The 57,671-nt window shown below is 65.7% G+C and carries 47 protein-coding genes, 1 tRNA gene and 1 other RNA gene (2 of these 49 only partly in view); 21 read left to right on the forward strand and 28 right to left on the reverse strand.

All coding sequences use genetic code 11. From position 1 onward, the window contains the following. Together ACZ60G_RS20155 and ACZ60G_RS20160 are read right to left on the reverse strand one after the other, a co-directional pair. Positions 1-1,442, reverse strand: the beginning of a protein-coding gene (locus ACZ60G_RS20155) for a transglutaminase family protein (RefSeq protein WP_465811549.1). 2,203 nt of this gene lie to the left of the window's left edge; only the first 1,442 of its 3,645 coding nucleotides appear in the window; it begins with the start codon at positions 1,440-1,442; the stop codon falls past the left edge of the window. 369 nt (positions 1,443-1,811) lie between these two features. Continuing rightward, on the reverse strand, positions 1,812-2,420 hold the full coding sequence (locus ACZ60G_RS20160; protein WP_465811550.1) for a hypothetical protein: 609 nt from the start codon (positions 2,418-2,420) through the stop codon (positions 1,812-1,814). Positions 2,421-2,596: 176 nt separating this feature from the next. Between ACZ60G_RS20160 and ACZ60G_RS20165 the strand changes: the two genes are divergently transcribed. From ACZ60G_RS20165 to ACZ60G_RS20175, 3 genes are read left to right on the forward strand one after another with little or no spacing between them, the layout of a single operon-like run. After that, positions 2,597-2,929, forward strand: a complete 333-nt coding sequence (locus ACZ60G_RS20165; protein WP_387294117.1) for a YbaB/EbfC family nucleoid-associated protein — start codon at positions 2,597-2,599, stop codon at positions 2,927-2,929. A 13-nt stretch (positions 2,930-2,942) separates the two neighbouring features. Beyond that, positions 2,943-3,551, forward strand: coding sequence for a recombination mediator RecR (recR, locus tag ACZ60G_RS20170; RefSeq protein WP_040685989.1), 609 nt, complete (start codon positions 2,943-2,945; stop codon positions 3,549-3,551). A 36-nt stretch (positions 3,552-3,587) separates the two neighbouring features. Beyond that, complete coding sequence (locus ACZ60G_RS20175) at positions 3,588-4,202, forward strand: LysE family translocator (protein WP_465811551.1); 615 nt, start codon at positions 3,588-3,590, stop codon at positions 4,200-4,202. Between the two features lie 3 nt (positions 4,203-4,205). Here the strand turns inward: ACZ60G_RS20175 and ACZ60G_RS20180 are convergent, their stop codons facing one another. Then, the gene (locus ACZ60G_RS20180; RefSeq protein WP_465811552.1) at positions 4,206-4,850 is read right to left on the reverse strand and encodes a hypothetical protein; all 645 of its coding nucleotides are present in this window, start codon (positions 4,848-4,850) and stop codon (positions 4,206-4,208) included. A gap of 103 nt (positions 4,851-4,953) precedes the next feature. Further along, positions 4,954-6,432 (reverse strand): DUF6882 domain-containing protein, encoded by a 1,479-nt coding sequence (locus ACZ60G_RS20185; RefSeq protein WP_465811553.1) that lies wholly within the window; start codon positions 6,430-6,432, stop codon positions 4,954-4,956. A 183-nt stretch (positions 6,433-6,615) separates the two neighbouring features. On the opposite strand from ACZ60G_RS20185, the gene ACZ60G_RS20190 reads away from it, so the two are divergent. Continuing rightward, entirely contained in the window at positions 6,616-7,431 is an 816-nt protein-coding gene (locus tag ACZ60G_RS20190; RefSeq protein ID WP_465811554.1) for a MerR family transcriptional regulator, read from the forward strand. A 15-nt stretch (positions 7,432-7,446) separates the two neighbouring features. Next, positions 7,447-7,797 (forward strand): VOC family protein, encoded by a 351-nt coding sequence (locus ACZ60G_RS20195; protein WP_465811555.1) that lies wholly within the window; start codon positions 7,447-7,449, stop codon positions 7,795-7,797. 39 nt (positions 7,798-7,836) lie between these two features. On the opposite strand, the gene ACZ60G_RS20200 is transcribed toward ACZ60G_RS20195, so the two are convergent. After that, the gene (locus tag ACZ60G_RS20200) at positions 7,837-8,271 is read right to left on the reverse strand and encodes an SRPBCC family protein (protein WP_465811556.1); all 435 of its coding nucleotides are present in this window, start codon (positions 8,269-8,271) and stop codon (positions 7,837-7,839) included. A gap of 313 nt (positions 8,272-8,584) precedes the next feature. Here ACZ60G_RS20200 and ACZ60G_RS20205 point away from each other — a divergent pair, with 313 nt between their 5' ends. After that, entirely contained in the window at positions 8,585-10,021 is a 1,437-nt protein-coding gene (locus ACZ60G_RS20205; RefSeq protein WP_465811557.1) for an FAD-binding oxidoreductase, read from the forward strand. Further along, positions 10,018-11,334 (forward strand): class I SAM-dependent methyltransferase, encoded by a 1,317-nt coding sequence (locus ACZ60G_RS20210; RefSeq protein WP_465811558.1) that lies wholly within the window; start codon positions 10,018-10,020, stop codon positions 11,332-11,334. Before ACZ60G_RS20205 ends, ACZ60G_RS20210 begins: the two co-directional genes overlap by 4 nt. 22 nt (positions 11,335-11,356) lie before the next feature. Here ACZ60G_RS20210 and ACZ60G_RS20215 read toward each other — a convergent pair whose 3' ends face one another. The 3 genes from ACZ60G_RS20215 to ACZ60G_RS20225 form a co-directional block, all read right to left on the reverse strand. Beyond that, entirely contained in the window at positions 11,357-14,941 is a 3,585-nt protein-coding gene (locus tag ACZ60G_RS20215) for a protein kinase domain-containing protein (RefSeq protein WP_465811559.1), read from the reverse strand. Between the two features lie 167 nt (positions 14,942-15,108). Further along, the gene (locus tag ACZ60G_RS20220; protein WP_465811560.1) at positions 15,109-15,720 is read right to left on the reverse strand and encodes an SgcJ/EcaC family oxidoreductase; all 612 of its coding nucleotides are present in this window, start codon (positions 15,718-15,720) and stop codon (positions 15,109-15,111) included. A gap of 26 nt (positions 15,721-15,746) precedes the next feature. Next, positions 15,747-16,187, reverse strand: coding sequence for an SgcJ/EcaC family oxidoreductase (locus tag ACZ60G_RS20225; RefSeq protein ID WP_465811561.1), 441 nt, complete (start codon positions 16,185-16,187; stop codon positions 15,747-15,749). Between the two features lie 92 nt (positions 16,188-16,279). On the opposite strand from ACZ60G_RS20225, the gene ACZ60G_RS20230 reads away from it, so the two are divergent. After that, positions 16,280-16,732 (forward strand): MarR family winged helix-turn-helix transcriptional regulator, encoded by a 453-nt coding sequence (locus ACZ60G_RS20230; RefSeq protein ID WP_218007503.1) that lies wholly within the window; start codon positions 16,280-16,282, stop codon positions 16,730-16,732. Between the two features lie 24 nt (positions 16,733-16,756). On the opposite strand, the gene ACZ60G_RS20235 is transcribed toward ACZ60G_RS20230, so the two are convergent. The 4 genes from ACZ60G_RS20235 to ACZ60G_RS20250 form a co-directional block, all read right to left on the reverse strand. Then, positions 16,757-17,866, reverse strand: a complete 1,110-nt coding sequence (locus tag ACZ60G_RS20235) for an esterase-like activity of phytase family protein (RefSeq protein ID WP_465811562.1) — start codon at positions 17,864-17,866, stop codon at positions 16,757-16,759. 160 nt (positions 17,867-18,026) lie between these two features. Further along, a complete protein-coding gene (locus ACZ60G_RS20240) occupies positions 18,027-20,177 on the reverse strand; it encodes a 3-hydroxyacyl-CoA dehydrogenase NAD-binding domain-containing protein (RefSeq protein ID WP_465811621.1) in 2,151 nt (716 codons plus the stop codon). A 43-nt stretch (positions 20,178-20,220) separates the two neighbouring features. Further along, positions 20,221-21,435 (reverse strand): acetyl-CoA C-acetyltransferase, encoded by a 1,215-nt coding sequence (locus ACZ60G_RS20245; RefSeq protein WP_465811563.1) that lies wholly within the window; start codon positions 21,433-21,435, stop codon positions 20,221-20,223. A gap of 254 nt (positions 21,436-21,689) precedes the next feature. Continuing rightward, positions 21,690-24,782: a DNA polymerase III subunit gamma and tau gene (locus ACZ60G_RS20250; RefSeq protein ID WP_465811564.1), complete on the reverse strand. Its 3,093-nt coding sequence runs from the start codon at positions 24,780-24,782 to the stop codon at positions 21,690-21,692. 467 nt (positions 24,783-25,249) lie between these two features. Between ACZ60G_RS20250 and ACZ60G_RS20255 the strand changes: the two genes are divergently transcribed. Both ACZ60G_RS20255 and ACZ60G_RS20260 read left to right on the forward strand, forming a co-directional pair. Beyond that, entirely contained in the window at positions 25,250-26,074 is an 825-nt protein-coding gene (locus tag ACZ60G_RS20255; protein ID WP_465811565.1) for a hypothetical protein, read from the forward strand. Positions 26,075-26,156: 82 nt separating this feature from the next. Continuing rightward, positions 26,157-27,452, forward strand: coding sequence for an ammonium transporter (locus ACZ60G_RS20260; RefSeq protein ID WP_465811566.1), 1,296 nt, complete (start codon positions 26,157-26,159; stop codon positions 27,450-27,452). Positions 27,453-27,527: 75 nt separating this feature from the next. On the opposite strand, the gene ACZ60G_RS20265 is transcribed toward ACZ60G_RS20260, so the two are convergent. Continuing rightward, on the reverse strand, positions 27,528-28,772 hold the full coding sequence (locus ACZ60G_RS20265) for a neutral zinc metallopeptidase (protein ID WP_465811567.1): 1,245 nt from the start codon (positions 28,770-28,772) through the stop codon (positions 27,528-27,530). Positions 28,773-28,776: 4 nt separating this feature from the next. Further along, on the reverse strand, positions 28,777-29,940 hold the full coding sequence (locus tag ACZ60G_RS20270) for a neutral zinc metallopeptidase (RefSeq protein WP_465811568.1): 1,164 nt from the start codon (positions 29,938-29,940) through the stop codon (positions 28,777-28,779). 152 nt (positions 29,941-30,092) lie between these two features. On the opposite strand from ACZ60G_RS20270, the gene ACZ60G_RS20275 reads away from it, so the two are divergent. Further along, positions 30,093-31,703 carry a DUF2207 family protein gene (locus ACZ60G_RS20275; RefSeq protein ID WP_465811569.1) on the forward strand — a complete coding sequence of 537 codons (1,611 nt, stop codon included), beginning with the start codon at positions 30,093-30,095 and terminating at the stop codon, positions 31,701-31,703. A 343-nt stretch (positions 31,704-32,046) separates the two neighbouring features. On the opposite strand, the gene ACZ60G_RS20280 is transcribed toward ACZ60G_RS20275, so the two are convergent. From ACZ60G_RS20280 to ACZ60G_RS20295, 4 genes are all read right to left on the reverse strand, one after another. Next, positions 32,047-33,312 carry an ROK family protein gene (locus ACZ60G_RS20280; RefSeq protein ID WP_465811570.1) on the reverse strand — a complete coding sequence of 422 codons (1,266 nt, stop codon included), beginning with the start codon at positions 33,310-33,312 and terminating at the stop codon, positions 32,047-32,049. A 402-nt stretch (positions 33,313-33,714) separates the two neighbouring features. Further along, the gene (locus ACZ60G_RS20285; RefSeq protein ID WP_465811622.1) at positions 33,715-35,148 is read right to left on the reverse strand and encodes an MFS transporter; all 1,434 of its coding nucleotides are present in this window, start codon (positions 35,146-35,148) and stop codon (positions 33,715-33,717) included. Between the two features lie 174 nt (positions 35,149-35,322). Next, positions 35,323-36,036: a DUF8020 domain-containing protein gene (locus tag ACZ60G_RS20290; protein ID WP_465811571.1), complete on the reverse strand. Its 714-nt coding sequence runs from the start codon at positions 36,034-36,036 to the stop codon at positions 35,323-35,325. A 113-nt stretch (positions 36,037-36,149) separates the two neighbouring features. Then, positions 36,150-36,743 carry an HhH-GPD-type base excision DNA repair protein gene (locus ACZ60G_RS20295; RefSeq protein ID WP_040685946.1) on the reverse strand — a complete coding sequence of 198 codons (594 nt, stop codon included), beginning with the start codon at positions 36,741-36,743 and terminating at the stop codon, positions 36,150-36,152. 195 nt (positions 36,744-36,938) lie between these two features. On the opposite strand from ACZ60G_RS20295, the gene ACZ60G_RS20300 reads away from it, so the two are divergent. Further along, positions 36,939-37,745, forward strand: coding sequence for a methyltransferase domain-containing protein (locus ACZ60G_RS20300; RefSeq protein WP_465811572.1), 807 nt, complete (start codon positions 36,939-36,941; stop codon positions 37,743-37,745). Between the two features lie 60 nt (positions 37,746-37,805). Here ACZ60G_RS20300 and ACZ60G_RS20305 read toward each other — a convergent pair whose 3' ends face one another. After that, entirely contained in the window at positions 37,806-39,095 is a 1,290-nt protein-coding gene (locus tag ACZ60G_RS20305) for an aspartate aminotransferase type Ic (protein WP_465811573.1), read from the reverse strand. A 143-nt stretch (positions 39,096-39,238) separates the two neighbouring features. After that, positions 39,239-39,333: signal recognition particle sRNA small type (ffs, locus tag ACZ60G_RS20310), an RNA gene on the reverse strand. 139 nt (positions 39,334-39,472) lie between these two features. Here ffs and ACZ60G_RS20315 point away from each other — a divergent pair. The 3 genes from ACZ60G_RS20315 (at position 39,473) to ACZ60G_RS20325 (ending at position 42,252) form a co-directional block, all read left to right on the forward strand. Then, positions 39,473-39,560, forward strand: a tRNA-Ser gene (locus ACZ60G_RS20315). 555 nt (positions 39,561-40,115) lie between these two features. Beyond that, a complete protein-coding gene (locus ACZ60G_RS20320) occupies positions 40,116-41,108 on the forward strand; it encodes an NADPH:quinone oxidoreductase family protein (protein ID WP_465811574.1) in 993 nt (330 codons plus the stop codon). A 148-nt stretch (positions 41,109-41,256) separates the two neighbouring features. Next, complete coding sequence (locus ACZ60G_RS20325) at positions 41,257-42,252, forward strand: RNA polymerase subunit sigma-70 (protein WP_465811575.1); 996 nt, start codon at positions 41,257-41,259, stop codon at positions 42,250-42,252. A 107-nt stretch (positions 42,253-42,359) separates the two neighbouring features. Here the strand turns inward: ACZ60G_RS20325 and ACZ60G_RS20330 are convergent, their stop codons facing one another. Then, on the reverse strand, positions 42,360-43,856 hold the full coding sequence (locus ACZ60G_RS20330; RefSeq protein ID WP_465811576.1) for a WS/DGAT domain-containing protein: 1,497 nt from the start codon (positions 43,854-43,856) through the stop codon (positions 42,360-42,362). 167 nt (positions 43,857-44,023) lie between these two features. On the opposite strand from ACZ60G_RS20330, the gene qcrB reads away from it, so the two are divergent. Beyond that, a complete protein-coding gene (gene qcrB, locus ACZ60G_RS20335) occupies positions 44,024-45,649 on the forward strand; it encodes a cytochrome bc1 complex cytochrome b subunit (protein ID WP_465811577.1) in 1,626 nt (541 codons plus the stop codon). Between the two features lie 80 nt (positions 45,650-45,729). Here the strand turns inward: qcrB and ACZ60G_RS20340 are convergent, their stop codons facing one another. Then, complete coding sequence (locus ACZ60G_RS20340; protein ID WP_387294082.1) at positions 45,730-45,939, reverse strand: DUF397 domain-containing protein; 210 nt, start codon at positions 45,937-45,939, stop codon at positions 45,730-45,732. Between the two features lie 420 nt (positions 45,940-46,359). On the opposite strand from ACZ60G_RS20340, the gene ACZ60G_RS20345 reads away from it, so the two are divergent. Genes ACZ60G_RS20345 through ACZ60G_RS20355 form a run of 3 tightly spaced genes read left to right on the forward strand, consistent with a single transcriptional unit; the run spans position 46,360 to position 48,551 of the window. After that, complete coding sequence (locus ACZ60G_RS20345) at positions 46,360-46,848, forward strand: DUF309 domain-containing protein (RefSeq protein ID WP_465811578.1); 489 nt, start codon at positions 46,360-46,362, stop codon at positions 46,846-46,848. A gap of 20 nt (positions 46,849-46,868) precedes the next feature. Next, complete coding sequence (gluQRS, locus tag ACZ60G_RS20350; protein WP_465811579.1) at positions 46,869-47,801, forward strand: tRNA glutamyl-Q(34) synthetase GluQRS; 933 nt, start codon at positions 46,869-46,871, stop codon at positions 47,799-47,801. 45 nt (positions 47,802-47,846) lie between these two features. Then, positions 47,847-48,551 (forward strand): RDD family protein, encoded by a 705-nt coding sequence (locus ACZ60G_RS20355; RefSeq protein ID WP_465811580.1) that lies wholly within the window; start codon positions 47,847-47,849, stop codon positions 48,549-48,551. Positions 48,552-48,618: 67 nt separating this feature from the next. On the opposite strand, the gene ACZ60G_RS20360 is transcribed toward ACZ60G_RS20355, so the two are convergent. Beyond that, entirely contained in the window at positions 48,619-49,131 is a 513-nt protein-coding gene (locus ACZ60G_RS20360; protein ID WP_387294078.1) for a DUF4190 domain-containing protein, read from the reverse strand. A gap of 29 nt (positions 49,132-49,160) precedes the next feature. Between ACZ60G_RS20360 and ACZ60G_RS20365 the strand changes: the two genes are divergently transcribed. Next, entirely contained in the window at positions 49,161-49,943 is a 783-nt protein-coding gene (locus ACZ60G_RS20365; protein WP_465811581.1) for a queuosine precursor transporter, read from the forward strand. A gap of 181 nt (positions 49,944-50,124) precedes the next feature. Here ACZ60G_RS20365 and tgt read toward each other — a convergent pair whose 3' ends face one another. The 5 genes from tgt to ACZ60G_RS20390 all read right to left on the reverse strand — a co-directional run bounded on the left by tgt (position 50,125) and on the right by ACZ60G_RS20390 (position 56,393). Next, entirely contained in the window at positions 50,125-51,375 is a 1,251-nt protein-coding gene (gene tgt / locus ACZ60G_RS20370; RefSeq protein ID WP_465811623.1) for a tRNA guanosine(34) transglycosylase Tgt, read from the reverse strand. A gap of 68 nt (positions 51,376-51,443) precedes the next feature. Further along, positions 51,444-53,357, reverse strand: coding sequence for an ABC transporter ATP-binding protein (locus ACZ60G_RS20375; RefSeq protein WP_465811582.1), 1,914 nt, complete (start codon positions 53,355-53,357; stop codon positions 51,444-51,446). Beyond that, complete coding sequence (locus tag ACZ60G_RS20380) at positions 53,354-55,162, reverse strand: ABC transporter ATP-binding protein (RefSeq protein WP_465811583.1); 1,809 nt, start codon at positions 55,160-55,162, stop codon at positions 53,354-53,356. The genes ACZ60G_RS20375 and ACZ60G_RS20380 overlap by 4 nt, the downstream gene beginning before the upstream one ends. Positions 55,163-55,266: 104 nt before the next feature. Then, a complete protein-coding gene (locus ACZ60G_RS20385; RefSeq protein ID WP_465811584.1) occupies positions 55,267-55,761 on the reverse strand; it encodes an RrF2 family transcriptional regulator in 495 nt (164 codons plus the stop codon). A gap of 38 nt (positions 55,762-55,799) precedes the next feature. Continuing rightward, positions 55,800-56,393: a TetR/AcrR family transcriptional regulator gene (locus ACZ60G_RS20390; protein WP_465811585.1), complete on the reverse strand. Its 594-nt coding sequence runs from the start codon at positions 56,391-56,393 to the stop codon at positions 55,800-55,802. Positions 56,394-56,635: 242 nt separating this feature from the next. Between ACZ60G_RS20390 and ACZ60G_RS20395 the strand changes: the two genes are divergently transcribed. Beyond that, on the forward strand, positions 56,636-57,671 hold the start of the coding sequence (locus ACZ60G_RS20395; protein WP_465811586.1) for an MMPL family transporter. 1,262 nt of this gene lie beyond the right edge of the window; only the first 1,036 of its 2,298 coding nucleotides appear in the window; it begins with the start codon at positions 56,636-56,638; the stop codon falls past the right edge of the window.

Below are 57,671 nucleotides of genomic sequence, written 5' to 3' on the forward strand. Positions count from 1 at the left end.
ACCGCAAGCTTCCCGACGCCATCACCTGGCCCGAAGCCCACCGCTGAGCCATCGCTCGGCACCGCGCCATCAGCCGAAGTCGACTGCTGCCGTGCCGTATTTCCCGAGTGCTCGGCCATCGGCTCGACCCTGACGGACTCCCCCTCCGGCACCGAGGCAACCATCCTCGGTGGCGTCCACGGATCAGCAAGCAGATCCTGACGCGTCCAGACGGATTCGCCATCGGCACGCCACGCGACCGCAATCTCCCAGCGCGGCAACGGTTCTCCCGGATACCACTTACCTTGCCGATACTGCACAAGCCCGGTCGGCGCATAGATACGACGCAACCGATCGGCGAGATCGACGGCACGTTCACGTTTGCGCGCCCCGTCCGCCTCGGTCGTCCACTCCGGGCTGGTCTGATCATCGATCGATACGAACGTCGGCTCACCACCGATGGTCAGCCCGACATCCGCCATGCGCTCGTCGACCGCCGCACCCGCGGCCGTGATCCGCTCCCACTGGGATGCGGTGTAGGGCAATGTGGTTCGCGGGTCCTCATGCACCCGCCGCACGGTATTGGCGAAATCCATGGTCGTCTCGGTCCGCCCGGTCGCGCCGGTGATCGGCGCCGACGAGGTCGGATGCGGTGTCGCGGCCAGCGGTATATGCCCCTCGCCCGCGAATAGTCCGGAGGTCGGATCGAGACCGACCCACCCCGCACCGGGCAGGAACACCTCGGTCCAGGCATGCAGATCGGTGAAATCGGCGGGCGGTCCCGACGGCCCGTCGAGCGCGGGCACGTCCTGCGCCAACTGCACCAGATATCCGGAGACGAACCGCGCCGCCAGCCCGAATTCCCGCAGGATCGACACCAGCAACCACGCCGAATCACGGCACGACCCGATCGCGCTGCGCAGGGTGTGGTCCGGCGATTGCACACCGGGCTCCAGCCGAATCGTGTACCCGACGTCATCGCGCAGCGCCTGATTGACCGCTACCAGGAAATCGATAGTGTGCGGCCGATCGGTCGGCGTATACGCGCGCACCCATTCGCGAACCAGCGCACCGGGTCCCGAACCCGGCTCGGATTCATCGACCGGACGCAGATACGGATCCAGATCCGCGACCAACTCCGGGCTGTAGGTGAACGGAAAGTGCTCGGCGTAATCCTCGATGAAGAAGTCGAACGGATTGATCACCTCGAGATCGGCGATCAACCCGATGGTGATGGACAACTCCCGCGCCGGATTCGGAAAGACCAGCCGGGCAAGGAAATTCCCGAACGCGTCCTGCTGCCAGTTGCAGAAGTGATCGCCCGGGACGACCCGCATCGAGTACGCGTCGATCTTGGTCCGCGAATGCGGCGCGGGCCGCAGTCGCACTACATGGGGGTGGACCTCCACCGACCGGTCGAAGGTGTAGGTGGTCCGGTGTTCGAGCGACACCTTGATGCCCATACAGCAAGTTCACCACACCCCAGCCAGCTGCGGCGCAGCATGAACAGTCGGTTTCCGGACAGCCGCCGTCCCGATGCCGTCGCGCGACACGCGACAGATCTCCCACCACCTGTCCGGGGCGGGTGCTATGACCGATTCACGAACCGATCTCGTCTGGAGGCCATATGCGCGCGCCGACGTGTCCGTCCTGCGAATCCGCCATCGACCACTGTCACGGAACCCTGATCGTCCACCTCGCCCGCACCGCCGAATGCACCGATGTGGACTGCATCGATCTCGCCCACGCACGGCACATCTTCGTCGTCGACTGCGGTGACATTGCCGGAGGCTGCGCCTGCGCGGCTCCGGATGTCACGCGCACCGCCCGAGCTAGTAGGTCAACGCGAAGGTGAGCAGCAAGGTGGTCTGGAAGTAGCCGCGCCACCAGGAGTAGCCGAACCAGACATTGGGCGTGACCTCGCGGATCTCGTCGTAGACCTGCGGGGTCGGTGACGGGGCATAGTTCAACGCCCAAGTCGGCCCGCCATCGGTGATCGCTGGAGCGGTGTAGACGTCGGCCTGCCAGGCCTCGAGGCCCGCCTGGGTGACCCGGTTCACCAGAAAGCCACCGTCGGGGCCGGTGTAGAACGTCTTACCGATCCACAGGGCCGGGGCCACCACCTCCATGATGGGCGGCCTGGTCACCCAGCCGTTCGTAACTCCCCTCGGCACCTCGCCGCGCGGGGCGTTGCGGAAGATCGCGTCCTGCTGTTCGGCCGAGCAGCGCGACCGCAGCGAGTCGATGGTGGCGGTCGGATTGTCGGTATAGAGGACGCACCCGCCGCCATAATCCACCGCCGTGTCGACGACCTCGGCGTCGGCAACCTCGGGGTCGACGATGCCGGAGTCGGCGGCAGCGACGCCTGCCCCCAGGAACAGACTGGGAAATCCCAGCGTGAGCACCGCGGTGCCCATGAATAGAACTCGGTTTGCGCGCATTGCTGTCTCCAGAACTGACCACACCCGGTCCCCGACCCTGCATCGATCGTAAGACGGTGGCCTCGCAGACATCTGGTTAAAAATCGAACTGTTATCTGGCGGCTCGGGGCTGCGGACACCGCTGTTGCCGCGCCCACTAGGCTGGACGACGACACTTTCCGCAGAGAGGACAAGCCGTGCAGCCCGGTGGTCAGTTCGATATGCAGCAATTACTCGCCCAGGCGCAGCAGATGCAACAGGCGGTGATGCAGGCCCAGGCCGAGATCGCGGCGACCGAAGTGCAGGGTCAGGCCGGTGGCGGCCTGGTCCAGGTCACCATCAAGGCGACCGGTGAGGTTGTCACGCTGAGCATCGATCCGAAGATCGTCGACCCCGACGATGTCGAGGGGCTGCAGGATCTGGTGATCGGCGCGGTCAACGACGCCATGTCCAACGCGCAGCAGCTGGCTGCCGAGCGGCTCGGCCCGCTGGCCGGCGGCGGGTCGCTGCCGGGTCTGCCCGACTTCTGATCCGGGGACGTCTTTGTACGAGGGCCCGGTCCAGGATCTGATCGACGAGTTGGGCAAGTTGCCCGGCGTCGGTCCGAAAAGCGCGCAGCGCATCGCATTTCATCTACTCCAGGTCGAGCCGCCCGATATCGACCGGCTGCAGGCCGCTTTGCAGAAGGTGCGCGACGGCGTGCAGTTCTGCATCGTCTGCGGCACGGTTTCGGATAACGAAATGTGCCGCATCTGTTCGGATCCGCGCCGCGACCGCACCATGATCTGCGTGGTCGAGGAGCCGAAGGATGTGCAGGCCATCGAGCGCACTCGCGAATTCCGCGGGCGCTATCACGTGCTCGGCGGCGCGCTCGATCCGCTCAGCGGCATCGGGCCGGATCAGCTGCGCATTCGAGAGCTGTTGGCGCGCATCGGCAATCAGGAGGACGGCGTCGATGTCAGCGAGGTGATCATCGCGACCGACCCGAATACCGAGGGCGAGGCGACGGCCACCTACCTGGTGCGGATGCTGCGCGATTTTCCGGGATTGTCGGTGACCCGTTTGGCATCCGGTCTGCCGATGGGCGGCGATCTCGAATTCGCCGACGAACTCACTCTCGGCCGCGCGCTATCGGGTAGGCGGGCACTGTAGCTTGCGTTCGGCCGGGGACGGGTTACTGTGTCGGGGATGAGCATCGAGTTCTTGCTGACCACGCTCGTCATCGTCGCCACACCCGGCACCGGCGTGTTGTTCACGCTGGCGGCCGGACTTTCCCGGGGGACGAAGGCCAGCGTGATCGCGGCCTTCGGCTGCACGCTCGGCATCATTCCGCACATGATCGCGGCCGTCACCGGACTGGCCGCACTGCTCAACGCGAGTGCCGTCGCCTTTCAGACGCTGAAGTATCTCGGTGTCGCCTACCTGCTGTACATGGCGTGGAATACGTTCCGGGACAAGGGGGCACTGGCCGTGCCCGAGGAAGAGACCGGAACACCATCGGCCCGACAGGTGATCACCTCGGCGGTACTGCTCAATATCCTCAACCCGAAGCTGACGATCTTCTTTTTCGCCTTCCTCCCCCAGTTCGTGCCGACCAACGCCCCGAATGCGTTGGCGCGCATGCTCGAACTGAGCGGGCTGTTCATGCTCGCCACCTTCGTAGTGTTCGCGATCTACGGAGCTTGCGCGGCCGCCGTGCGCAACCAGGTGATTTCCCGGCCCGCCGTGGTCACCTGGATGCGCCGGGTGTTCGGGGCCTCGTTCATTGCCCTGGCCGGTCGGCTGGCGGTGCAGAATCAGTAAGCGTCAGACGGTGATTCGACTCCAGGGCAGGGCCTGCAGCCGGGTGCGGTCGTCGACGGCCCAGTCCCAGATCAGATCCGCGACGGTCTGCGGGTCGGTGACGGTGATGCCGAAGTGCCGGTCCGGAGCGCCATCTCGATACTCGAGGGTGAATGTTCCGGACTTGTCGCGGTAGGTCTGAATGTAGACCTGCTCGTCACGTTCGACGACCAGATACGGATTCGGCGGGGCCAGCTCGGAAATCCACTGGTCGGCAAGGCTTTTCGTCAAATAGGGGAATTCGCCCGCGCCACCGTGGGTGACCAGTGCCGGCACATGTCCGGCGGGATCCATCAGCCAGGCCAGCTGCGGATCGTAGACGGCGTAGTTCAGCGGTGTCGCGATCTCGAACAGCAACTGCCGGACGAATCCGATCGCGTCGTACGGGCACGGCACGTGCAATACCGCACCGGTCGCCGCGCCGCCGACCGGAACCGTGCTCAGGAATCCGTCCTGCTCGGGTAGTTCGGCATTGCGCCTGTTCAGCTCCGCCGCCATCGCCGCGACCGGTTCCGTCTCGGGTCGTCCCTGCTGGGTAGCCAGATACGCGTCGACCTGCGCGATCGTCATCGCGACACCGGACGGCAACAAGACGTGGTCGTAGCTCACGCGGCCAGCGTACTGGGGCCCGAAGAAGTCGCTGCAGCACGTCGCTTCGGCCCCGGAAGCCGGCCCGGCCCCCACGTGTTCTTCAGGAAGCCGCGCGAGCCCGTCAGCGAACAGTTGGCGCGCTGCCGATCAAACCGTAGCCAACTCGCCCGACCGCGCCGTCGACGCCGAAATCGACGCGCACCTCGTACAGCCCGACGTGGCCCATCAATCGGTGCGGCTCATCGAAATACAGCGTGGGGATGCCATAGTGCCGGAAGTAGCCGACAACCAGTTCTCGCATGACACGGTATCGGTTCTCCGAATTGGTCAGTGGGTGCAGCATATTCGCCGTGGCATCGAAGACGGCGCAGGCCAGCTCCGGATCCGTAGCAGGCGGGACAATGCGCTCGTCGATCAGCGCGACGGCATGGTGGCCACCGTCGCCGGGAACATATGCCCAGCCCACGGCGCCGCCGAGCTGAACAGCGGCGGCCGACAGCAGAGCACAGGTGTTGTCGTCGTGCGGCATGCTTGCCGTGAGGTCGACGCGGTCCGCGGCGAGCTGGTCCGCACCATGCTCGCGCGCCAGTCCGCGGACCGCGACGCTCCCCGCCCAGTCGTTGTCGGCCCAAACCCACGTTCGGGAACCCCGGTCGTACCAACCGATTTCGACGGCCGCCACCGACAAATTCGGCAATTCGGCAAAGCCGAATCGGCCGCCGACCGGATCCCAGGTCGCCTGCGGATGCTCCAGCTCGGTCAGTTCCTCGGCGAAGTCGAGTAGTCCACCCTTCAGCCCCATTGTGATCGCCACCGCGGGTGCTAGCTCGACCAGCAGAGCGTCTGGGATGAACGGAGGCACGGACGAAGGACGCCGCGGTGCCGGCGGCTGGTCTGGACGATACGGCCGGCCGTCCGGGCCGATCATGCTCGCATCGATGATGTTGTCGCTCGCATCGACACGTGCGACCAACCGGTAGCCGTCGGGCAGTGTCAGTTCTATGCCCTCCGGGATCGGGCGAGCGGCCAGCTCGTGTGTCCTGGCATACCCCGTGACTACGTCTCGCGTTCCGTCGCCGGGCAGCAGAAGCGCCGCCATCCGCAGATATTCGCACACGCGTGCCGGATCCGGCTCGGCGTAGGTCAGGGTCTCATCGCTGGTGACGAGGTAGGTGTACGCACGGCCCCCGTGGTTGAACATCATCGCCCCGCGGGATCGCAGCGCGCCGAGAGCGATCAAGGACAAATGATCAGCGGCGAGCTTCGGGTCCCAGAATTCGCCCAGATCCAACAACTCGTCGGTGAACTCCGGAATCCCGTGCCGCACACCGATATCACGCAACCGCGTCGAATGCTCCACGCCCGGCAGTCCCGCAAGAGCCGGCTTCGCCCACGCCCACATGAACGTCAAATCCTCGGCGAAGGTCCCCAGCTGGCCGGAACGGTGCAACGCCCGCTCCCCGACCCATGCCGTGCCCGCCTCGTGATCGATCCTTATCTGCCCGTCAGGTACCTGCTGCTGAAACGCCGAATATTGCTCGATCGCCACACCGAGATGGCCCCGCGCGAATGACAACAACGCATGACTGAAATTGTCCATCTCAGCTGACGCTAGCAGGACTTCCGGCGGCGGCTACTCGAAATTGCGCGTCACGACTCGTCGATCGCGGCAGCGGCCGCAACCGAGATCGACCGCGCGATGCAGCATGGGTTCGATCCCTGTCCGGCACGATATTCGCGGGTCCTTGACTCTCCTCTAGCTGGAGGGTGTTCGCTATGAGATATGGCAGCGACAGTGTCGATCGGGGAGTTCGCGAGGTTGACGTACCTCAGTGTGAAGACGCTGCGGTATTACCACGAGGTCGAGTTGCTGGAGCCCGTTGCGATCGACGCGGGGTCGGGGTATCGGCGGTATTCGGTCGATCAGGTTGCGCAGGCGCATCTGATCCGTCGGCTGCGGGGGCTGGATATGCCGCTGCCGGAGATCAAGGCGGTGTTGGCGGCCTCGGATACCGAGGCCCGGGATGCCGCCTTGCGTGCGCATCTCGAACGTATGGAAGCGGAGTTGCGGCGCACGCAGTCGGTGGTTGCTTCGCTGCGCTCGCTGCTCACACCGGCCGCGCCGATCACCGTCGAATACCGGTCGATCGCGGCATTTCCGGCACTCGCGTATGTCGATTCGGTGAGCCGGGATGCGATCGGCGACTGGTGCGCTGCCGCATATCCGCTGCTGCACGAGACGTTGGCCGCGACGAATATCGCGCCCGCCGGTGTCGACGGCGCGACATATTCGATGGAATTCTTCGAGGACGACGGGGGCGAGGTCGCCGCTTTCATCCCGATTCCGGCCGACCCGCGGATTGCCCTACCGAGCGAACTCTCGGTCATCGAACTGCCCGCGCGCCGGTTCGCGATCACCGTGCACTCCGGCCCGTTCGACGATTTCGACCGCACCTACGGCGCCCTCGGCAGCCATGTCGCCGAACACGACACCTCGCTGGCCGAACCCGTCCGTGAGCTTTACGTCCTCGGTCCGGGCGAAATCGACGACCCCAACGCCTACCGCACCGAAGTCTGCTGGCCCATCGGCCGGCTCTGAAAGAGGAGAACCGCAATGACACTCACGATCGGGCATATCACCTTCGACTGTGCCGATGCCGCGACGCTCGCCGGTTTCTGGTCCGAGCTGTTGAATCGTCCGCTGGACGAGAACGCGAGCCCGGAGTTCGCGACGGTCGGAATGGCCGAAGGCATGGCGCCGGTGCTGATGTTCATCCAGGTGCCGGATAAGACGCCGGGCAAGAATGTGATCCACCTGGATCTGAAGGCCGCGGACTGGCGCGAGCAGATCGATCGCGCGATCGGCCTCGGTGCCAAGCACATCGGCGATTTCGACGAGTACGGCACGCAATGGGCGACACTGGCCGATCCGGAGGGCAATCTCTTCGATATCGCGGCCGGATAAGAAGAAGGCCCGACGCGTGTCGGGCCTTTCCCTGCTATCTCAGGAGAGTTCGCGCTGCAGGTTCGCAAGCACCTCGGCCTGAATCTTCTTCAGCCCCAACGGCGCGAAGATCCCCTCGAAGATTCCCGCGACACCGCCCGCGCCCTTCCACGTGGTGCGCAGCGTGACCTGTGAACCCGTACCGTCCGGCGTCACCGTCCAGGTGTTCACCAGCGTCGAATTCGAATCACGTTCGGTCACGATGGAATCCGAGACCGACACGACCGCGTGGATGTTGCGGGACCGCTTCTCGGTGGCCTGCAGGGTCCATTCGGCGACGGTGCCCGCGCCCTGACCACCCTCGACCACCTTGTAGTCGCGGTAGTGCGCGGAGAGGATGCGCGGACGCACCTTCTCGTAATCCGCGATGGCCTCGAGTGCGCGCTGCGGATCCGCCGCGACGGCGATCGAACTGCTGGCGCTGACCTGTCCCACGATGAGCTCCTTGTCCGGGCAGTGATTTGCCCCTATCCTGCCCTGTCCCCACCGCTGCGCGACGACCAGGTCGGTCCTGTTGATCACCGCGCGCCGACCGGCCTGCACTGTTAGGCTTCCCGATCAGATTGCGCCGGAGGGGATCCATGCAATATGTCGTGCTAAGCGGGTGTTCGAAACCGCCCGGACCACCGCCGGACTGACACGGCGAGTCCTGGGTATTCCCGATGCAACAGATGCGTGACATTTATCCCTCGTCGGTGACCTCGCAGTGGCTTGTGTTACCGGTGCGTACTAGCGTCGAGGAGTGGCAGTGAGTCTGTTGGGGAAGGCCGGACCCGCATCGGCCGCACACGAATCAGGGTTCGCCGCGCATCGAGCGGGTGTGGACCGACTGTTGGCCAGTTATCGCGCGATACCCGCGAGCGCCAACGTGCGACTGGCGAAGAAGACCTCGAATCTGTTCCGGGCCAGGGCCAAGAGCACCGCGCCCGGCCTGGATGTTTCCGGCCTAGCCAAGGTCATCGCGGTGGACGCGGAAGCCAAGACCGCCGACGTCGCCGGGATGACCACCTACGAGGATCTGGTCGCCGCGACACTGCCCTATGGGCTCGCCCCGCTGGTGGTGCCGCAGCTCAAGACGATCACCCTCGGCGGCGCGGTCACCGGCCTCGGCATCGAATCCAGCTCGTTCCGCAGCGGTCTGCCGCACGAGTCGGTGCTGGAGATGGACGTGCTGACCGGGGCGGGCGAGATCATCACCGCGACACCGGATGGCGAGCACGCTGACCTGTTCCGCGGCTTCCCGAACTCCTACGGCACCCTCGGCTACTCGGTCCGCCTGAAGATCGAACTGGAGACCGTCCAGCCCTATGTGGCGCTGCGCCACGTCCGCTTCCACAGCCTGCGCGAGCTGGAGTCCACCCTCGCCCGGATCGTCACGGACAAGACCTACGACGGCGAACGCGTCGACTACCTCGACGGCGTGGTCTTCACCGCCGACGAGAGCTATCTGACACTCGGCCGGCAGACCGACGAGCCCGGCCCGGTCAGTGACTACACCGGCATGGACATCTACTACCGGTCCATCCAGCACGACTCCGACCGGCCCAAACGCGACCGGCTGAGCATCCACGACTATCTCTGGCGCTGGGACACCGACTGGTTCTGGTGTTCGCGCGCCTTCGGCACCCAGAACCCGAAGATCCGCCGGTTCTGGCCGACGCGCTACCGGCGCAGCAGCTTCTATTGGAAACTCATCGCACTCGATCACAAGTACGATATCGGCGACAAACTGGAGGCCCGCCAGGGCAATCCGCCGCGCGAGCGTGTGGTGCAGGACGTCGAGGTTCCGGTCGAGCGGACCGCGGATTTCGTCGAATGGTTCCTGCGCGAAATTCCGATCGAACCGATCTGGCTGTGCCCGCTGCGACTGCGCGAAAACGACGCATCGGCAACGGGGCGTCCATGGCCGCTGTATCCGCTGCAGCCGAACCGTACCTACGTCAATGTCGGATTCTGGTCCGCGGTGCCGACCGTCGCAGGTCAGCAGGAGGGTAAGGCCAACCGCGCGATCGAGCAGACCGTCACCGAGTTCGAGGGGCACAAATCCCTGTACTCGGATTCGTATTACGGCAAGGATGAATTCGCGGCCCTGTACGGCGGCGAGACCTACACCGAATTGAAGAAGCGCTACGACCCGGACCAGCGACTGCTGGATTTGTATTCGAAGGCGGTGCAACGCAAATGACTACATTCAAGGACCGTTCCGATGTCTTCGCGGACCTCGGGACAAAACTCAGCATTGCCGAGATCTTCGAGACGCTGATCGACGGCGATGTTCCGATTCGGCTGACCGCCTACGACGGCAGCGCGACCGGGCCGGAGGATTCGGAATACACCCTGGAGATCAAGTCCCCGCGTGGGATCAACTACCTGGCCACCGCGCCGGGTGATCTCGGGATGGCCCGTGCCTACATCGCCGGCGATATGACCGCCACCGGCGTGCACCCCGGCGACCCGTACGACATTCTCCGGGCGATGGACGGGCTGAAGTTCCGTCGTCCGTCGGCGCTCGCGCTGGTCACCATTGCCCGCTCGCTCGGCTGGGAGCGGCTCAAGCCGATCGCGCCGCCACCGCAGGAGACGCTGCCGCGCTGGCGCCGGATCGCGCTGGAGGGCCTGCGGCACTCCAAGACTCGCGATGCCGAGGCCATCCACCACCACTACGACGTCTCCAACACCTTCTACGAATACGTCCTCGGCCCCTCGATGACCTACACCTGCGCGACCTACGGGGACGAGAACTGGACGCTGGAGCAGGCCCAGGAGAACAAGTACCGCCTGGTCTTCGACAAGCTGCGGCTGAAGGCGGGCGACCGGCTGCTCGATATCGGCTGCGGCTGGGGCGGCATGGTGCGCTACGCGGCCAAGCGCGGCGTCAAGGTCATCGGCGCGACACTATCCGCGGAACAGGCGGAATGGGCGCAGCAGAAGATCGCCGAAGAGGGTCTGTCCGACCTCGCCGAAGTGCGGCATTCCGACTACCGCGATATTCCGGAGGTCGACTTCGACGCCGTCTCCTCGATCGGCCTGACCGAGCACATCGGAGTGCACAACTACCCGTTCTACTTCGACTACATCAAGAGCAAGCTGCGCGAGGGCGGCCTGTTCCTGAACCACTGCATCACCAGGCCGGACAACACCCGGACCACCAAGGCCGGTGACTTCATCGACCGCTACGTCTTCCCGGACGGCGAGCTGATCGGCTCCGGCCGGATCATCTCCGAGATCCAGAACATCGGCCTCGAGGTGATCCACGAGGAGAACCTGCGCGAGCATTACGCGCTCACCCTGCACGAGTGGTGTAAGAATCTGGTCGCCAACTGGGATGCCTGCGTCGAAGAGGTCGGCGAGGGCACCGCGAAGGTGTGGGGCCTGTACATGGCCGGTTGCCGACTCGGCTTCCAGCGCAATGTGGTTCAGCTGCACCAGGTGCTCGGCGTCAAGCTGGGCCCGAACGGCGAATCGGGTCTGCCGCTGCGCCCGTGGTGGCAGCCGTAGGCAACGACCGAAACTGCCCGTCCTAACCCAGGAGTTCATCCAGGAATAGGGCGGGCAGTGTCGTTTCGCCGGACTGTCCCGGTGTCGCACGCACTTCGGTGCGCAGCACGCGCAGGATGCCGAGCACACCGGGCCCCGCATCCAAAAGCGGCATGGTCCAACCGTGTTCGGCGCAGGTGGCCGCCGCGGGCAGCAGCAGTCCGGTGGCCTCGCCGACCCAGCCGGAGGCGGCCAGACATTCGGCGAGCAGCAGTACGGTATCCAATTCCGCTCGGGGACGGTGCTGTTCGACCATGCGAGCGTGCAGCGCGCGGGCCCGGCGCACCGCGCGATCGTCGGCGCGCAGCTGACGTTCGGACAGCAGCGCGCGGATCGCGGCGATCTCCTCCGCCTCGGCGGTCAGCGCCGCCGCGCCCGTCATCCGATGGGCCTGGTGAATAGTTCCGGAGATATCCGATTCGTATCCGGTCGCGGCGTCGACGACCCGCCGGGCCGCGGTATCGGTCAGCAGTCCCAGGCGCAGCCGCTCGGCGCGGATATGCGCGGCGAGCCGAATCAGTCTGTTATCGGCCGCGATTCGATCGCCCTCGTCGAGGCGGGCGGTCGCGGTGTACAGATCGCCGAGCGCGGCCTTGACCCTGGCACCGACCACGAAGGTGGAGATCAGGAAGTCCACCGGCCCGACCCGGGTGACCAGCTGATGGCTGTCGTCGAGCAACCGATCGGCGGTATCCAGATCGCCCCGGCGGTAACTCATTTCGCCGAGCAGCGCCGCGGCCACCCGCACCGCATCGGAGCGCGGTCCCGACTTCTGCCGTGCGGTCGCCCACGCCTGCTGGAAACAGCTTGTGGCAGTGGCGATATCGAGCTGTTCATAGGCCGCAGCACCCTTGCCGCACAGTCCGAAAACTTCGCCGAGCGGATCCTTGGATCGAGCGTGATACGGCGCCGCCCATTCCTGGATTTCGCGCGCCCCGTCGAAGTCGAACTCGCACAAGCGCACGAAGGAGGTCAGATTCGCGGCGGTCGATACGGTCCAGGCGGGTAGTTCATCGGGTTTCTCGAGGCATTCGGCCACCCGGTCGAGAACACCCTCGGTGTGGTCGCGCGCGATCTGATCCGAGGCCGCCAGCACCGCTGCCTGGCAGCGCTGCCGGTCCGCATCGTCATCGGTGCCCGACCCGCGCGCCAGCACATTGGACAAGCGGCCCAAGGCCGCGCGCGCCGCGGCGGGCTGCTGCAGATTCACATTCGCCCTGGCCACGGCCATCAGCAGTTTGGATCGCGAAGCCACCTGCTGAACCGGCAGCTTCGATACCGTCCCGAGCAGCGTCGCGAGGCGGGACTTATCGATGAGGTCCATGCCGCCACTCTCGAGCAGATCCAACGCCAATTTCAGATCCGTCGCCGCCAGCGCGTGATCGACCGACTTGCGCAGCAAATTATGTTCGGCGTACCAGCGAGATGCCTTGCGGTGCAATGCCCTCACCTTGCTCGGATCGGCACGCTCCAACCGCGCCCGCAGATGTTCGGCGAACAGCGGCTGCATCCGGAACCACTCGGGATCATGGGCAATGCGCCGGACGAACAACTCGCGCTGTTCGGCCTGCTCCAGCATCGATTCGCCGTCCGGCTCCTCCGACAGCGCCGAGGCCAGCGAACCACTGACCCGCTCGGTGATCGAGATCGAGGTCAGGAAGTCGAGCATCTTGGGTTCGAGGGTGTCCAGGACATTCTCGGCGAGATACTCGCGGATGCCGTGACTGCCCTCGGCCAGACTCGCGATCAATCGATCCGGATCGGCATTGCCGCGCAACGACAAACTCACCAGTTGTACCGCGGCGGGCCAGCCGTCGGTGGTCGCGTGGATTTCCTCGATCTGGTTATCGGTGAGCACGAATCCGTTGCGCTGCACCAGGATTTCCTTGGTTTCGTCGGTGGTCAGGCGCAACGCCGAGGAGCCTATCTCGACCAATTCGTCGTGCACCCGCATCCGACTGGTCGGCAGACCCGACTGCTCCCGACTGGTCACCACGAAGCGCAAGTGGTGACATCCGTTGTCCAGCAACGCATCCATCGCCCGCCGCGCACCCGCATCGCCGACCCGGTGCCAGTCGTCCACGATCACCACGACGGTGGTCCCGCCGGCGTGGATCTCATCGATCAGCGTGGAGATGACATAGGCGACCGCGTCGGCGGGCCGCTCCTCGAGCACCTGGTCCAAGCCCTCGCCGATATCCGGACATACCCGGCGGATCGCCTGGATGAGGTGGGCCAGGAACCAGATCTCGTTATCGTCGTACTGGTCGACACCGAGCCAGGCCACCGGGACCCCACCATCGCTCAGCTCGTTGCGCCACTGCGCGGCCACCGTGCTCTTACCGAATCCGGCCGGCGCGTGGATCACCGCGAGCCGGCGGCGGCCACCGGCGCGCAGCGTGTCCAGCAGGCGCGGGCGCGGCACCGGCTCGCGGGCCGGGGTCGGCGGGCGGAATTTCGTCGTCGCCGTCGGGGGCAGTGTCGGCGCGACCGAGGTCGAGTTGGCCGGATGCTGGGAGACCGCGGGACGCAATGTCAACGGCCAACTGCGGCGTGCGGTCACCGCCGGTCGCGTTACCGTCACCTCGGCCGCGTTCGGATGTTCCGTCTCATCCGGCGCCACCACCGAGGTATCCAGCAGCGCCATCTCATCGGGCATCTGATCGTGCTCGCGCTGTACCGTGCGCAGCAGCTCGCCGAACTCGAAGGCCGACGCGGGCCGGTTACCCGGATCGGTGTCCATCGCGTGCTGGATGGCATCGGCGACATCGTCGGGAATGTCGTGGCCGTGCAGATCCGGCACCGGCTGAGTGGTGATCCGCAGGAATTGTGCGACCACCTTCTCCCCTGACTGCCGTTCGAAGGCGGCATGGCCGGTCAGCAGGGCGAACAGCGTCGAGCCGAGTCCGTATACGTCGGAGTGGACGGTCGGTTCGTCGCCCTTGAGTACCTCGGGCGCGGTGAAGGCGGGTGAGCCCGTGATCAAACTGCTGGAAGTGCGGAAACCGCCCGGAATCCTGGCGATTCCGAAATCCGTCAGTTGCGGTTCGCCGTACGCACTGAGCAGGACATTCGCCGGTTTGACGTCCCGATGCAGAATCTGGGCCCGATGCGCACTCTCGATCGCGCCAGCCAGCTTCACCCCAGCCCGCAGCGAATCCGCCCAGGTGAGCGGGCCCTGGTCCCGAATGACCTGTTCGAGCGAGCCCCGGGTGCAGAAGGGCATCACGATGAACGGCTGGCCGGTGGGGGTGACATCGACCTGCAGGATGTCGACGATATTCGGATGGCCGGACAGCCGGCCCATCGCCTGCTCCTCGCGCAGGAATCGTTCCCGGCTCTCGGCATCGATCTCCGACGACAGCACCTTGACCGCGACCACCCGGTCCAATGCGTACTGGACACAGCGATACACCACCCCGAACCCGCCCCGGCCGATCTCGACCGCACCCGACAGGCCCATCGCCTCCAGCTCGTCGACGATATCGATGGGCGCATGCCGCTGTGTGTCCGATTCGGCCGAAGTCGATTCGGCGTTTGCCTTGCCCGAACGCATCTGTGGATTCATGTGACCACCTCGAATTCACATCGAATCGGCGTCACCGGCGACCGAGAAACACACGTACATCGGACATCGCGAAACGATCTCGCGATGCCCGATATGTCACGCACACTCCAACGTAGCGCGGTATCAACCCGAGTGGGTGGCTTTCGAAACGCGTGGTTGCGACCGCCTCAGCGCTCGGCCGCGGGCCTGGTCGCCGGATCGTAGAGAAACGAGATCCGCTCCATGACGTTCTTGCGCTGCGTGTTCTGGAACGCGGCGATCAACCAGCGACCGTCTTGGCGAACCATGGTGTAGGTCTGCGTTTTCGACAGCTCCTCGGGCTGTTTCGGGTCGCCCTTGTAGGTATCGCCGCGACTGGTGACGACGGCGGTATCCGGGCCGTAGAAACGGATGCCGAGAATCGAATCGGTGAGTTCGGTGCCCTTCTTGAAGCCCTTGAACAAGGCGCGGTGGCCCTCGACGATATCGGCGCGCCCCTGGTAGTAGGTACCGACGAAGCTGGTGTAGGCGGCGTCCTCGGTGAACAGAGCGCCGTAGGCGTCGGCGTCGCCGCGACCCCAGGCGTCGGCGAGTTGGTCGAGCAGATCACAGATTTCCCGGGCCGACTGCGGCGCGGGCGTAGTGACGGTGGTGCAGGCGCTCGTGCCGAGGTTGTGCACGTCCGAGGTCTGGTCCAGCCAGAGGTAGCCGCCGCCCGCGGCAATACCGAGGGTGATGGCGGAGGCGGCCAGGACGCGGGAAACGATGCGGCGGCGATTGCGGGGTGCGGGGGAGTTCATGGCGGATCCTTTGGGGCAGTGGGAGTTCAGCGCTCGGCGGCGGGGCGGGCGGCGGGGGTGGACAGGTAGGTGATGCGTTCCATGAGTTTGTTGCGTTTGGTGTTCTGGAAGGCGGCGATCAGCCAGCGGCCGTCGCGGCGGACCATGGTGTAGGTCTGGGTCTTGGTGAGCCGCTTGGGCTTGCTCTTGTAGGTGTCGCCATGGCTGTTGACCACGGCGGTATCCGCGCCGTAGAAGCGGATGTCGACGATGTCGTCGGCGAGCCGGGTGCCCTTCAGGACGCTGCCGAACAGGGCGCGATGCGAGGCGACGATATCGGCGCGGCCGCGGTAGAGGGTGCCGAGAAAGCTTGTGTAGGTGGCGTCTTCGGTGAAGACGGTGCCGTACGCGTCGGCATCGCCGCGGCCCCATGCGTCGACCAATTCCGCAAGCACGGCTTCGATCGCCTGGGTGTCACTGATGCTCATGATGGTCCTCCGTGCTAGATTTCTTCTTGGAAGAGCTTTCTTCGTTCAAGAAGTCTCTTCGTTGAAGAAGAGATTAGAAGATGGAGGTATTCGTGTCAACACCTGCCATGCGCCCGGACGCGAGCGAGGTCTACCGCCGCTATCTGAGCGCGGTCATGCTGCATGGACAGGCCGGTGCGCGCGCCGTCGATCTGGGCGCGACGGACCTCTACGCCCTGAACATCCTGGAACTCAACGGCGCCATGACGCCCGGCGAACTCGGCGCGCGCAGCGGACTGACCACCGGCCCGACCACCCGCCTCATCGATCGCCTGGAAGACGCGGGCTATGTGCGGCGCGTTCCGGTGCCCGGCGACCGCCGCAAGGTAATCGTCGAATTGATCGACAAGCCAGCCGATCTCGACGAAATCCTGGCCCCCGCCCGCCGCGCCATCGGCGAAATCCTCGGCGGCTATTCCGCCGAACAGCGTGAAGTGCTGTTCGACTACTTCACCCGCGCCGCGGACGCGTACTACCAGGCGGCGGAGGATCTGCGGCCCAGCTGAACTGCGAGCCAGCCGCTGGACCTACTACTGGACGGCCAGTGCCACGATCTGGGTGACCTGCTTATCCGAAAAGTTGTTGTCGCTGACCAGGATCAGGGTGCGTTCGCCCGACGGCAGGCGCGGCCCCCAGGTCATGCCCTCGATATTGTCGATGGGGTCGAGCCCGAGATCGGCGAGGTCGACCAGCAAGCGCTTGGCGACCGGCCGGGCGGTGCCGAGCGGAGCATCGAGGACATTGGTCGCGCCATTGATATCGGCCTCGTAGATCCGGATCTTATTGCCGACGCCGAGCACGTAAGAGCGTTCCAGGACAAGGAATTTCGTGGGATCGAGCGGATCGGCGGCCAGGATCGAGGCAATGCCGTTCATACCCTGGCCCGGCTCCGGACTCGACTCGGCGAATACCGGCTCCATCGGGTAGGCGTACTGAGCGAGCAGCGGGCCGAAGCGCACCTGTACCGTAATCCGTGAAGTGGCGCCGGTTTTCGCCGTTGCGACAGGGCCGTCCTGCAGCAGCGGGCCCTCGACGGAGGTCACGAACAGGGCGCCGCCCGCCGCGAAGGTCGCGCCCTCGAGCGCGAGATTCTGGCGCGGGCCGGTGGTCGGGCGCATCCGCTCGTTCTCCGGAATCGGGAGTTCGGCAGTGAAAGCGCCGTCCGGGTGGGTGATTCGGACCGACGGGTCGGCGAGCACGGCATCGGTGCGCTCACCCTCCTGCGTCCAGAAGTAGTCACCGGTCCACGGGTCGACCCGAATCTCCTCCGGATCCAAGGACTTCGGCGCGTACAGCGAGCCGTCCGGAGTACGCAGCGGGCGGGTCCCGGTGAACATCACCGGACCGACGCCGCCCTCGCCCACACCGAATCGCGCGGTATAGCAGCGCGCCGGATCCCGCTCGGACCTGTCGTCGCTGATCAACACGTATTCGCCGGTGCTCGGCTGAAAATCGATACCGGACAGTCCCCCGACCGTGGTGCCCTGGAAGTCCATGTCGAACGGAATGATCTGCTGGCCGAGTAAGCGCACCGGTGCGACATCGGACGCGACCGGCTGCGGCGCTGCGTTGGCAACCGGGGCGACAGCACATGCGAGCGCGACGGCCGCTACCAGCAGGGACCCTCTACTTCTGACCACAATCAACCACCGTATCGACGATGCCGGTCGCACAGGTTAACAGCATCCGAAATCGACGCCCGGAAAGGCGAAAGCCCGCCACCGCGAAATGCGGTGGCGGGCTGACCTTTTCGAGCGACCTGCAAGCAGTCGCTACGGCCCGTTGCGAGTTACCGCGTGACTACTTGCGCAGCGAGGCCGGGACCTCGAAGCGCTCGCCGTAGGTCTTGGCGAGGTAGTCGGCGCGCTCGACGAAGGCCGCCTGGCCGCCCGGGTAACCGACGATGTACTGGTGCACACCGCCGGTCCAGGCCGGGAAGCCGATGCCGAAGATCGAGCCGATGTTGGCGTCGGCGGTGGTGATGAGCACACCCTCGTCGAAGCACTTCTGGGTCTCGATCGCCTCGATGAACAGCATGCGGTCGATCAGATCCTGCAGCGGCACACCGAAACCGGCGGTGGTCTTGAAGTGCTCGCGCAGACCCGGCCACAGGCCGAGACGCTTGCCGTCCTCGTCGTACTCGTAGAAACCGGCCTTGCCCAGGCGACCCGGGCGACCCTGCTCGACCAGGTAGTCGATGACATCCTGCGCCGGGTGCCGCTTCACACCCAGGGTGTTGTCACCCTTCTCGGCGGCCTCCAGGGTCTCCTTGGCGATCTTCTGCATCAGCGTCAGGTTCAGCTCGTCCGACAGCTGCAGCGGCGCGGCCGGGTAGCCCGCCTGCAGACCGGCCTGCTCGATGGTCGCGGGCTCGATGCCCTCGTTGAGCATGGCGATCGCCTCGTTGACGAAGGTGCCGATCACGCGCGAGGTGAAGAAGCCGCGGCTGTCGTTGACGACGATCGGGGTCTTCTTGATCGCGAGGGTGTAGTCGAACACCCGGGCCAGCGCCTCGTCGGAGGTCTTCTCACCCTTGATGATCTCCACCAGCGGCATCTTGTCGACCGGCGAGAAGAAGTGGATGCCGATGAAGTCCTCCTGGCGCTTCACACCGGTCGCCAGACCGGTGATCGGCAGGGTGGAGGTGTTCGAGCCCAGCAGCGCGTCCGGGGTGACGACGTCCTCGATCTCCTGGAACACCTTGTGCTTGAGCTCGGTGTTCTCGAAAACCGCCTCGATGACGAAGTCGACACCGGCGAAGTCGGCCGCATCCGCGGACGGCTTGATCCGGTCCAGCAGCGCCTTGGACTTCTCCTCGGTGGTCTTGCCCCGGGAAAGGGCCTTGGCCTCGATCTTCTCGGAGTAGTTCTTACCGCGCTCGGCCGCCTCGATGGTGACGTCCTTCAGCACGACCTCGTAGCCCGCCTTGGCCGAGACGTAGGCGATGCCCGCGCCCATCATGCCCGCACCGAGCACGCCGACCTTGCGGATCTCCTTCTTCGGGACATCCTTGGGCCGCGAGCCGCCGTTGTTGATCGACTGCAGGTCGAAGAAGAACGCCTGGATCATGTTCTTCGCGACCGGGCCGGTCAGCAGCGAGACGAAGTAGCGCGATTCGATCAGCGACGCGTTGTCGATATCGACCTGCGAACCCTCGACCGCGGCCGACATGATGGCGCGCGGCGCGGGCATGTTGGTGCCCTTGAGCTGCTTGCGCAGGTTGGCCGGGAAGGCCGGGAGATTTGCTGCAAATGCGGGCGAAGACGGTGTACCGCCCGGGATCTTGAAGCCCTTCTTGTCCCAGGGCTGCACGCCACCCTCGGGGTTGGCCTTGATCCACGCCTTGGCGGCGGGCACCAGCTCCTCGACCGAGCCGACGACCTCGTTGATCAGGCCGATCTCCTTGGCCTTGCCTGGGCGGTACTTGTTGCCCTGCAGCAGGAACTGCATCAGCGCGCCCTGCAGGCCGAACATGCGCACGGTGCGGATGACACCGCCACCGGCGGGCAGCAGGCCCAGGGTCGCCTCGGGCAGGCCGAGCTGCACGCCCGGCACATCCGCGGCGATCCGGTAGTGGGTCGCCAGGGTGATCTCCAGGCCACCGCCGAGCGCGGCGCCGTTGATCGCCGAGACGACCGGCTTGCCCAGGGTCTCCAGCCGGCGCAGCGCCGACTTGATGGTGCCGAGCTCCTCCATGAGGGCCTGGCCGTCTTCCGGGCCGACCTTCATCATGTTCTTCAGGTCGCCGCCGGCGAAGAAGGTCTTCTTCGCGGAGGTGATCACCACGCCGGTGATGCTGTCCTTCTCGGCCTCGAGCCGGTCGACAGTCGCGGTCATCGACGTCTTGTACAGCTCGTTCATCGTGTTGGCGCCCTGGTTCGGGTCGTCCATCGTCAAAACGACGATGCCGTCCGAATCCTGCTCCCAACCGATCATGTTGGTCTCGCTCACAGCTCTGTGTCTCCTGTGTCTAATTGGCGGCTGTCGGTTGGGGTTAGACGCGCTCGATAATCGTGGCGACGCCCATGCCGCCACCGATGCAGAGGGTGACCAGCGCGTAGCGGCCGTTGCGGCGCTCCAGCTCGTCGACCATGGTGCCGGTGATCATTGCGCCGGTGGCGCCGAGCGGGTGGCCCATCGCGATGGCGCCGCCGTTGACGTTCAGCTTCTCGTCCGGGATCTGCAGATCCTTCTGGAACTTCAGCACCACCGAGGCGAAGGCCTCGTTGATTTCGACCAGGTCGATGTCGTCGAGGGTCAGACCTGCCTTGGCCAGCACCTTCTTGGCGGCCGGGGTCGGACCGGTCAGCATGATGGTGGAGTCGGCGCCGCTGGTGGCGGTCGCGACGACGCGCGCACGCGGAGTCAGGCCGGAAGCCTTGCCCGCCTCTTCCGAACCGATCAGCACCAGTGCGGCGCCGTCGACGATGCCCGAGCTGTTGCCACCGTGGTGGACGTGGTTGATCTTCTCGACGAAGTGGAACTTCTGCAGCGCCACGGCGTCGAAGCCGCCCATTTCACCGACCACGGCGAAGGACGGGTTCAGCTTGGCCAGGTCCTCGGCTGTGGTGCCCGGACGCATGTGCTCGTCGTTGTCGAGGACGACGAGGCCGTTCTGGTCCTTGACCGGAACGATCGACTTGGCGAAGTAGCCGCCGGTGGTGGCCTTGGCGGCAAGCTCCTGCGAGCGCACGGCGTAGGCGTCCACGTCATCGCGGGAGAAGCCCTCGATGGTGGCGATCAGGTCGGCGGAGACACCCTGCGGCACGAAGTAGGTGTCGTAGTTGGTGGCCGGGTCCAGCGCCCAGGCGCCACCGTCGGAGCCCATCGGCACGCGGGACATGGACTCGACGCCACCGGCCAGAACCAGGTCGTCGAAGCCCGAGCGGACCTTCTGTGCGGCCAGGTTGACGGCCTCGAGGCCGGAGGCGCAGAAGCGGTTGAGCTGGAAGCCGCCGACGGTGTCGGGCAGCCCGGCCACGGTCACGGCGGTGCGGGCGATATCGGCGCCCTGGTCACCCACCGGCGCGACGACGCCCAGGATCAGGTCGGAGATCCGGTCCTCGTCGAGGTTCGGGAAACGGCCGCGCAGCTCCTGGATCAGACCAACAGTCAGGTCGATCGGCTTGACCGAGTGCAGCGAACCGTTCTTCTTGCCGCGTCCGCGCGGGGTGCGGATGGCCTCGTAAATGTAGGCCTCTGTGGTCATATCGGAGTGTTCCTTCCTTAAGGGTGCGGCGGCCGAACATTCGTCCGTCCATGCGAGTGACCTCGCCGATCGGTCCGGAGACCGACCGTCCTGACGCTGTACAAAAGTCGACAAGCAGCGGCGATGACGAGTTCTTGATACCCGCATGCCTCCGCATACCATAGAACTTCGCCACACCGCGGCTCGCGGCCACCCGTTCATACTACCGTGGTGTGCGAACTCCGGTTAACTTAACGTCTTGTGAACGAGGGTTGTCAACCATCCAGCCGTGTGGCACCCAGCTCACTTTTGAGCAACTCCAAGGCCACCTCATCCGGGTCGCGCCGATCCCCTGGCGCCACCGGGGTCTGCGATTCGGCCAGCATCTCCTGTTCCTCCTCCGGAGTGGAGGGCGGCGGGACGCCATCGACCGGCGCGTAATCCATCGGGCCCGGGTCATCCGGTAGATCCGGGAAGTCGGGCGGCGGAATATCGTCGTCGCCGCGGAACGACCGTGCGTCACCACTCGGTGCGGGCCGCTGACCAGGTCCCCCCGCCGGATCGGAGGCCGCCGCCCTGGCCTGACTCGGCCGGGAGAACCGCGGCGGCGCAGGTGCATCCGAAGCGCGTCCGGCCGGGTTGCCGGATTCACGTCCCGGCGCACCAGCGGCCTGCTGCCCGGCCTGACCACGCCCCCGACTCGCCTTCGGCGCGGCAGCCGCGGGCCGAGGCGCGGCCCCACCCGCTTCCCAGCGCACCGGATGATCGCTGCCCAGCACGGCCCGCACCGCCGACCGCACCGCCTCCACGTTCCGCGGATCCGACAACCGCTGCGCCAACGGCGCATGCTGATGCGCGAATACGATCACCTCCCCCTCGATCCGCGCCACCGACGCCCCCGAGAGCAACGCCTGCACCGTAGGCCCGAACTCCCGAACCTTCGCCCGAATCTCCGCCCAGGCCCCCTCCACCACCCGCAACAAATCCCCATCCCCCTGCCCACCGGCCTCCGCACCGGCTTGGTCCGCGAGCCCCTGCGCACCGCTCTCCTGCACGGCACCTTGCGCGCGCCCCTGCCGCGCAGCAGCTCGCGCGCCGCCCTGCGGCGCCGCACCACCCGGGCCCGCCCCGGTCGTCGACTCACTCAGTTGCGCCGCACCAGCTGCGGTCCGATCCGCGACACCTCGCTCCGACCGTTGCACCGCAGCGTCGTGGTGCGCCGCGGCACTCGTGCCCGCGCCACTGGTCTGCTCGCTCGATTGCGCCGCGCCGGCCCTGGACGCCGCCTCTGCCGCAGCCTGGTCGGACTGCCGAGCCGAAATCGACTGCGCAACTTCCGAATTAGACGGCGCTTGCCCCTCGCCGACCCCGGCGTAGTCGCGCTCTCGCGGCGCCGTTGTCTCGGAGACCGCCTGCGTCCCTTCGGATTCCAGCAATCCGGCGGCAGCCTGCGAACCCGCGTCGCCCGCCGAGTCGGCCGCACCGCGACCGGATGCGGCGGCCCGATCCGCAGATTCGACGCCTGAAGAGGCGAAAGCCTGACTAGGTGCGGCATCGGTCGGGGCAGCCCCAGCACCCGACGAAGCATCAGAGCGCGCTTGTCCCACAGACGCCGCATCAACGGGCGCGCCGCTCGTCTCGTCGGAGGCATCGACTCCGGCCGGCTCTGCCGCAACGACCTGTTCAGTGCTCGAACCCGGATCGACAGCCGTGCGATCGGCATCCGTCTGCGTCTCGCCACGCTCGGCCGTCGAATCATCCGGCACGAAAGCGAATCCGGCTCCGGCATCGGCTTGACCTGCGGCTGCACCCTGCTCGACAGAATGCCCGCGCGCGGTCGAAGCCTCTTCCGCCAATGAGGTCTGTGTTGCCGCAGCGCTCGGTCCGACCGCAGGATCCGGCCCACCGGCCGGCCCCTCTGGATCAGCACCATGCCCGGCGGTCGAGTGCTGTTCAACAGCCGCTGCCCGCTCTGCAGGCAGGCTCTGCCCAAGGCCACCAGCCTGCACTGGAGCACCAGCCTGCACTGGAGCGCTCGCGGGGCTCGCGCCTGCACGGGTGGCGTCCTTTTCGCGGCGGGCGGCGGCGAGGAGCTCTGCGCCCCGGCGGCGGGGTTCGTTGGACGAACGCGACGGTGTCGATTGAGCTGGGGCTGGGGCGTCGGGCTGCGCCGGAGCGGATGGGGCCGCGACGGTGGGCGGTGCCATTGCTCCGGTGGCTATGCCGCGTTCGAGGCGCTCCAGGCGTTGCAGGGTTGCGGATTCGGCGTCGGAGACCGATGGGAGGAGCATGCGGGCGCAGACGATTTCGAGCAGCAGGCGCGGGGCGGTGGCGCCGCGCATTTCGCCGAGGCCCTCGTGCAGGAGTCCGGCGTGCCGGGCCAGGGTGGCCGGGCCGGTGCGTTCGGCCTGTTCGCGCATGCGGTCCAGGACATCGCCGGGGCCGGAGACAAGGCCGCGGTCGGCGGCATCGGGGACAGCCTGCAGCAGGATCAGGTCGCGCAGCCGTTCCAGCAGATCGACGGCGAAGCGGCGCGGATCGTGACCCGCCTCCATGACGCGATCGATAGTGCCGAAGAGGGCAGCGCCGTCACCGGCGGCGAGCGCGTCGATCGCATCGTCGATCAGCGCGACATCGGTGACGCCGAGCAGCGAAACCGCCCGCGAATAGGTGACGCCCTCGGGGCCGGCGCCCGCGAGCAACTGGTCCAGCACACTCAAGCTGTCGCGCGGCGACCCACCGCCAGCGCGAATCACCAACGGGTACACCGCCTCCTCGACCGATACCTGCTCCTGCTCGCAGATCTTGCCGAGCAGTCCACGCATGGTGGCGGGCGGCAGCAACCGGAACGGGTAGTGGTGCGTGCGGGACCGGATGGTGGGCAGCACCTTGTCCGGCTCGGTGGTGGCGAAGATGAAGATCAGATGGGCGGGCGGCTCCTCGACGATCTTGAGCAGCGCATTGAACCCGGCCGTGGTGACCATATGCGCCTCGTCGACGATGAACACCCGATACCGCGACTCCGCGGGCGCGTAGAAGGCCCGATCGCGCAGTTCGCGCGTGTCGTCGACACCGCCGTGACTCGCGGCGTCCAGTTCGATCACATCGAGATTCCCCGGACCGCCCGGGCCGAGCGCCACACAGGACGGGCAGACGCCGCATGGTGTCGAGGTCGGGCCCTGCACACAGTTCAACGAGCGCGCGAGGATGCGCGCCGAGGAGGTCTTGCCACAGCCCCGGGGACCGGAGAACAGATAGGCATGACTGATGCGACCGGTGTCGAGTGCGGTACTCAGCGGGTCGGTGACGTGCTCCTGACCCACCACTTCAGCGAACGTTGCCGGTCGGTACTTCCGGTACAGAGCCACGGCCCGAGGTTACCGGCGCCCACCGACAAAGCACATTCCCCTCGACCGACAGGCCGGGCGCGGCGTGACGCCGGGCGTTTCGCGACAGTAATGTGATGTAGATCACAGGATGCACGGATCTTTGTTAGCCCCCACTGATCAGCGCCGAAGGTGGCAAAGTCGGAGCAATCGAAGATCGAGAACGGACGAACAGCGAATTTTGGCGCCCGTCCAGTGCACTTCGCGGCGATTAGTTGAACTCACGCCCCGGTTCGAGCTCTATTTGCGGAGATAACGAATCAATCAACGAGCATGACATATACGCAATCGCCTGGCTACCGTGGTTAGCGGCAACTTCGGTAGCCAAACCTTCATCAGGTTGGTGGCCCCGGCCGGTCCCTCATCCCGACCGGGGCACAACCTGAAATCCACAATTTCCGGCGCACTTCGCCGAACTCACACCACTTCCACCGGAGGATATTTCCACCGTGCCGTCGTGTGACGACATCGCCGCCGCCTGGCTTTCGAGCACCGATTTCGCCGACGACCATGCCGCCGTCGACCTGCTCAGCCGGGCGATCAGCCCCCAGGACTTCGCGATCAAGCGCGATTCGCTACCGGTGGCCGCAGCCGCCGATCCGTCGACCGCCGCCGCCATCCTCGAACTACTGGAACGCGGCCAGGTGCCGACCATGGCGGCGATCCGCACCCTCACGGCGCAGAACGAGATGCGCCGGGAGGCCGAACGCATCGAACGCCTCGGCCGCCGAGCCCAGCGCAGCATCGATGACTTCGGCCGGGTGCTCGCCCGGCTGGCCGAGGACCATTGGCTCGCGCACGGTGCCGGCCCCACCCGACGTGACGTACTGCAGTCCGAACCGGTGATGACACTGATCCGGGACCGGATCGGCGATATCGCCCCGACCGCGGTGAAACACCTCTGGTTGATCGAGCGCGCCCAGCGTGCCGGCTGGATCGCCTCCAATGCCAATGCCGGATCGCTTTGCGCCGCAAGACGTTTCTACTCCGCCAAGTACGGCAATCGGGTCTCGCTGCGACCGGTCAATACGATCGGCACGATCGTCGCGACCTACCTGCGCGACTATCTGGCCGAAAATGACCGCGCGCCGCGCTGGTCCACCCTCGCCCACGACCTGCGCGACGATCGCGGCCGCCGGCTCTTCCACGACACCGCCGACGCGCGCATCCAGCGCCGGTGGCTCACCACCGCCGAATGGATGGCCGAGAGCGAGGACCTTCCGGTGCCCGGGCGACGCGGTCTGCGCGCCTTGGCCAAGAAGGCGCGGCGCTGAACTGTCTGGGCCGACACCCAGCGACGATGTGAGCATTCGGTAACTTCTTCGCAACGCATGTACGCGTGGAAGGAGTTACCCCGTGTCCCCAACCATCGATCCCGCGGCCACCGCCTGGCTGCTCGTCAGCACGGCCCTGGTGCTGCTGATGACGCCCGCGCTGGCGATTTTCTACGGCGGGATGGTGCGCTCGACCGGCGTACTCAACATGCTGATGATGAACTTCATCGCGATCCCGCTGGTGACCGTGGTGTGGCTACTGGCCGGTTACAGCCTGGCCTTCGGCGACGACGCGGGCGGCGGTCTGATCGGTGATCTCGGCCACTTCGGGATGGCGGGCATCGATCCGAATTCCGTTCACGGCACCGTTCCGGAGCTGCTGTTCGCCACCTTCCAGCTGACCTTCGCCATCCTGACCGCGGCACTGGTCAGCGGCGCGATCGCGGACCGCGCCAAATTCGCGGGCTGGATGGTGTTCGTGCCGCTGTGGGCGCTGGTGGTCTATGTGCCGATCGCGCACTGGGTGTGGGGGCCGGACGGCTGGCTGGCCTCCTTCGGCGCGCTCGACTACTCGGGCGGCATGGTCGTGGAGATCGCCTCTGGCGCCTCGGCGCTGGCACTGGCCCTCGTGCTCGGCCCGCGCATCGGCTTCAAGACCGATGCGATGCGTCCGCACAACCTGCCGTTCGTACTGCTCGGGGCGGGTCTACTGTGGTTCGGCTGGTTCGGTTTCAATGCCGGGTCGGCACTATCGGCGAACGGTATTGCGGCAGCGGTATTCCTGAACACTCTGGTCGCGGGCTGTCTGGGCATGCTCGGCTGGCTCGCGGTCGAGCAGATCCGCGACGGTCGGCCGACCACCTTCGGTGCGGCCTCGGGTGTGGTGGCCGGTCTGGTCGCGATCACACCTTCGTGTGGTTCGGTGAACACGCTCGGATCGCTCATCGTAGGTTTGGCAGCGGGTGTGGTGTGTTCGTTCGCGGTCGGCTGGAAATTCAAGGCGGGCTACGACGATTCGCTCGATGTGGTCGGCGTTCACTTCGTCGGCGGCATCGTCGGCACGCTGCTGATCGGACTGTTGGCCAACCAGGTGATGACCGGTGGTGTCGAGGGCCTGTTCTACGGCGGCGGCCTCGCGCAGTTCGGCAAGCAACTGGTCGGCGTGCTGGTGGTCGCGGCGTATGCGTTCGCTGTCTCCTTCGTGCTCGGCAAGGCCATCGACCGGTTCCTCGGTTTCCGGGTCAGCAAGGAAGACGAGACCGCGGGCATCGACTTCGCACTGCATGCGGAGACCGCGTATGCCGAAGGCGTGCACGGACATGCGCCACGGCGGCTCGGCGAGGGGCACTTCGGTCATTCGCACGGCGGCGATCACTGACACGAAACACCAACAGATCACGACACCTTGGCTGAGCCCGAAGTTGCGACGTGTCCGTTGCGGCCGACGACTCGGTTACGCGACGTCGTCCGAGGATGCCAGCCAGGTGTTGCACTGGGGTGTCCGGTCGGTCTTGTAGCCCTGTGCGAACCAGTCCCCAGCGTTCTGCCCGGTGCCGTGATCGCGCGCGTCACCCTGCTTGTCGCCGCGCCCATACGTGTCCTGCGTGGCGCGCGCCCCTTGCGCATCGGTAAAGGCGCCATCGTAGACCGATGTGCCGACGTACATTCCGGAGAAGCACTGCGCTTGCAACTCCAAGCGGCGTGACAACTCCAGCCCGCGAGCGCTGCGAGTGCCCGCCGCGCCGCGTTCGGTATTCATCTGCTGTGTCATCCCGGAGATCGCCTGCACGTGGTGGCCGTACTCGTGAGCGAAAACCGCCAGGTAGATCACCACATCATTGCCGTACTTCTCGAGCTGGATGTGATCGAGCGGCATGTAGATCGTATGGTTGGCCGAACAGTAGAACGCCGCATAGCTACCACCGGATGAGGTACACGGCGACGGCTCGTCCTCCGCTCGGGCGGGCGCCCGAACATTCGGGCTGGAGAACGGCAGATTCGACCCCTGCAGGGCCTGCCGCCACTTCTTGTCCAGACAAGCCGCGGCGGCCTCGAAGAACCGTTGGGCTGCGGCAGCCGTCGCGGCCCAGGACGGATAACCGCACTCGACATTGATCAGCCCGGTGTCGGCGTCGCTGAACAGCGGATTATCTCCGAGCTTCGCAACCGGTTGCGGCCCAGCGGGTTTCGTCGTCGTCGGCGCGGCGGCGCGACTGGTGGTCGCCGCCGCGGCGCTCGATGTCGGGCTCGGCGAGGAGGTCGACGAAGTCGGCGGAGTGTAGGTGTAGCTCGGCGTCGGCGGAGTGTAGGCCGACGGGCGGTTGCGCTTCTTCTCGTTGTCGGCCGAAATCGCCGAGGCGACAAACAGTCCGACGACCAAGATGATGGCCGTCAGTACACCGAGCAGTGCACTGAGCCAAGCACCCGAACTCCGGCGTCGCGGCGGGTACGGACGCGGCGGATAACCCGGCCGCTGATACGGCATCGGCGGACCGTACGGCGCCGCGTAGGGCGGAGAAGGACCGGGCGGATAACCCTGTGGCAGGCCATATCCCGGCGGTTGCTGGTATCCGGGTGCCGGTTGGTATCCGGGTGCCGGTTGGTATCCGGGCGGCGGCTGGTAGCCGGGTGCCGGTTGGTATCCGGGCGGCGGCTGGTAGCCGGGCGGCGAACCATAGCCGTAGGGCGGCTGCGTCATCTACTCACGACACCGAACTGGCCGACACGGTGAACGTATTGCACTGTGCCGCACGGTCTTTGTCCACTCCGATCTCGAACCACGTGCCACCGTTGTCCGCGGTCCCGTGATCGCGCATATCGCCACGCTGGTCACCGCGGCCGTGGGCGTCGCGGCGGGCGAGGGTGATCTGCGCCGTGCTCAGCGAACCGCCATTGGCCGAGGAGCCGAGATACATGCCGTCGAAGCAGTTGGCCTGCAACTCGATTCGGCGCGAGAGCTCCAAACCCTTCTCACTGCGCACGCCCGCGTCGACGCGATCGCTGTTGGCCTTGCGCAGGATTCCGGCCATCGCCTGCACGTGGTGACCGTATTCGTGGGCGAAGACCGACAGGTAGACGATCCAGTTGTCCTTGAACAGATCGGTCTGCAGCTGACTGAGCGGCATGTAGATCGTCTTGTTCGCCGGGCAGTAGAACGCGGCGAAATTACTCGTGGAGCCGGTGCACGGCGTGGTGATCCCGTCCGTGCTCGCGCTGACATTCAGTGTCGGCGACTGGAACGGCAGATTCTTCTGTGCCAGTACGGGTTTCCACGCCGACTCCAGGCAGCTCGCGGCGGTCTCGAAGAACTTGCGCGCGGTGTCCACCTGCGTGCTCCACGGTGCGTACGAGCACTTCGCCGGGATCAACGTGGTGTTCGGATCGGTCAGCAGGGGGTTGGTTCCGGTCTCCGATACGCCGCCGTTCGAATCAGGCGTATAGGTCATGCTCGGACCGGGGCCCGACGCGGTGCTGCTGAGCCTGCCGTGCGAAAACGCGCCACGCACCAGGCCACCCGCGACCACGAAGACGATGATCAACAGCAGCGCGATCCATCCGCCGCCGCTCTTGCGCTTCTGCGGTGGACGTCCGGGTGGGCCATAGGGCGTCGGCGGCGCCATGGGCGCGCGCTGTCCGTATCCGGGCGCCGGATAACCGGGCTGCTGGCCATAACCCGGCGGCGGACCGTAACCGGGTTGGCCGTAACCGGGTGGATAACCCGGCTGCTGGCCATATCCGGGCTGACCATACCCCTGCTGCCCCGGCGCGGGACGATATCCGGGCTGCCCGTATGGCGAACCGGGACGCGGCGGAACCGGTTGTCCACCAGGCGGAACCGGCCCGTAGCCGTACGGTGGTTGGGTCATGTCCCCCGTCCCCCTCGTCTCATGATCGCCTGCGGTATTGAATTCGCGGCGCTCCCGGGGCCCTTCGTGGTCACGCTGCGCTACCGCCTGCGGGCCCGTCGCTCGCGCCGGGCTGCTGACGCAGCTTAGCAACTTGTCTAGAGTAGGCAGCCATGCTGACTTTTCGGGGGGGCGCCGCGAGCGCGCTGCTTCTCGCCGCTGCGGGAATGCTGGCCGCGGCACCGGTTGCCCACACGGAGCCCGCAACCGATGGCGTCGATATTGTCGCGGACCTGAAACTGAGTCGCGAGGGCGTGCTCGAGGTCACCGAGAAGGTGACCGTCCCCGCCGACAGCGGCTTCAAAATGACTCTGCCGCTGCGCCTCAAGGTCGGCAACGATGTCGAACGGGTCTTCAAAGTCACCGATGTCGATACCAAAGGCCCCGGCACCGCGACGGTCGCGAACGATCTGTTCACCATCGATGCCAAGCCGGGCGAATCGACGTTCACCTACGCGATTCACAACACGGTCAGCGACGCACCCGGCACCCAGGTCTTCCGCTGGCTCGGCACCATCAATGCCGATGTCGCATCGATCGACGCATCCCTGATCAGCCCGAGCTACGAAATGGGCGTGGTGGACTGCAAATTGGGCCCGCCCGGCAATCTGCGGCAGTGCTCCGATCTGCAGATCGAGGCGGACGGAGTGCTCTACTGGCGCCAGACCGACCTGCGCAAGGGCGACAATATCGACCTGACCCTGCAGCTGCCGCCCGGCACGGTGCCCGCCAACGCCGATATTCGCGACAACAGCGAGGCCGGCGCCTTCTCCTTCACGACTCCGGTGCTCGTCGCATTCGGTGTCCTGCTGCTCGCACTGGCCGCGATGGCGGGCTATGTGCTCGAGACCAGGCGGAAAAACGCCGCCGCCACAGCCGGTTCGGAGACGATCGATCCGCTGCTGCGCGACGGTACGCAGGTCCAATTCACCTCTCCGGCCGGCATCCTGCCCGGCGAGGCTGGCGTCTTGCTCGACGAACATGCCGATCCGAGCGATATCGCCGCGACGGTGATCGACCTCGCCGTGCGCCGGTACATCTGGATCACGCCCGTCAGCGATAGCGATTGGCGCATCGACCGGGTGAACGCACCCGATGACCAGCTGCGCGATTACGAGAAGGCGGTTTACCGCGCACTGCTGCCGGACGGCACCGATTCGGTGACCGTCGGCGAGTTGCGTGCGCCTGGACGCCTGCAGTCCCAAACGGTGCGCAGCGCAATGCTCGCCGATGCGGTCGAACGCGGCGCGTTCATCGATCGGGCCCGCATCGGATTGCCGATCCTGTTGGGTGGGGCACTGATCGTCGCCGGTATCGCCGCGACCGTCGCCTTGGCGCTCACCTCGGGCAGCGCACTGGTCGGCATCGCGATCCTGCTCGCCGGCGTCGCGACGGTACTGCTGCCGCGATTCCTACCGGTGCGCACGGCCCAGGGCCGCGAACTCGTCGGCCAGATCCGCGCACTGCAGCGCGGCATCGACGCGACCACCCGCGACCAGATCCCGCCCGCCGACCAGGAATTGGTCTTCTCCCGTGCGCTGCCGTTCACGGTGATCGGCGGCCGCGCCGACAACTGGATCCGCGCCTTCCGCGACCTGAACCCCGCCGCCGACTCCCAACCCGGCCTCTACTGGTTCGGCACCTTCGAACGCGACCGCAACCTGCAACGCTTCGCAGGCCACTTCCCCTACTTCATCACCGCCCTCGAAGGACTCTTCGCCTGAGGCGGTGCCATGGGCCCACGCCGAGCCGCCCGGTCGGCCGCCGCACGATGCCTCCGTCCCAGTCCGGGCCGATCCCGGCGAGCTCCGCCAGTTCGGCACGGTTCGCCTCCCGGCCGGACGCGATCCAGATCGTTGATTCGGAGCACGAAGCGCCGTCCGGTCGACCGCGCGGGCCGGCACCGCGGTGCCCAGTTTCCGATATAAAGATCGCCGGACCGGGGTCATGCTCGTCGCGGCAGGCGCAGTTGGGCAGGGCAGAGTGCAACAGCGATATGTACGGTGGCACAACGCGATCGACCGGCCATCGGAATCATCCCAGTGGCCGCTCGAGCGTGGTCGGTGACTAGTCGTTCAGGGTGGTGCGGCGGATGGCGGCGAGCGGGTCGGCGTAGATGGCGCTGAGTGAGGTGACCACTGCGGCGAATTCCTGCACCTTGCCGCCGAATCCGCTGATGCGGATGTCGGTCGGTGGGAGTTGGGAGGACTGGGTGAACGCGCGGGCGACGTGGGCGACCGCGGGGCGGTAGCCGGTGAAGGCCTGGCCGCCGAGGATCACCCGGTCCGGGTTGAGCATGTCGCGCACCATCGCGACGGTGTGTCCGAGGATGGTGGCGCGCTCGGCGAGCAACTCCTGCGCATCCGCCGCGCCCGCCTCGGCGGCGCGGTACAGGTCGGCGATGGTGGTGCCGCCGGTGCCCTTGTGCGCCGGAATGATCCCGCGCCCAACGGCTCTGGCATGCAGCGACCGATCACCGACGGTCACCTCGAGGCAGCCGCGCCGTCCGCAGGTGCATTCGACATCGGAGCCGGTCGGGAAGTGCGCGATCGAACCGGGGCCGCTGCTGGGGGTATGCACCCGGCCGTCCAAAGTCACTGCGATACCGGCGGTTTCGCGAACGTAGAAGTACAGGCTGCTGCCGGGACCAGTGGTCCCACGCGGCTCGCCGGTCGGCAACAGCAGTTCCGACGCGGCCATCGCCTCGACGTGCGGCGCAACCGAGACCGGCAGCTCGAGCACCTCGCCGAGCACCGAACCGACCTGCGCCCCTTGCCAAGCCAGCTTGGGGTGATCGACGACACCGGTCGCGGAATCCACCCGTCCACCGATCGCCACACCGGCCCAGAGTGGTTTGCGCCGATGCCAGCGCTGCAGGAAGGCCTTGGCGCTGCGCGCGACGGTCGTGGTCGCGAAGTCCTGACCGGTCTGCGGCGTCGCGATCGCCAGCCCGCCGAGGATGCGTCCGCGCAGATCGGCCGCGACGATCTTGGTGACCGCGGCGCCGATGTGGATGCCGAGGGTCAGATAGGCCTCGTGGTCGATTTCGAACGGCACCCGCGGACGACCGACCGCACCCGATGCGGTCAGATCGGGGCGCTCGCGCAGCAGTCCGGCGGCCAATAGCGCCGAGACTTGGCGGTTGACCGTCGCGATGCTCAAACCCGTTGTGCGCGCGGCATTGTCACGGGAGACCGGACCGCTGGTCGCGGCGCGCAGCACGGCTGCGGCCGGATTGTCGGCGATGCGGAGTTCCGGCGCGACGGGAGGGCGCTGGACACGGACACGACCGGTTACGACCCTGGAGCCGGATCGATCAAGGGTGAGGGACATATGAAGGTTCCTTGCTGAAGTCCCGTAGCACGGGACGTGCCTACATGTGCGGCGGCGGGGCAGCGCACGAGCCGAAAGAGCGGCTCAGCTGCAGCAGGAACAACACAGTTCGCGAGTCAACGGCAGTCGCAGACCCAGTGCGGCGGTCACGTAGGTGACCCGCAGTGCGGTCGGACGGCTCGAAGACATGGGATCAAAGTTAACACCGAAATCGCCGCGCACCAAGCCCTATCGGCGGAGCGGGAACTCCTCGGATGCGTGCTTCGTTTCGAAATCCTTGGCGCGCACCGGGTTCCGGGAAAATGTGGCCCAGAGCACGATTTGTCCGAAAAAGCCGAATGGGGGCCGCCGCTTCGGCGACCCCCATGGGGTGACTGGCTCGCCCGATCCCGGGCTGCTGGGTTACGCCGCTTCCGCGACCAACTGACGACGGGCCAGCAGTGCGGTGGCCGAGGCGATCAGCCCGACCAGCGCGACCACGGTGACCAGATACAGACCCGGTCGGTACTGCGCGATGCTGGTGGCGGCGCCACCGCTGATCAGCCCCGTGACCACGGCGAGCACGACCGCGCCACCGATCTGGCCGGAGGTCTGCACCAGTCCCGAGGCCAGCCCCTGCTCATGGTCGGCGATGCCCTCGGTGGCCTGCACCATGACCGAGGAGAAGCCGAGCGCGAAGCCGAGGCCGAGCAGCAGGAACGCGGGCAGGTAGTCCACGACGTAGGCCGGGTCGGCGCTGCCGCCGAAGGAGATGAACCAGACGTACCCGATCACGAACGAGGTCATCGAGGCGATGATCATCGGTGTAGTGCCGTAGCGGTCGATCAGCTTGCCCGCGACCGGCGAGAGGATCGCCACGATAATGCCCGTCGGAGCCAGGGCCAGCGCCATCTTCAGCGGCGTCCAGCCGAGGGTGTTCTGCAGGTACAGCGACACGATCGTCTGGAAGCTGATGTAGGAGCCGAAGATGGCCAGTGCGGCCAGATTCGCCCGGACGATCGACTTCACCTTGAAGATGCTCAGCCGCACCAGCGGGTGGGCCACCTTGTTCTCCACCACGAAGAACGCGCTGAGCAGGGCGACGGCGATTACCGCGGTCGCGACAACCGTTGCGGTGAGACCCTTTTCAGGTGCGGTGACGATGGTGTAGACAGCGGCCAGCATGCCACCGGTCAGCAGTGCGGCACCGGCGAAGTCGATGCGACCCTGTTCCTTCTCGATATTGCGCGGTACCACGAAGTAGGCGGTGACCACCACGGCCGCGACGACCAGCACCGGGACATAGAAGGTCAGTCGCCAGTCGACGCCGGTGAGCAGACCCGAGACGATCAGGCCGGAGGCGTAACCGGTGGCGCCGAAGACCGTGAAGATCGACAGTGCGCGATTGCGATCGTGGCCTTCCTTGAAGGTGGTGGTGATGATCGAAAGTGCCGCGGGTGCGGTGAATGCGGCGGCGACGCCCTTGATGATGCGGCTGGCGATCAGCAGCGCACCGTCGTCGACCAGACCGCCCGCGAGTGAGGCGAGCCCGAAAACCACGAGAGCCGTGAGGAATACCTGTCGACGGCCGAGCAGGTCGGCGGCGCGGCCACCGAGCAGCAGCAGGCCGCCGTAGCCGAGGATGTAGCCGTTGACGATCCACTGCAGGCTCTCGGTGTCGAGCCCCAGTTCGGATCCGATGGACGGGAGGGCGACGCCGACCATAGAGACGTCGAGTGCGTCGAGGAACATCGCCAGACCGGCGACGAACAGCACGGCCCACAACGTCGGGCCCCAACGGCCCGGGGCGTGCTCGGTAGATGCGGCGGTCCGGGTCTCGGATGCGGTAGCTGTCATAGTCACGTTCGGTAATTTAGATGCACACGCATTAAATGTCAACGCAAGTAATGCGCGCGCATAAAAGACCTGGTCATGATCTTGCCGGTCGACACAAGAAGGCCCCGCCCAGTCGAGAGGTACTGGGCGGGGCCTGTTTCCGTGGCGACGGTGGGGCCACGGATGCCGTGCGACCTACTTGGCCGGGACGAACGGCTGGTTGATGGTGGTGAAGTACTGGATCGCCGCACCGATCGCGACCGGCGCGGTCACCAGGATCTGACCGGCCAGGGTGCCGAGGGCGCCGACGGCGATGATGCCGCCGAGGCAGCCGATGGCGGCGGCCGGAATGAACGGACCGAACAGGCCGACAATGGTCGCCGAGGCAACCGTGGCACCGGCGATACCGCCGAGCACGCAGCCCGCCGCACCACCGATGAGACCGCCGACCAGCGTGCCGACGGTGGCCGCCGCCGAGACGGTGCTCGTGAAGCGGGTCCAGGCCGCGACCTCACGGTCGTATGGGGTCTTCCAGGGGGCCTGGTCCTCGTAGGGCAGCGCGACCGGCTTGTAGACCGCGTGTTCGCGATCGATTTGCGGGGTCAATGTCGCGGTGCGATCGGAAATCTGTGCGGCGATCGGGAATTCGAAGTCGTCGATCCGGAACCGCAGTGGGGTGCCCGCGAGCACGGTGCCATCGGCGGCCTTGATCTCGAAGACATCGCCCTCGACCGCCAGCGAACCCGCGTCGGTCTTGATAATCGATGAATCGCCTATTGCTTCGGCGGTGAAATTGATTGCGCTATCGTCGCTTTCGGTCGCGGCCGGGGCGGCGGCCGAGGTGCCCGCGACCACACCGGTCGCCATGGTCACCAGCGCCGCGACGACGGCGAGTTTGCTCATCCTCATGTACTGCGTTCCCTCATCTAGGTGTTGCTACCGAGGGAAAAGCATCGGCGAGAACTCAATCGGGCACGAGGGAAAAATGCAGACAGATTCGAATAGGCAAACCCGGAGCGACTTCAGGACTTCTTGGCCGCGGCCTTCATCTGCTTCTTGAAAGCCCTTACTTCCAAAAGGGATTCGCCGTCGACAATATCGGCGGCCGAGCGCCGGGAGCCCGCTTCGGAGTAGGCGCCTGCCGCCGCTTCCCACCCCTTCGGCTGCACACCGAGCTGCTTGCCGAGCAGCGCGAGGAAGATCCTGGCCTTCTGATCGCCGTATCCCGGCAGGTCCTTCAAACGTCGTAGCACCTCTTTGCCGTCCGGATCGCCCTGGGTCCAGATGCGCTCGGTCTTGCCGTCGTAATGCTCGACCACATAGCGCGCGAGTTCCTGGGTGCGGCGGGCCATGGACCGGCCGTAGCGATGAATGGCGGGCGGGGTCGCGCACAGTTCTTCGAACGCCTCGGTATCGGCGTCGGCGATCCGCTGGATATCGAAGCCGTCCATGCGGTCGGCGATCTTCTTCGGCCCGCGGAAGGCATGTTCGAGCGGGAACTGCTGATCGAGCAGCATGCCCGTCAGCAACGCGAAGGAATCCTCGGAAAGGAGTTTGTCCGCCTCCGGCTCCTGGGCGAGACACAGCTTGACAGTCGCGGACTTCGCTTTGGCCACAGGACTTCCTTTCGCTGGTACCGGACTTCTCCGATCATCTCACTCGGAACCGTCGCGTGGTCCGGCCCACCCGGATCGGTGGCATGCCCGAATCGTGACCCACCTCACAGTCCTGCCGTGCGATGCGCTCGGTGCCGAAGTAGGCTCAGCGCCATGCCTCAGACGACGGCAATACCCAGAGACGGAATCGGGCCCATGAATATGCAGGGGTTACGCCCGGATCGCTTCGATAGCGCGGGCCAGGATCAGTTGGTCGACGTGCGAGACCTGCAGGCGGCGCTGCCTGGCATCCGCCGACTGCGCACGTGGGCACATGAAGCATTGGCGCTGCAGCCCGGCGAGAGTGCGGTCGATGTCGGATCGGGCACCGGCTCGGAGGTCATCGCCTTCGCTGAGGCGGTCGGCCCGACCGGCACCGCGATCGGTGTCGAACCCGATCCGCAGCTGCTGACCTCCGCCGAACGCCGCGCCGAACAGGCCGGTTCGACGGCCAAGTTCCATTCCGGCGACGCCTACGGGCTGCCGTTCGGCGCGAAAACCTTCGACGCCGCGCTCTGCGAGCGGGTGTTCCAACACCTGACCGCACCCAATCGCGCCGCCAACGAGATCGTTCGAGTGCTGAAGCCCGGTGGCCGTGTCGTTGTGATGGACAGCGACTGGGGCACGGCAATCGTGCATCCCGGCGACCGTCGGGTGGTTCGCGAGGTCGTCGACACCCTGATCGCCGCAACCACCAACCCGTTCTCCGGCCGCAGACTGCCCGGACTGCTGACCAAGGCCGGCCTGGTTATCGATGAGATCGGCTCGCACGCCCTGGTACAGGACCGGACGGTCGGCGCGGGCGCGCTGGTCAACCGCATCTCCGCCATGGCGGTCGCGCGCGGTTCCATCACCGAGGCACAGCGCGACCAGCTCATCGCGGATCTGGAACGGGGCGCCGAAACCGGTGACGTCCACCTATCGGTGACCATGTTCGCCGTACTGGCGCATAAGCCACACTGATATTCGAGCGAAAACACAACGGGCGCATACCGATTCGGTATGCGCCCGTTGTGTGTCGAGCTATTTGTCGAGCAATTTCTCGGTGGCCGCGAGCAGTACGCAGGTGGCCAGACCGTCCATCGCCTTCTCCAGTTCGGGCAGCTGGGGGAAGCTGGGGGCGATGCGGATGTTCTTGTCCTCCGGGTCATTCCGGTACGGGAAGGCCGAACCGGCCGCGGTGAGCGCGATGCCCGTATCCTTGGCCAGCGCGATCACCCGGGCCGCGGTGCCCTCCAGGACATCGAGGCTGATGAAGTAGCCGCCCTTCGGCTCGGTCCAGGACGCGACCTTGGAGGCGCCGAGCCGATCCTCCAGAATCTTCAGTACCAGTGCGAATTTCGGTTCGAGGATGGCGCGATGCTTCTGCATATGCGCGCGCACGCCGTCGGCGTCCTTGAAGAACCGCAGGTGCCGCAGTTGGTTGATCTTGTCCGGGCCGATGCTCTTCTTCGCCGCGTGGTCGAGGTACCAGTTCAGGTTCGGCGTGGACGCACCGAGGAAGCTCACCCCCGCACCGGCGAAGGTGATCTTCGAGGTGGAGGCGAAAACAATGGGGCGGTTCGGATTTCCGGCCGCGGCCGCCATACCGAGCACGTCGAGGACGGGTGCGGCGGTATCGGTCAGCGGATGCACCGCGTAGGCGTTGTCCCAGAACAGGCGGAAGTCCGCCGCTGCGGTGGGCATCGAAACCAACTCCTGGACAACCTCTTCGGAGAAGATGACGCCGGTCGGGTTGGAGTAGTTCGGCACCGCCCACAGACCCTTGATCTGCGGATCATCGGCCACCAATTCGGCGATGGCGTGCACATCCGGCCCGTCGTGACCGATCGGAATCGGAATCATCTCGAAGCCGAGCGCCTCGGTGATCGCGAAGTGCCGGTCGTAGCCGGGGCTCGGACACAGGAACTTCAGCGTGGGCTCGGCCACCCAGCGACGCTCGGAATCCGGTGTGCCGTACAGCAATGCGTAGCTGATCACATCGTGCATCAGCTCGAGGCTGGCGTTATTGCCCGCGATCAGGTTCTCGACCGGAATGCCGAGCAGTTCACCGAAGATCGCACGCAATTCCGGAAGACCGTGCAGCCCACCGTAGTTGCGGCAATCGGTGCCGGTGCCGTCCTTGAAATCGCCAGGACCGGGCAGCGTGAGCAGTTCCGCGGAGAGGTCGAGTTGCTCCGGCGAAGGTTTACCCCTGGTCAGATCCAGCGTGAGCTTCTCGGTCTTGAGCGTCGCGTAATTCGCGGTCTGGGTCTCGTGTTCGGACACGAGCTCCGGGGGGCTCATCAAACCGATCTGCGTTTGCCGGGGCATCCTGAGCAGCCTTTCGAAGCAGCGAAGGGGCGATTGACGTCCGAGCCGATTATCGCGGTCGGACTCTTCGATCCAGCCGAGCGCGTTCGACGTCCGGCGGACCGTGTTCACGTTACCCGGCGGTTGCTCCGAATTGGAGTGAATATAGGGGACCCCGCGCACCCGGCAGAGCCCGTTGACCCTTGCTGCCTTCCGGCCCTGGGGGAGTTCACAGGATGCGCGCCGCGCGGGATCCGTATGCCAGTGTAGCGGGCGGATCCGACAATGATCATCACCGGGTGTGCCGAGCAGGGTCGAAGAGGGGCCGAACTGGGACTTCCCGCCCCGACCAGCCCCAATTTGGCGACCGACCGGGGGCACCCGGTATGCTGCTCCACGGAGGATTCGCCTAGTGGCCTATGGCGCTCGCCTGGAACGCGGGTTGGGTTAACGCCCTCAGGGGTTCAAATCCCCTATCCTCCGCCACAAAACAGCAGGTCAGGACACGTTTTCAAGGTCCTGACCTGCTGTTGTTTCCGCACCACTTGTCGAATGCCATTTCGGGCGCTGCTCGACCCGCGCATCGACGCGGTCGACACTCACCCTCCGTTCAGACGTGGTTGCGTTTGCGGCCGTCGACTTTCTGCAGCCCGCCCCGGCGGCGCACCCGGCATCGTGCGACGCCTATTCGCATATCGGTCGGGCTGACCGGTGCTCGGGCTGCAGCGGGGGTTTCACGTCTCGGTGACTACAACCGGGTCACAGATTGTCGCCGCTGATACCGCCAAAGCAGTTCAACCCAGCATTACAGGATGTCCTGCGCCGCAGCGGGTCTCGCCCGTCGGCCGCTGGTGTGGTCAGCGCGGTAGGCGGCAGCACAGCTCGCTTTCGTCGACTGCTGCCGGGGTCGCTGTGCTGCAGGGCGTGCGCGCGGGCTCACCGGTCTGTTGGTTTTCGGACGATTCGCGGCTGCCGATTCCTTTCTGCGGCGACCGAGGTCTACATGTCGACGAGGCAAGCCGAGAAAGAGAGCTGATCGCTGTGAGTATTCCCACCACTATGCGCGCCCTGCAGCAGACCTCGCTGAAGGGTCCGCAGGATATGCGTTCGATCATCGACGCACCGGTACCGGTGCCCGGCCCGGGCGAGGTCCTGATCCGGGTCGCGGCCGCCGGTGTCAATTTCGCCGATATCTCGAGGGCTTACGGCACATTCCTCGACGGCCCGCAACCACCGTATCTGGCGGGTTTCGAGGCCGTCGGCGAGGTCGTGGCGGTGGGTGCTGCAACGACCGGTCCGCAACCAGGGGACCGGGTTATCGGCGTCGGCTACGGGGCTTTCGCCGAGTACATGGTCCTGCCCGCGGCTGCGGCGGTGCCGGTGCCGGACGGCTGGACGGCCGAGCAGGCGCTGGGCTTGGTCGTGAACTGGCCCACCGCGCTGGCCGCGCTCAGGCCGCTGGGCCGCATCACCGCCGGCGAGACCGTGCTGATCCACGCCGCGGCGGGCGCGACCGGCCAGGCCGCGGTGACCATGGCCAAGCACTACGGTGCGACGGTCATCGCCACTGCCTCGCCGGGCAAGCACGAGACTGTGCGGGCACTCGGCGCCGACCACGTCCTGGACTCCCGCACCGAGGACCTCGCCGCCGAGGTACTGCAGCTGACCGGCGGCATCGGCGCCGATCTGGTGCTCGAGTCCGCCGGGGGCGCCACCTTCGATGCCAGCCTGGCCGCGGCCAAGCGGGTCACCGGCCGGATCGTCGTCTACGGCGTGGCAGGCGGCGAGGCCGCGATCACCAACTGGGAGTTGGTGTACAAGCACCAGGTCCACATCATCGGACTCAACATCGGCGTGCTGAGCCAGGCCGCACCACAGATATTCGGCGAGCTCATGGGTGAGCTGTCCGCGCTCATCACCACCGGCGTCCTCACGCCCGCTCGCCCCACCGCCTACGACTTGTCCGACGGTCCGAAAGCCCTCGCGGAACTCGAAACCCGGGCCACCACCGGCAAACTGGCACTGCTGCCGTGACCACCCCTGAGCTGCGTTTCGATTCCTTCGCAACAGCATCCCGGTCGTAATAGCGACCGTCCCGACCAGCGGGACCGGTCCGGACAAGGAGCAGCCCGTGGGATTCCATCGCGCATCCGGCCGACCGGCCGCGGCCTACACTCGCGACATGACGGCGCACGGGCCGGAGGCGGCGAACCAGGCCCGCTTCGCCGCCGAAACCGAGCGGTTCCGCCGTGAGCTGCTGGCGCACTGCTACCGCATGGTCGGCTCGTCCCAGGACGCGGAGGACCTGGTACAGGAAACATATCTGCGGGCATGGCGTTCCTACGCCGGCTTCGAGGGACGCGCGTCGATTCGGTCCTGGCTCTACAAGATCGCCACCAATGTCTGCCTGACGGCGTTGCAGCCGCGCCGGATCCGGGTGCTGCCCTCGGGCCTGACAGGGGCTTACGACGGACCCGATCGCCCGCCGAGTCACGTTGCGCCGGGCGAGGTCTCGTGGCTGGAACCGTTGCCGGACGGGTGGATCGCCCCGGCCGCCGACGATCCGGCCGCAGCGGTGATCGCGCGCGAGTCGCTACGGCTGGCACTCATCGCGAGCCTGCAGCACCTGCCCGCCCGCCAGCGCGCGATCCTCATCCTGCGCGAGGTGCTCGCGTTCTCCGCGGCCGAAACCGCGGAGATCCTCGGCACCACTACGGCGGCGGTCAAGAGCGGTCTGCAGCGCGCCCGCGCCCGGCTGGACGAACTGGATCCGGAGCCCGAGGAACTGCTCGAACCGGCCGACCAGCGGGCGCGTGCACTGCTCGACGGCTACATCGCAGCCTTCGAGCGTTCCGATGCCGGTCTGCTGGAACAAGTGCTGCGCACAGACGCCACGCTGGAGGCGACGCCATTCCGCGAATGGTACGCAGGCCGGGTGCGGTGCATCCACATGCTCGACGCGTACGTGCTCGGCACACCCGGCGACTGGCGGATGATCGCTACTACAGCCAACGGCCAGCCGGCCGCCGTCATCTACTACCGAGACGCCGACTGTGTGTTCCGGGCAAACGGCATCGTGGTGCTGGCCCCAACTACTACCGGCGTCTCCCGTGTGATCGCACTCCACGATCCGGCGCTGGTCGCGATGTTCGGCTTCCCCGGAGCCCTGATCACCTGAAGCCCGAATGTGCTGGCACCCAATACATTCGAGCGCAAAAAGCGGTTCGACCATGAGTCGAAGTCCTGTGCCGGAATGCGCCGAATCACCCGGCCCGAATTCAGGAGCTATCCCAATTCTCCTATGGCACAGTCGAATACCTCGTTCAGCGCATCGCGTAGCAGGTCGACGTAATTATCGATGTCCGGTAGTGCGGCCGTGTCCGCATGGATCGAGACGGTGACGGTTTCGCCGAGGCCGTGTACACCGTGGGTCAGGTGCATGACCGAGCCGATTGCGGGGAAGCCGCCGGTGAAGCGGACGGGTGCGCCGCCGAAGGTCAGGTCGGCGGGGCCGCGGTGGACGCTGGAGACCACGGTATGTCCGGCGATGGAGTCGGGGACGGTGTCGAGCGGGTAGTGCTCGATGTCGCGGCGCAGTAGTGGGGCGGGGGTGACGGCGGTGACGCGGTCCTGTGCGGTGAGCAGTGGATGCTGGGCGCGGGTTCGGCGATCGGCGAGGGCTGTGGCGATCTTGTTCGCGCGGGCCAGTAGGTCCGGTTCGTCGATGAACAGGTCGACACCGAGGCTTCGGTAGTTATTGCGAGCCGCTATCCGATTGCCGGACAAGGCCATCGGCACTTGCGCGCCCAGGCGGTCCGCTCGTTCACCTCGCGCGATCAGATAGCGATCAAGTGCTATCGACACGGCGGTCAGCGCGACCACGGTCACGGTGCAGCCCGGGATGCGCAGCCGTTCGGCATCGCAGACGATCATTCGTGCCTGATGGGCGTGCCTATCTGTCGAATCGCTCCGGTTCACCAGACTCGGCGTGAACGCGGGCCCTGGCTCCGGAAGCCTTCCCGCACTGGTCAATTCGGCCAATTCCTGCTGCGCCCGGAAGGCTTGATACCCGCGAATCGCTGTGCGCGCGAACTGAATCGGCATCCGCAGCAGGGCGGGCACCGAATGCAGATACATGGGATCCACCGGCGCCGATTCGGCCACTGCCGCACCGAGGCGCCGACCGAAGCCGGCAGCATGCCCACCCAGCGCCCGAGCAACCGAATCTCGCAATACAGCAACCGGTACGGCACAAAAGGCGCCATCGGCAACCGGCGCGGCGCCGGCGATCGGCGCAACCCCATCACCCCCGCCAACCTCGGAAAACAACGCCCTGGCGAGCTCCGCACCCCGTCGCCCATCCGCCAACGCGTGCGACATCTGCAACACAGCTACCATTGCCGGTCCAGCACCCCCTGGCGCACCGGCAACCCCACGAAACACATGCAACCGCCATGGCCGCACCGCCGCGTCCACCCCGGTACCGAGCAGTTTGCCGAGCACCTCACACACACTCGGCCAATCCGGTTCCGGAAGGATATGTTCCATAAATTGCTCGGCACGGAATTCACACCGAACCCATGCCGGATAGTCCAGATCTCCGGGCAGCTCGCGCAGCCGCACCGACAGGTCGGCAATCTCCGCACTGCGGTGCGCGACGAACTCGCGCAGTTGCGCACCGGAACGCCCGGAATCATCGAAGCAATACAGCATGAAGAGGTCATTTCGGGTACGGCCCGACAGCCAGTACATCGTCGCGTCCTGGGCGGCCACCGTACTCACGAGTCGACGATATGACACCGGTTAGCGGGAGGTATAGGCCGGCACCGGGAAACTGAATGATCTTGTTCCACATTGCGGTTCAGGGAAACCTATCGATTCCCGGCCGATCCCCTGCTACCGTCTGTAGTAGAACACATACCACCACTCACCAGAGCGGGGTGTCGGCCATGGCTATTGACATAGGTCGTAAGGTAGGCGAACAAGCCAACTCCTTCGACGAGCGATATCAGGCCGCGAGATTCATCAAACGGTCGATCAACAAGGTTTTTCCGACCCACTGGTCGTTCTTACTCGGCGAGATCGCGCTCTACAGCTTCATCATCCTGGTGCTGTCCGGTACCTATCTGACGCTGTACTTCGACCCATCGATGGCCGAGGTCACCTACAACGGCGCTTACCAGCCGCTGCGCGGGGTGTCCATGACCCGCGCCTATGAGACGGCGCTGAACCTCTCCTTCGAGGTCCGCGGCGGTTTGTTCGTGCGCCAGGTCCACCATTGGGCTGCACTGCTTTTCGCAGCCTCGATCATCGTGCACCTGTTCCGGATCTTCTTCACCGGCGCGTTCCGCAAGCCGCGCGAAGCGAACTGGGTGCTCGGCTCGCTGCTGCTGATCCTGGCCATGTTCGAGGGGTACTTCGGCTACTCGCTGCCCGACGACCTGCTCTCGGGCACCGGCCTGCGGGCGGCGTTCTCCTCCATCACGCTCGGCATTCCGCTCATCGGCACCTGGATGCACTGGTTGATGTTCGGCGGCGACTATCCGGGCGAGATCATCCTTCCGCGCCTGTTCATCGCGCACGTGCTGCTATTCCCCGGCATCATGCTCGCGCTGATCGCCGCGCATATCGCGTTGGTCTGGTACCAGAAGCACACCCAGTTCCCGGGTCCGGGCCGCTCCGAACACAATGTGATCGGCACGCGCATCGTGCCGGTGTTCTCGCTGGATCAGGGCGCGTTCTTCGCGTTCACCCTCGGTGTCGTCGCACTTATGGGCGGCCTGCTGCAGATCAACCCGATCTGGGCCTTCGGGCCCTACAGCCCGGCCAAGGTGTCGGCGGGCACCCAGCCGGACTTCTACATGATGTGGACAGACGGCATGATGCGCCTGATCCCGCCCTGGGAGCTGTATCCGGGCCGCTATACCGTGCCCGCACCGTTCTGGGGTGCGATGATCATGGGCTTGGTCTTCACCGTGCTGATCGCCTATCCCTGGATCGAACGGCGCCTGACCAAGGACACCGCACACCACAACCTGCTGCAGCGCCCGCGTGACGTGCCGGTCCGCACCGCGATCGGCGCGATGGCGATCACCTTCTACGTGGTACTGACGCTGTCCTGCGTAAACGACATCATCGCCTACAAATTCGATGTCTCACTGAACGCGACGACCTGGGTCGGCCGGATCGGCATTCTGACACTGCCCGCGATGGCCTACTTCGCCGCTTACCGCATCTGCCTGGGCCTGCAGCGCAGCGACCGCGCGGTGCTGGAGCACGGCATCGAGACCGGCATTATCAGGCGGCTGCCGGACGGCGAGTACATCGAGATCCACCAGCCGCTCGGTCCGGTCGACGAGCACGGTCACCCGATTCCGTTGACCTATCAGGGCGCGACGGTGCCGAAGAAGATGAACAAGCTGGGTTCGGCGGGTAAGCCGGGCACCGGCGGATTCTTCCGACCCGATCCGTGGCAGGAGTCCCGCGCGCATACGGCGGCCGAGCACGAGGAAGAACGCAAGCAGCTCGCCGTGCTACGCGCAGCTCAGGAGCAGACCGACGGCCGGCACCCCTGAGAAAGGCGCTCAGCACCTGCGAAGGCCCCGAGTCCGTGCCGACCCGGGGCCCGTGCTGTTGGTTCGGACGTACCTGTTGTTCAGGCGCGGCCGAACTCCCCCTTTGACATTCCGTTTAGGAACGCGTTCCACTCGCCGGGCGTAAACGCCAACAACGGACCGTAGCCGTTGTCTTTGGTGTCGCGGACCGCCACGTTGCCGTCGACGAGAAATGCGACTTCCACGCAGTTCCCGTCGGGGCCGCTGTATGTGCTCTTACGCCACACAGCGCCCGTCAAGTCAACTTCCACGGCACTAGCTCCTTTGCTGCGTCGAGAACGAGATTATTCTTCTGACATCGTTCTAACTAGCACCGGCATCCGGCGCGGAACGCCGAATCCCGCGGTGCGCCTTGCCAAAGCGCGCGACTTTCACGGTGCGTCGTGATCGCACTGCACTTCGAGGTGAATTCACCTCGCGGGGTCGCCCCCGCGCGGTAAAGAGTAGCAGGTTCGTCGAGAATTTGCCGATCTCTTGCCCATTCAATGCTTGCATTTGCCAATCTTGCGAAGATGGGGAGTTGCGGGAACATTGCCGGAAGATGACATTCATTCCTATGTTTGCTGGGCAGCAAACTTTTTGGGATGTGATTGCTCCGTGATCCGTCAATTAATCGTGATCGAACCAACTCGGGTGGACGCCTTCGACTCCGTCCATGGATGATGGGCAGCATGGTCGAACGCCCGCGCGACGAGGCAGGTCGCGCACGTAATCCCCGCCCACGCGACCGGTTCGGGCGGCCGCTGCCGGTCGGCAGCGTCGGCGTGCCGCGAATTCCGGACGACCTGAATCTGCCGCCCCAGCAAACCCTTTCCTTCGCCCAGCAACTGCTGGATGACGGCCTGGCATTCAACGCACACGAGGTATTGGAGGCCGCGTGGAAGAACGGGCCGTTCGCCGAAAGGATGCTGTGGCAGGGTCTGGCGCAATATGCGGTCGGCCTGACCCACATCCAGCGCGCGAATCCGAAGGGCGCGCGCACCCTGCTCACCCGTGCGGTGACCCGGCTGCGCGCCTATGCGGCCGACCGAAACACTGCTGTGCCATACGGAATCGACCGCGCGGGTCTCATCGCGCACGCCGAGGACCTGCTGGCCGCCCTCGACAGCGGAACCTCGATTACCGAAGACCGACTCAAGCCGCGTCTGCTGATCCGGTGACCCGCACCGGAGCCCCTAGCATGGCAAACGTGCCAGTAACCAGAAATCCAGCAGGCAGGTACGCCCCGAGCCCGTCCGGCGATCTGCACATCGGAAATCTGCGCACCGCGGTGCTGGCCTGGTTGTTCGCGCGATCGACCGGACGTCGCTTCGTGCTCCGAATCGACGATCTGGATCGCGTCCGGCCGGGTGCCGAACAGCGCCAACTAGCGGATCTCGCCGCGATAGGACTGGATTGGGACGGCCCCGTAGTCCGGCAGAGCGACCGGCTGCCGCACTATCGAGCGGCCATCGATCGGCTCACGGCGGCCGGGCTCACCTACGAGTGCTATTGCACCCGAAGGGAAATCCAGCAGGCCGCGACCGCACCGCACGGACCGCTCGGCCACTATCCGGGCACGTGCCGTGATCTGACCGAAGCCGAGCGGGCCGCGCATCGCACCGACGGACGCCCGGCCGCGCTGCGGTTGCGTGCGCACGCAACCGAATTCGAGATCACCGATGAATTGCACGGGCGCTACCGCGGGCCCGTCGACGATGTCGTACTGCGCCGCGGCGACGGAATTCCGGCGTACAACCTGGCCGTCGTCGTCGACGATGCGGAGCAGGGCATCGATCAGGTGGTCCGCGGTGACGATCTGCTGCCGTCGACGCCACGACAGGCCTATCTCGCGACGCTGCTCGACCTTCCGGTCCCGCACTACGCACATGTGCCGCTGGTGCTGAATGCCGCGGGCAAGCGACTGGCCAAACGCGACGGCGCGGTGACACTCACCGATCAGCTCGCCCTCGGCAACACACCCGATCGGGTCGCGGCCGCACTGGCCAGTTCCCTGGGCTATCCCCCGGTTTCGCCCGCCGAACTACTCGACGGGTTCGACCCGGCCGATCTGACCCAGGAACCGTGGATACTCGATGAGAATGGGTTGTTGCAACCCGCGCGATGTCCGTAACGTACGCAATCGACCGATCTACTGATCACTGACGAGGACACACATATGACAAGCGGTGGCTACGACCCCAACCAATATCCGCAAGGCGGGCAACAATACCCAGGCGGACAGCAGTACCCGCAGGGTGGACAGCCCCAGTACGGCCAGCAGCCGCCGCAGTACGGACAACAGCCCCAGTACGGCCAGCAACCGCCGCAGTACGGTCAGCAGCAGCCGCAGTACGGACAGCAGCCGCAATACGGACAGCAGCCGCAGGATCCCTACGGCCAGCAGCAGCCCTACCCCCAGCAGCCCTATGGCGAGCAGCCGGGATACGGATACGGCGGACAGCCCGGTGATATCGGAGCCCGCATCGGCGCCCGCGTCATCGATCACCTGATCGTCAGCATCCCGGTCTACGTCATCATCTTGCTCATCCTGGGCTCCGGACTCGGCGGGCAGATCGTGACCGGTCTGGTGGGCGCGATCGCGTTGCTCGGGTACTTCGTCGGCATGGAGACCTCGCAGGGCACCACCCTCGGCAAAAAGATCGTGGGCCTCAAGGTCGTCGCCCCCGGCGGCGCGGCGAAGATCACCCCGGAGGTTTCGCTGAAGCGCAACCTCTATGTCGCCCTCGGCATCATTCCGTGCATCGGTGGCCTGGCCGAGCTCGGCCTGATCATCTACATGATCATCACCACCTCGCAGGACCCGAACAAGCAGGGCTGGCACGACAAGTTCGCCGGTGGCACCCAGGTCGTCAAGGCCTGATCGCATACCCTGGATACAGCTCAGGGGCGCTCCCGAAATCGGGAGCGCCCCTGAATGTTTTCAAGTCCTATGTCGTCGAGAGCGCGACGTTGAGAATCACGTAGACGATGGCAAGCACGATGCCGCCCGCGCCCACCCAGATACCGGCCAGCGCCAGGCCGCGGCCCTCCTGTCCGCGCTCCTTGATCTGGTTGAGCGCGATGACACCGAGCACGATCCCGACGATCGAACCGATGCAGGTGCACAGCCCGACCACCGAGGCGACCAGCGAACCGATCGCGAGTCCATTAGTGCCCTGGGCCTGCTGCGGATAGCCATACGGCTGATACGCGCCCGGATAGGCCGGGGTCTGCGGGTACGGCTGCTGCGGGCCGGCGACCGGCTGCTGCGGATAGCTCGGGTACTGCGACTGCGGCTGAGGTGGCGGCGTCGGAGCCGGCTGCTGCGGGTACTGCGGCGCGGAAGGGTACTGCGGCGCCGAGGGGTACTGCGGTACCGACCCCTGGGAGCCAGCCTCCGGCGACACGCCTTCGCCGCCGTACTGTTTCCACCATTCGTCGGAATCGCCGGGATTCGTCATTGGTACAGCCTATTCCACAACCTGGTTGGATGAAGCGCGTGAGTGAGTCCAAAACAGTCGAAGAACACCCAGAATCTGGGGGCCCCGCGGCGGCCCACGCGGCATTCGCCGTCGCCGCGCGGGGCTACTACACCCCCGTCGTCGCCCTGTTCACCGCGACGCTGATCATCTCGAATATCTGCGCGACCAAAGGCGTCCAATTCTTCACCGATCATTCGGTGAAGCTGGGCCCGGTCGAGATCCTGCCGATCTCCACCGACGGTGCGTGGTTCCTGTTCCCCCTGGCCTACATTATCGGCGACGTCCTGAGCGAGGTGTACGGCTTCAAAGCCGCCCGCCGGGCCATCTACTACGGCTTCGCCATCCTGCTGCTCGCGGTCGTCTGCTTCAAGATCGCCATCGAGCTGCCCGCCGCGACCTTCTACGACAATCAGGAAGCCTTCCGATCCGTCATCGGCACCACCCCGCAGCTCGTCGCCGCGGGCCTGGCCGGGTATTTCGTCGGCGAGATGCTGAATTCGGCCTCGCTGGTATTTATCAAGGAGAAGACCAAGGAGAAGCACCTGTGGGCGCGGCTGATCGGCTCCACGGTCGTCGGCGAATTCGGTGACACGCTGATCTTCTGCTCGATCGCGGCCACCGCCATCGGCATCGACAGCTGGGGACAGTTCGTGAACTACGTGATCGTCGGCTTCGTCTGGAAGACGCTCGCCGAGGTCATCGTGCTGCCGATCACCTACCGGGTGATCGCCTTCCTGAAGAAGCACGAACCGAGCTACGCGCCACGCGAAACTCCCGCGCTCCTGAGCTGAATTATGTGACGCGGCAGGCCCGCTCGGAACTTGACCACGACGGAGCGAGTCTTACGAGCGACCGTTCGCGGCCCGTCTCGCGTCCGAGTCGTCGAAGCGCATGCGCCGCAGGCGCGAGTCTCGACGACTCGGACGCGAGACAGTAGGGGGCCGCGAACACGCAGCGCCGCAGGCGCTGCAATCAGGCAGAGCTGCGACCTTTCCAGCGACCTAGCGTTTCGGCCTTGTACTCGTCGAAGCAGCCGCCCTCGATGCTCTCGCGAATCCGGTCGACGAGCCGAATCGTGTAGCGCTCGTTGTGAATTGTGCACAGCGTCGAGGCCAGCATCTCCTTGGCCTTGAACAGGTGATGGATATAGGCGCGGGTGTAGTTCGCGCAGGTGTAGCAGTCGCAGGTGTCGTCGATCGGGGTGAAGTCGCGGCGGAATCTGGCGGTATTGATATTGAATCTGCCCTCGGCGACATAGATCGCCGCATTGCGCGCTACCCGGGACGGGTTCACACAGTCGAAGGTGTCCGCTCCGTTCTCCACCGCGACGAAGATGTCCTCCGGTTCGCTGATGCCCAGCATATGCCGCGGCTTGTCCTCGGGCAGTTCATCGCAGCACCAGCCGACGATGGCGCCGAGATTGTGTTTCTCCAGCGCACCGCCGATGCCGTAGCCGTCGAAACCCGTTCCGGCACTGCCGCGCAGCGATTCCAGTTCCCGACAGGCCTTGCGCCGCAGGTCTTCGTACTGTGCGCCCTGGATCACCGCGAACAGCGCCTGATATGGGCGATGCGTGCGCGCGGCGGTCAGGCATTCGTGCTCGTCGATGCAGCGCTGCGCCCATTCGTGCGTGCGCTGCAGCGACTTCTCCTGGTAGGCACGGGTATTCAGCAGGGTGGTCAGCTCGTCGAAGGCGAACATGATGTCCGCGCCGAGTTGATGCTGGATGCCCATCGAAACCTCCGGGGTGAACCGGTGTTTCGAGCCGTCGAGATGCGAACGAAAGGTGACGCCGTCATCGTCGACGGTGGCCAAGCGCTCTTTGCCCTTGGCGATCACGTCATCGCTTCGGATGTCGACCGCCTCCATGGCCAGCACCTTCTTGAAGCCGACACCCAGCGACATCACCTGGAAGCCGCCGCTGTCGGTGAAGGTCGGGCCGGGCCAGTTCATGAATTTGCTCAGCCCACCCGCCTCGTCCACGATGTCCGGGCCCGGCTGCAGGTACAGGTGGTAGGCATTCGCCAGCAGCGCCTGCGCGCCGAGTTCCTTCATGGTCTCGGGCAGCACCGCCTTCACCGTCGCCTTGGTGCCGACCGGAATGAACGCGGGCGTCGCGATATCACCGTGCGGTGTGCTGATCACGCCCGTTCGACCGTGTCGCCCCGGGATACGGGTACCGACGGTGAACGAGAAAGCTCCAGGATCAGCCACGCTGTACATCCTCTCAGGCACGCCGCAGTGCCCCGCACCATGCTGTCGCACAGTCGGCAGCTATGCGATGCCGCGGCTCAGGCCTCGGCGGCGGCCGCGGCGAACTGGGCGTTGTAGAGGCGGTAGTAGGCGCCGCGTTCTTCGAGGAGGCGCTCGTGATTGCCGTGTTCGACAATGCGGCCCGCCTCCATGACGACGATCAGGTCGGCGTCACGGATGGTGGACAGGCGGTGGGCGATGACGAAGCTGGTGCGGTCCCGGCGCAGGGCCGCGGTCGCGTGCTGGACCAGCGCCTCGGTGCGAGTGTCGACCGAACTCGTCGCCTCGTCCAGCACCAGGATGGACGGCTTGGCCAGGAAGGCGCGGGCAATGGTGATCAGCTGCTTCTCACCAGCGCTGACGCCCGAGCCCTCCTCGTCGATGACCGTGTCGTAACCGTGCGGCAGCGCGTGTACGAAGCGGTCGACATAGGCGGCGCGGGCGGCCTCGAGAATATCCGCCTCGCTGGCATTCGGATTGCCGTAGGCGATGTTCTCCCGGATCGTGCCCTTGAACAGCCAGGTGTCCTGCAACACCATGCCGATCCTGGAGCGCAGGTGATCGCGGGTGATCTCGGTGATATCGACGCCGTCGATGGTGATGGTGCCCGCGTCGAGTTCGTAGAACCGCAGCAGCAGATTCACCAGCGTGGTCTTGCCCGCACCGGTCGGACCGACGATGGCGACCACATGTCCCGGTTCGGCGACCAGCGACAGCCGCTCGATGACCGGCGTCTCCGGTTCGTAGCGGAACGACACCGCCTCGAACTCGACCCGGCCGCGATCGACCGGACGGGTGTTCTCCATGACCGGATCCGCCGACTGCTCCTCGGCATCGAGGATCTCGAAGATCCGCTCGGCCGATGCGACACCGGATTGCAGCAGGTTGGCCATCGCACCGATCTGGGTCAGCGGCTGGCTGAACTGCCGGGAGTACTGGATGAAGGCCTGCACCTCACCGAGCGACAGACTGCCGGTCGCCACCCGCAGCCCGCCGACCAGCGCCACCAGCACGAAGTTCACATTCCCGAGGAACATGATCGCGGGCATGATCAGACCGGAGATGAACTGCGCCTTGAAACTCGACTCGTAGAGATCGTTATTGCGCTTGTCGAATTCCTGACCGACCTCGCGGTTGCGGCCGAATGCGGTGACCACCTCGTGCCCCGTGAAGGCCTCCTCGACCTGGGCGTTCACCATGCCGGTGTACTTCCACTGGTTCACGAAGTGCGGTTTGGAGCGTTTGGCGATCTGCGTGGTGACCACGATCGCGGCGGGCACGGTGAGCAGAGCGATCAACGCGAGCAGCGGCGAAATCCAGAACATCATGATCAAGATGCCGACCACCGAGAACAGCGAAAGGATCAGCTGGCTCATGGTCTGCTGCAGGGTCTGCGACACATTGTCGACGTCATTGGTGACGCGGCTGAGCAGGTCACCGCGCGGTGTGGAATCGAAGTAGCGCAACGGAAGTCGATGGATCTTGTCCTCGACATCGCTGCGCAGCCGCTTCACGGTGCGGTTGATGACGATATTGAGCAGGAAGGACTGCAGCCAGCTGAAGACCGCGGAGCCGATGTAGAGCACCAGCACCAGCATCAGCACCCGGCCGACCGCACCGAAATCCACACCGACACCCGGGGTGACATCCATCGCGCCGAGCATGTCGGCGAAGGTGTTGTTACCGGCGGCCCGCAGGCGCTGAATCGCCTCTTCTTTGGTGATGCCACTCGGCAATTGGCGGCCGACGACACCATCGAAGACCACGTTGGTGGCTTTGCCGAGGATATAAGGGCCGAGCGTATTCAGCACCACCGAGATGATCGCGAGCCCGACGATCAGGCCGACGTACACGCGCTCGGGCACCAGCCTGCGCAACAGTCGCTGCAGCGACGGGCCGAACGATTTCGCTTTCGCGTCCGGCGCACCGGGATTCACCGCTCCGGGTCTCATCGGATCTCCTCCCGCCGGGTCCGATACCCGTCACCGCTCGCACCGGGCGGCGATACGTTGCGCTTGGCGAGCACGACGGCCTCATCGGCGCCGAGTTGTGAGGCGACGATCTCCTGGTATTCCGCGCAATCGCGCATCAGCTGCTCATGGGTGCCGATTCCGGCCATCACGCCGTCCTCGAGCACCACGATCTGATCGGCATCGCGGATGGTGGTAACCCGTTGCGCCACAATGACTACCGAGGCATCCCTGGTCTCCGGCCGCAATGCCTCGCGAAGCCGGGCATCGGTGGCGACGTCGAGGGCGGAGAACGAATCGTCGAACAGGTAGACCCGCGGCTTCTTCACCAGCGCTCGTGCGATGGCCAACCGCTGACGCTGACCACCCGAAACGGTCGTGCCGCCCTGCGCGACAGGCGTTTCCAGACCCTGCGGCATATCGCGCACGAAGTCGGCGGCCTGAGCGATCTCCAGACATCGCCACAGTTCCTCGTCGGTGGCGTCCGGATTGCCGTAGCGCAGATTGCTCGCGATGGTGCCGGAGAACAGATATGCCTTCTGCGGCACCAGCCCGATCTGTTCGCGCAGCACTTCGAGGTCGATATGACGCACATCGGTGCCACCGACGTAGACCGCGCCATCGGTCACATCGATGAGCCGGGGAATCAGATTGAGCAGCGTCGTCTTGCCCGCGCCGGTGGAGCCGACGATCGCCGTGGTCGTACCCGGCTCGACCTGGAACCGGATCGCGGACAGCACCGGCTTCTCCGCACCGGGAAAGGCGAATTCGGCGAATTGCAGATCTACCTGCGCCGGATCGCCCTGGAGCGGCTGCGGCAGCCGCGGCGGTAGCACCGAGGTTTCGGTCTCGAGTACCTCACCGATCCGGTCGGCCGAGACGGCCGCGCGCGGCGCCATCATGGCCAGGAACGAGGCCATCATGACGGCCATCAGGATCTGCATGATGTAGGACAGCATCGCGGTGAGCGAGCCGATCTGCATTTTGTCTTCGTTGATGAGATGTCCGCCGAACCAGATCACCCCGACGGCGGTGATATTGCTGATCAGCATCACCAGCGGGAACATCAGCGCCATCAGCCGCCCGACTCGCAGCGAGGATTCGGTGAGTTCGGTGTTGGCCACGCCGAAGCGCCAGGTCTCCTGGCGTTCGCGCACGAACGCGCGCACCACGCGGATGCCGGTGATCTGCTCGCGCAGCACGCGGTTGACCTCGTCGATCCGGTGCTGCATATCGCGGAAGCCGGGCACCATCTTCGCCACGATGACACCCATCGAAATGGCAAGTGCGGGCACGGCGATGAGCAGCAGCCAGGACAGCCCGCGGTCCTCGCGCAGCGCCATGAAGATGCCGCCGATGCACATGATCGGCGCCATCACCAGGATGGTGGCCGACATCACGATCAGCAGCTGAACCTGCTGAATATCGTTGGTATTGCGGGTGATAAGCGAGGGCGCCCCGAACATGCCGACCTCGCGCGCGGAGAAGGTGCCGACCCGGTGCAGCACCGCGCCGCGCAGATCCCGACCCGCGCCCATCGCGGCCTGCGCGCCGAGGTAGACCGAGCAGGCCGAGGCGATGATCTGCACGCCGGTGACGGCGAGCATCCACAGACCGGTGGTCCAGATGTAGCCGATATCGCCCTTGGTGACACCGTTATCGATGAGGTCGGCGTTCAGGGTCGGCAAGTACAGCATCGCGATGACCGAGATGAGTTGTAGGCCGACGACGCCCGCCAATTGGGCCCGGTAGGGGGCCAGATGAGTGCGAAGCAGTCTGATCAGCATGATGAAAAGGAGGCTACCGGCAATCCGCGCGGTCCGTCGCGAACATTCCTGACCAGCAGCGATGTTCACGCGCGAGGCTTTCGGCCGGTGTGCTTCGATTCGAATTATCGTCGCGCCCAGGCACCGGGATCCTCGGTGAGTGTGCCGACGAATCCCGGCAGCCCGTCCTGCGCGATGTCATCGATCGAGACATTCTCCAGCACCGCACGAATATTCACCCGCAGCGCGATCCACACCCGCTGCAACGGTTCGGCCGCACCCGGATATCGCACATCCTCTGGACGCTCGCCGCGCACCGAGGCCAGCGGGCCCTCGATAGCGCGGATCACATCGGCGATGGAGATCTGCGCGGCCGGGCGGGCCAGCCAATAGCCGCCGTCCGGGCCGCGCCTACTGGTCACCAGATCAGCTCTGCGTAATTCGGCGAGGACGGTCTCGAGGACCTTGGGCGGGATATGCTGCGCGGTCGAAATCGCCTCGGCCTTCACCACCGGGGCGACCTGCACGGCGATCCGATCCGACGCACGGTGGATCTGCGGTGCGCGGGCGATCTCCAATAGGGTCCGCACCGCGTAATCGACCCTCGCGGTGATGTGCACGGCGGCTACTCCCTGGCCTCTTCGGTGTTCGAACGAATCTACGCGGTGTGGCCGCCGGTCAGTACACAGGTGGCCGCGTCCAGCAGTGTGCGTTCCACCACGGAATCCTGCACGCCGGGCACGAGTTCGGTGGACAACAGCGCAACCCCGAGCACTTCCAGTGCCGCACTGGCGCGCAGCTTGGCGACATCGTCGGCGCCGGGTCCGGCGAGCCATTCGCGCAGCACCCGAGTGGAATCCAGCATGTCCGGATAGCGGTCGGCCATGACATTTATGATCGCGACGGTGTCGCGGACGCACAGCGCACCCGCGTCGCGATGGCGGATCATGCCGCGCAAATAGGCGCGCAGCACGGCGCGCACGCCCTCCTCGTCGTGCGGGACGGCATCGATATCCTCGATCACCGAGCGCATGTGATCGACGATCGGATCGACGATCGCCAGTAACAGATCTAACTTCGAGGCGTAGTGATAGTAGAGCGAAGCCTTTGTGATTCCTACCGCATCCGCGACCTCGCGCAGGCTCGTCTGTTCGAAACCCTTGGCCCCGAACAGCTTTACCGCAGCGTCGCGAATGGCCATTTTTGTGCCGCCACCTGCGACAACAGCGTCGCCCGCGTCACGAACAATCATGGGATGATCCTCTCACCACTTATGCGCCGAGCTAACGTTGCCACCAGAATTGAGGTTGTACCTCCGCTTAGCTCCTGGGTAGTCTACCTACCGCACGGTAGGCAGAAAGCGTCAATTGGAGGCGGGGCCGGCAGGGCAATCCCCGCGAGTGCTTGTCTACGCGCCACGAATCAGCACGTAACCAGCCATCCGTAGTGACTGCTTGCAGGTCGCTCGAAAAGGTCAGCTAGGAGAACCCTTTCGTGTCCGTTTATCTGTATAGATGGGGAAAGTTCGCTTTCCGCAGGAAATGGATAGTGCTTCCGGTCTGGATTGTCCTGTTCCTGCTGCTCGGCGGCCTAGGCGCGCAGCTCAAGGAGCCGATGACCAATGACTTCAGCATGCCGGCGCTGCCGTCCGCCCGTGCCAACGACATTCTCGACAAGCACTTTCCCGGCGCCTCCGACGCCTTCAAATTCGACGCCGTCACCGGCACCTATGTCATTGCCGCACCCGATGGGCAGAAGCTGACCGATCCGGCGAACCGGGCGGCGCTGGAAGCCTTCATCGCCAAGCTCGGCACGCTCGACATCGTCGACCACAGCAAGCCGGTAATGGATCCGCTCGAGGCCGCCGAGAAGTCGGGCTGCATCACCGACCCGGATCCGTCCAAGTGCAGTGGCGCACCGCTGAACGTGCTCAGCAAGACGGCGCCCGACTCGGTCGCGTTCTTCAGCGTCCCGTTCACCATCAAGAAGTTCACCGACGTCACCGACGAGCAGCGCGAAGCGGCCTACAACGTCGCAAGCGATGCCCGCAATGCCGGGCTGCAGGTGGAGATGAGCGGCTCGATCGCGCAGAAGAACGAGGGACCGAGCGGTAAATCCGAGCAGATCGGCATGGGCATCGCGCTGGTCGTCATGATCATCGCCTTCGGCGCCATTGTCGCCGCCTTCGTGCCGATCATCACCGCGATCGTCGGTCTCGGCGCGGCCACCTCGCTGATCTTCCTCGGTACCTCGATCATCGAGGTGCCCAGCTTCACCACCTTCCTCGCGTCCATGATCGGCATCGCGCTGTCGATCGACTACGCGCTGTTCATCGTGTCGCGCTACAAACATGAACTGGCAGTGCAGGATTCGCCGGAGGAGGCGGCCGGTACCGCACTCGGCACGGCGGGTTCGGCAGTGGTGTTCGCCGGTCTGACCGTCATCATCGCGCTCGGCGGACTCAGCATCGTCGGCGTCCAGTTCATGACGTTCATGGGTTTGGGTGGTGCGATCGCCGCGGCGTTCGCGG

Source organism: Nocardia sp. NPDC102475 (assembly GCF_055584605.1).

What these genes read in the sequence shown, in the direction of transcription:
- ACZ60G_RS20160 (WP_465811550.1), bottom strand. Translation starts at nt 2,420, where the DNA reads ATGCGCGCAAACCGAGTTCTATTCATGGGCACCGCGGTGCTCACGCTG.
- ACZ60G_RS20175 (WP_465811551.1), top strand. Translation starts at nt 3,588, where the DNA reads ATGAGCATCGAGTTCTTGCTGACCACGCTCGTCATCGTCGCCACACCC.
- ACZ60G_RS20185 (WP_465811553.1), bottom strand. Translation starts at nt 6,432, where the DNA reads ATGGACAATTTCAGTCATGCGTTGTTGTCATTCGCGCGGGGCCATCTC.
- ACZ60G_RS20190 (WP_465811554.1), top strand. Translation starts at nt 6,616, where the DNA reads ATGGCAGCGACAGTGTCGATCGGGGAGTTCGCGAGGTTGACGTACCTC.
- ACZ60G_RS20195 (WP_465811555.1), top strand. Translation starts at nt 7,447, where the DNA reads ATGACACTCACGATCGGGCATATCACCTTCGACTGTGCCGATGCCGCG.
- ACZ60G_RS20210 (WP_465811558.1), top strand. Translation starts at nt 10,018, where the DNA reads ATGACTACATTCAAGGACCGTTCCGATGTCTTCGCGGACCTCGGGACA.
- ACZ60G_RS20215 (WP_465811559.1), bottom strand. Translation starts at nt 14,941, where the DNA reads ATGAATCCACAGATGCGTTCGGGCAAGGCAAACGCCGAATCGACTTCG.
- ACZ60G_RS20220 (WP_465811560.1), bottom strand. Translation starts at nt 15,720, where the DNA reads ATGAACTCCCCCGCACCCCGCAATCGCCGCCGCATCGTTTCCCGCGTC.
- ACZ60G_RS20225 (WP_465811561.1), bottom strand. Translation starts at nt 16,187, where the DNA reads ATGAGCATCAGTGACACCCAGGCGATCGAAGCCGTGCTTGCGGAATTG.
- ACZ60G_RS20245 (WP_465811563.1), bottom strand. Translation starts at nt 21,435, where the DNA reads ATGACCACAGAGGCCTACATTTACGAGGCCATCCGCACCCCGCGCGGA.
- ACZ60G_RS20265 (WP_465811567.1), bottom strand. Translation starts at nt 28,772, where the DNA reads ATGACGCAGCCGCCCTACGGCTATGGTTCGCCGCCCGGCTACCAGCCG.
- ACZ60G_RS20270 (WP_465811568.1), bottom strand. Translation starts at nt 29,940, where the DNA reads ATGACCCAACCACCGTACGGCTACGGGCCGGTTCCGCCTGGTGGACAA.
- ACZ60G_RS20275 (WP_465811569.1), top strand. Translation starts at nt 30,093, where the DNA reads ATGCTGACTTTTCGGGGGGGCGCCGCGAGCGCGCTGCTTCTCGCCGCT.
- ACZ60G_RS20280 (WP_465811570.1), bottom strand. Translation starts at nt 33,312, where the DNA reads ATGTCCCTCACCCTTGATCGATCCGGCTCCAGGGTCGTAACCGGTCGT.
- ACZ60G_RS20285 (WP_465811622.1), bottom strand. Translation starts at nt 35,148, where the DNA reads ATGACAGCTACCGCATCCGAGACCCGGACCGCCGCATCTACCGAGCAC.
- ACZ60G_RS20290 (WP_465811571.1), bottom strand. Translation starts at nt 36,036, where the DNA reads ATGAGGATGAGCAAACTCGCCGTCGTCGCGGCGCTGGTGACCATGGCG.
- ACZ60G_RS20300 (WP_465811572.1), top strand. Translation starts at nt 36,939, where the DNA reads ATGAATATGCAGGGGTTACGCCCGGATCGCTTCGATAGCGCGGGCCAG.
- ACZ60G_RS20305 (WP_465811573.1), bottom strand. Translation starts at nt 39,095, where the DNA reads ATGCCCCGGCAAACGCAGATCGGTTTGATGAGCCCCCCGGAGCTCGTG.
- ACZ60G_RS20325 (WP_465811575.1), top strand. Translation starts at nt 41,257, where the DNA reads ATGACGGCGCACGGGCCGGAGGCGGCGAACCAGGCCCGCTTCGCCGCC.
- qcrB (WP_465811577.1), top strand. Translation starts at nt 44,024, where the DNA reads ATGGCTATTGACATAGGTCGTAAGGTAGGCGAACAAGCCAACTCCTTC.
- ACZ60G_RS20345 (WP_465811578.1), top strand. Translation starts at nt 46,360, where the DNA reads ATGGTCGAACGCCCGCGCGACGAGGCAGGTCGCGCACGTAATCCCCGC.
- gluQRS (WP_465811579.1), top strand. Translation starts at nt 46,869, where the DNA reads ATGGCAAACGTGCCAGTAACCAGAAATCCAGCAGGCAGGTACGCCCCG.
- ACZ60G_RS20355 (WP_465811580.1), top strand. Translation starts at nt 47,847, where the DNA reads ATGACAAGCGGTGGCTACGACCCCAACCAATATCCGCAAGGCGGGCAA.
- ACZ60G_RS20360 (WP_387294078.1), bottom strand. Translation starts at nt 49,131, where the DNA reads ATGACGAATCCCGGCGATTCCGACGAATGGTGGAAACAGTACGGCGGC.
- ACZ60G_RS20365 (WP_465811581.1), top strand. Translation starts at nt 49,161, where the DNA reads ATGAAGCGCGTGAGTGAGTCCAAAACAGTCGAAGAACACCCAGAATCT.
- tgt (WP_465811623.1), bottom strand. Translation starts at nt 51,375, where the DNA reads ATGTACAGCGTGGCTGATCCTGGAGCTTTCTCGTTCACCGTCGGTACC.
- ACZ60G_RS20375 (WP_465811582.1), bottom strand. Translation starts at nt 53,357, where the DNA reads ATGAGACCCGGAGCGGTGAATCCCGGTGCGCCGGACGCGAAAGCGAAA.
- ACZ60G_RS20380 (WP_465811583.1), bottom strand. Translation starts at nt 55,162, where the DNA reads ATGCTGATCAGACTGCTTCGCACTCATCTGGCCCCCTACCGGGCCCAA.
- ACZ60G_RS20390 (WP_465811585.1), bottom strand. Translation starts at nt 56,393, where the DNA reads ATGATTGTTCGTGACGCGGGCGACGCTGTTGTCGCAGGTGGCGGCACA.